Raw genomic sequence first — 57,671 nt, 5'->3', positions numbered from 1 at the left:
GATGCCCAGCCGGGTCTCCTGCCGCAGCCGGCGCTGCTCGGCCCACAGCCACTCCGCGCGCTCCACCGGGTCGACGGGCCGGGTGCCGTAGACCCGGGTGAGCTGGCCGATGCCGTTCGCGGTCACATCCTCGTAGCGGCCGGGGTTGCCCATCTCACCCGCCATCGGGGCGACCAGCTCGTCGCCCTTGTCGACCCAGTACCCCACCAGCTGCGCCAGCTTCTCGTCGAGGGTCATCTCCGCGAGCAGGGCGCGGACGCGTTCCGATACGGGAGGGAGCGCGGTTTCGGTCATGGATTCACTCACAGTCTCTTGCGGTTTCTCTGCGGGGCGGTCGGGCGGTGCCGGGCCGTCAGCCCTTGACGGCGCCGGTCAGGCCGCCGACGATGCGGCGCTCGAACAGGCTGAAGAAGATCAGAGCCGGGATCATCGACAGGGAGGTGAAGGCGAGCACCTTCGCCGTGTCGACGGAGTATTGCGACGAGAACGCCTGCACCCCGAGCGGCAGCGTGAAGGTGGCCTCGTTGTTCAGGATGAACAGCGGGAGCAGGTAGCTGTTCCAGCTGCCGATGAAGGCGAGGATGCCCGTGGTGATGACGCCCGGCAGCGACAGCCGGAGCACCATCCGGAAGAAGAAGCCCAGGCGGCTGCAGCCGTCGATGAACGCGGCCTCCTGGATCTCGTCCGGGATCGCGCGCAGGAACGGCACCAGGATGATGATGGTCGTCGGCAGGGCGAACGCGATCTGCGGGATGATCACGCCGGCCAGCGAGTTCATCAGCCCGAGGTTGCGCACCACGATGTAGAGCGGGGTGATCGCGACCGTGATCGGGAACATCAGCCCGGCGGCGAAGAGCGCGTACAGCGCTCCGCGACCGCGGAAGCTGTACCGGGCGAGCACGTAGCTCGCCATCAGGCCGAGACCGACAGCGCCGATCGTGGTCGTGAGCGCGGCGATCGTGGAGTTGAGCACCTGACGCCAGAAGACGCCCCCGGTGAGGACGTTCAGGTAGTTGCCCGGGTTCCACGGGTTCGGCAGTCCGGCCGGGTCGACCGTGATCTGGGCGTTGGTGCGGAACCCGCCGATGATGATGTACGCGATCGGCGCCAGCATCAGCGTGATCACGATCAGGGCGACGAAGTACACCGTGGGCGAGCCCCAGGGCAGGCGGCCGCGCGTGGCCTTGCGGGCGGTGCCCGTCTTCCGGGCGAGGGTGACGGCGGTCATCGGACCGTCCTTCCGGTTCGGGGAGCCTTGGCCTCCGTTAGAGCCCCGGCGGTGTCGCGACGCAGGACGAAGCGCTGGTAGATGAGCGCGACGACGAGCGAGATCAGGAAGATGACGACGGCCACCGCGTTGCCGTAGCCGTAGTTGCCCGCGTTGCGGCCGTTGGCCACCATGTAGGTGGCCATCGTCGAGGTGCCGGCAGTGGAGGCCACGTACTGGCCCCAGATGATGTAGACCAGGTCGAACAGCTGCAGGGCCCCGATCACCGAGAGGAACGCCCAGATGCGCAGCGTCGGCGCCAGCAGCGGCAGCGTGATCCGGCGCTGGATCTGCCAGTACGATGCCCCGTCCAGAGCGGCGGCCTCGTAGAGCTCCTCGGGCACGCCTTGCAGCCCGGCGAGGAAGAGGATGACGGCGAACCCGATGTACTTCCACGTCAGGATGCCCATCAGCGTCCAGATCGCGATGTTCGGGTCGGAGAGCCAGTCGTGCGCCACCCAGCCGAGGCCGAGGTTGTCCAGCAGCCCGTTCAGGGCGCCGTTGGTCTGGAGCATGAGGCTCCAGCCGGTGCCGACGACGACCTCCGAGATCACGTACGGCACGAAGATGAGGACGCGGATGATCGACTGCCCGCGCATCCGTCGGTTGAGGAGCAGGGCCAGCAGGATGGCGACCGGCCCCTGCAGCACCAGCGACATCACGACGATGAAGGCGTTGTGCCCCAGCGCGTCGAGGAAGGCGGGGTCGGTCAGGATGACGATGTAGTTCTGCAGGCCGACGAAGTCGGTGGGCGGTCCGTAGCCCGCCCAGCGGAAGAAGCCGTAGTACGCCGCCATCGCCACCGGGAAGATCACGAAGGCGAGGAAGACGAGGACGGCCGGGCCGACCAGCAGGAGGATCTCCGCCCGGCCGGCCCAGCCGAGACCGCGGCGGCGGCGCGGCGACGGCGGGGGCGCCGCGACGGCGCCCCCGCTGTGCTGCGCGAGATCCGGCAGGAGAGCCGAGGTCGTCTCGCGGGTGTTGCTCACGGGCGTGTCCTCAGCCCTTCTTGGCGGCGTCGTTCGCGGCCTGGACGAGGCCCTTGGCGTCGCTCTTGCCCGCCAGCATGTCGACGACCGCGACGTTGAGCGCGTTGCCGACGTTCTGGCCGAGCACGGTGTCCAGCCACTGCGAGACGAACGGCGCCTTGTTGTAGGCGGAGAGCACGTCCTGCAGGTAGGGCTCGGTGACCGCCTTCTGGGCCTCGGTGTTCACCGGCGGCGCGTTGAACGCCTTGTAGTAGTCGGTCTGCACCGGGGTCGTGGCGAGGTAGTTGAGGAAGTCCGCGCACTCCTTCGGCGCCTTCACCGAGCACGAGTAGCCGTCGACGCCGCCCATGATCGACCCGGGCTCTCCCTTGCCGCCGGAGAGCTCCGGGAACGGGTAGAAGCCGAGGTCGGGCAGGGGCTTCTCGTCGGGGGTGAGGGAGGCGATCACTCCCGGGTCCCAGGCGCCCATGAGCTCCATCGCCGCCTTGTGGTTGGCGAGCAGCCCGGCCGAGCTGGATGCGCCCTGCTGGGCGGAGGTGGTCAGGAAGCCGTCGTTGAACGGCTTGGTGTCGGAGAAGTCCTGCAGGTCCTGCGCGGCCTTGAGCCAGCACGGGTCCGAGAAGCTCTTCGAGTCGGCCGTCTTCTCCATCGTCGCCGGGGCGCACTCGCGCAGCGCGAACCAGTAGTACCAGTGCGCGGCGGGCCAGGCGTCCTTCGCGCCGAGCGCGATCGGGGCCACGCCCGTCGCCTTCAGCTTCGTGACGTCGGCGTTGAGGTCGTCGATGGTGGCGGGAGCCTCGGTGATCCCGGCCGCGGTGAAGAGGTCCTTGCTGTACCAGAGGCCGCCGGGGAGCACGGAGATGGGCATGGCCCACACCTTGTCCTGGTAGGTCTCCGACTTGAACGATCCGTCGGAGATGACCTTCTTCGTGTCGGCGCTGATCTTGTCCGTCATGTCCATGAGCTGGCCGGCCTGGACCATCGCCGCCATCTTGCCGCCGCCGCGCTGCAGGAAGATGTCCGGGGCGTCGCCCGAGTTCAGTGCGGTCTGGAGCTTGCCGTCCAGGTCCTCGTTCTGGATCGCCTGGATCTTGATCGTGACGTTCGGGTTCTCCTTCTCGAACCCGGCCGCCGCGTTCTTCCAGAAGTCCTGGCCGGGGCCCGTGGTCGAGTTCTGCCACAGCGTCATGGTGACCTTGCCGTCCCCGGAGCCGTCGGACGTGCCGCTGCAGCCGCTCAGCGCGAGCGCGCCGGCTGCGACGACCGAAGCTCCGATGAGGAGTTTCTTGGCTTTCATGTGATTCCAACCCGTTCTCTTCGTTGAGTGGCGCCGCAGGAGGGGCGCCGTGGTGGTGTCAGGGGTCCGGGAGGGCATCCCGGCGGTCCTCAGTGTGACAATCGGCCGAAGGGGTGTCAAACGTTTTCAATATCGTTTTCAAGAGCGTTTTCCGGTGCTAGGCTCGCGCTCCATGAGCCGCCCCACGATCAACGACGTCGCCGCCGCCGCCGGCGTCTCGGTGGCGACGGTCTCCAAGGCCGTGAACGGCCGCTACGGCGTCGCCGTCGCCACCGTGGAGCGCGTGCTGCAGGTCGTGGAGGAGCTCGGCTACGAGTCCAGCCTGGTGGCGAGCAGCATGCGGTCGCGGCGGACCGGGGTGATCGGCGTGCTCGTGGCCGACTTCGAGCCGTTCAGCGCCGAGATCCTGAAAGGCGTCGGCGCGGCCCTGCACGACTCGCGCTACGACCTCCTGGCCTACAGCGGCTCGCGTCAGCTCTCGCCCGAGGGGTGGGAGCGCCGCTCGCTCAGCCGGCTGAGCGGGACGCTGATCGACGGGGTGATCATGGTCACCCCGACGGTGGTGAACGTCTCCGCCGACGTCCCCATCGTCGCGATCGACCCGCACACCGGGCGCGCGGACCTGCCCACCGTCGAGTCCGACAGCTTCGGCGGGGCCCGCCACGCCACCCAGTTCCTGATCGGCCTCGGGCACCGCCGCATCGGCTTCGTCGCCGGGCGGCCGGATCTGCGCTCCTCCGGACTGCGCGATGCGGGCTACCGGCGCGCCCTGGGGGAGGCCGGCATCGCGTTCGACCCCGACCTGGTCGCGGTCGGCCGGTACGAGCAGGACACCGGGCGCGGGGCGGCCAAGCGGCTGCTCGCCGGGCCGGACCGGCCCACCGCGGTGTTCGCCGCCAACGACCTCTCCGCCATCGCGGTGCTCGACGTCGCGGCCGAGCTCGGCCTCCAGGTGCCGCGCGACCTGTCCGTCGTCGGCTTCGACGACATCCCCGAGGCGGTGCAGTCCGTTCCGCCGCTGACGACCGTCCGCCAACCCATCCAGCAGCTCGGCGCGGCGGCCGTGGGCCTGCTGACCGCGCTCCTGGCGGGGGAGACCCCGGAGAAGACGCAGCTCGTGCTGCCCACCCGCCTCGTCGAGCGCGGCACCACCGCACCCCCGCGCTGACGCGCCGCGGGCGCGCCCGCGTGACCGCCGCCGTCCGGGCGCGGTGCGCCCGCGTTACCGCGGTGTCTCGGGACGTTTGCGGTGCGGCGCCGTACCGCGTTCGTCCCGAACCGCAGCGGTCGCTATCGCGTTCGTCCCGAGCCGCAGCGGTCGCTACCGCGTTCGCCCCGAACCGCAGCGGTCGCGGCCGCGCGCGCCGGCCGGCTACGGTGCGCGTGCGACCGCGGTGTGGGTGCGACCGCGGTGTCTCGGGACGTTTGCCGTGCGGCGCCGCACCGCGTTCGTCCCGAACCGCAGCGGTCGCTACCGCGTTCGTCCCGAACTGCAGCGGGCGCGGCGCGGCGCGGGCGCGGCGCGGGGCAGGCGCAGGTCAGGCGGCGAAGCGCTCGGCCAGCCAGGCCGCCTGCTTCTGCCAGTGCACGGTGCCTCCGCCCTCGTGGTTGTTGAACGCGTAGGCCTCCACGGTGCGGTCCGCGGACGCGAGGTGGTTGTAGGCGGCGAATGTGGTCGACGGCGGCACGACCGTGTCCATCAGGGCGATCGAGAACAGTGCGGGCGCGTGGATGCGGCGGGCGAAGTTGACGCCGTCGAAGTACGACAGGGTGCGGAAGACCTCGTCCACCCGGCCGCGGTGGACCGAGAGGTACTGGGCCAGCTCGACGAACGGGCCCTCCGCCGCCACGTCCGCGCCGCGCCGGTACGCGCAGAGGAAGGCGATGTCGGGAAGCACGGCGCCCACGCCGTCGGCCAGCGCCCCGGCCGCGATGGCGATCCCGCCGCCCTGGCTGCCGCCGGTGACGGCGATGCGCGCCCCGTCGACGAAGGGGAGGTCGCGTGCGGCGTCGACCGCCCGCACCGCGTCCGTGAAGACGCGGCGGTAGTAGTAGTCGCGCGGGTCCTCGATGCCCCGCGTCATGAAACCGGGGATCGACGGTCCGGAGCCGTGCGGATCGGGGGTGTCGCCGCCGGATCCCCAGCGACTGCCCTGTCCACGGGTGTCCACCATGACGTGGACGTATCCCGCGAGCGCCCACAGCGGGTTGTCGCCGGGGAGGCCGCGGCCGCCGCCGTAGCCCTGATACTGCACGACGGCGGGCAGCGGACCGTCGGCGTCGCGCGGCCGGGTGATCCAGGCGCGCACCGGCTCCCCTCCGAAGCCGGGGAAGGTGAAGTCCTCGACGATCAGCTGCGTGATCGGGGTCTCGGCCGGGACGCGGTCGGTGCGTCCGCCCGCGGCCCGGGCCTCGGCCAGCGTCCCGGTCCAGAACGCGTCGAAGTCGGCCGGTTCGTCGACCTCCGGGCGGTAGGCGAGCAGCTCGGCATGCGTGAGGTCGGAGAGAGGCATGGCCGACATTGTGGCACAGTGACTGCATGCCAGACCGCACGGCCCCCGCCCCCGCGCGTCCCACGCTCGAGGCCATCGCGCGGGAGGCGGCGGTGTCGCTCTCGACCGTCTCGAAGGTCCTCAACGGGCGCCCCGGGGTCTCCGCCGGCACGCGCCAGCGGGTGGAGGACCTGCTGCACCGCTCGGGCTACGCCCGGCGCGGTCTCGACCCGGAGCGGGGCGGGACGGTGGAGGTCGTCGTCGAGAGCATCGACAGCGAGTGGTCCATCGAGATCCTCCGCGGGGTCGAGCGCATCACCCGCGAGAACGGGCTGGTGCTCACGCTCAGCGTGCTGGGCGACCATCACCGGTTCGGCGACGAGTGGATCGCCGGGGTGCTGCTGCGCAAGCCGCTCGCGGTCGTGCTGCAGTTCTCGAATCTCACGGCCGTGCACCGCAAGCAGCTGCGCACCCGCAACATCCCCGTGGTCGTCGTCGACCCGGCGGGCGACCCGCCGCCGGACATGCCGGCCGTCGGCGCGACCAACTGGGCGGGCGGTGTGGCGGCGACGCGTCACCTGATCGAGCTCGGGCACACCCGCATCGGGGTGATCTCCGGGCCCACCGACCTGATGTGCTCGCGCGCCCGCGTCGCCGGATACCGGTCGGCGCTCGCCGATGTGGGGATCGCCTTCGATCCCGCGCTCGCCCGGGTGGGCACGTTCGGCCAGGCCTCCGGAGAGGCGGAGGGGCGGCGACTGCTCGGCTCCCCGGCGCGCCCGACCGCGATCGTCGCCGCGAACGACGTGCAGGCGCTCGGCGTCTACGACGCGGCCGCCGCCCTCGGGCTGCGCATCCCGGAGGACGTGTCGGTCGTCGGCTTCGACGATGTGCGCCCGGCGCTCTGGGCGCGTCCGCCCCTCACCACCGTGCGGCAGCCGTTGCAGGAGATGGCGGAGGCGGCCACCCGGCTGGCGCTGCGGATGCGGGCGGGGGAGGCCGAGGCGACCCGGCTGGAGCTGGCGACCTCTCTCGTGGTGCGCAGCTCCACCGCCCCGCCCGCCGTCTGACCGCCGCCCCGCCGGCCGTCTGACCGCTGCCCCGCCGGCCGTCTGACCGCTGCCCGATCCACGAAAGTTTTCCAATCCCGCCGCGGAAACTTGCGGGCCGCTTCGAGCCGCCGTTAGCGTCGCCCCAGCGCGGAGGCACGGCGCGCGGAGACGAGACGCGAGGGAGCGTGGGACGCATGACGGACGCGGCAGGCCGCCTGCGGGTGGCGATGGTCGGCTACGGATTCATGGGCGCGGCCCACTCGCAGGGCTGGCGGGTCGCTCCGCGGTTCTTCGACCTGCCCGCCGAACCGGTCATGCGCACCATCGTCGGCCGCGATGCCGGGCGGGTGGAGGCGGCGCGTCGGAGGTTCGGCTGGGAGCGGGCGGAGACCGACTGGCGCCGCGCGATCGACGACCCGGAGATCGATGTCGTCGACATCTGCTCGCCCGGCGCCTCCCACGCGCAGATCGCCATCGCCGCCCTCGACGCAGGAAAGCACGTCCTGTGCGAGAAGCCGCTGGCCAACACGGTCGAGGAGGCGGAGACCATGGTCGCCGCGGCCGAGCGCGCGGCCGCCCGCGGTGTGCGCTCGACGGTGGGCTTCAGCTACCGTCGCGTCCCGGCGATCGGCTTCGCCCGGCGCCTGATCGCCGAGGGCCGCCTCGGCGTCATCCGGCAGCTGCGCGCCCTCTATCTGCAGGACTGGCTCACCGACGAGGAGGGTCCGATGACGTGGCGGCTCGACAAGGAGCAGGCCGGATCGGGCTCGCTCGGCGACATCGGCGCGCACGCGATCGATCTGGTCGAGCACCTGACGGGGTCGCGGGTGGCGAGCGTCTCCGGCACCCTCGCGACGTTCGTGGAGGAGCGCCCTCTGCTCGGCGAGACCGTCGGGCTGTCGGGAACCGCGTCGGAGGAGCGCGGGCAGGTGACCGTCGACGACGCCGCCTGGTTCACGGCGCGCTTGGAGGGCGGGGTCGCCGCGGGTGCGATCGGCGCGTTCGAGGCGACCCGCTACGCCACCGGGCGCAAGAACGCGCTGCGGATCGAGCTCTCCGGTTCGCGCGGCGCGATCGCCTTCGACCTGGAGGCGATGAACGAGCTGCAGTTCTGCGACGCGACCGCACCGGCGGGGGAGCAGGGGTTCACCCGCATCCTCGTGACGGAGCCCGAGCACCCGTACATGGCGAACTGGTGGCCGACCGGTCACGCGATCGGCTACGAGCACGCCTTCAGCCATCAGGTCGTCGACTTCGTCACCGCCGTCGCCACGGGGGAGGACCCCGAGCCGTCGTTCGCGGACGGCCTCCGCATCCAGCGCGTCCTCGACGCCGTCACCCGCAGCGCCGCCTCCGGCAGCGCCTGGACCCCCACCGCGTGACCCGCGGCCCACGGAAGGAACCATGACCAAGCAGGCCCTCGTCGTCCGCGGTGGCTGGGACGGGCACATGCCCGTCGAGACCACGGACCTCTTCCTCCCTTTCCTCGCGGCGAACGGGTTCTCCGTGCGCGTCGAGGAGTCGCCCGTCGTGTACGCCGACACGGCGTTCATGGACACCGTCGATCTCGTCCTCCAGATCAACACCATGAGCACCATCGAGCCGGCCGAGCTGGCCGGGCTGCAGCGCGCCGTGCTGAACGGCACCGGCCTGGCGGGCTGGCACGGCGGAATCGCCGACAGCTACCGCGACAGCGCCGACTACCTGCACATGATCGGCGGCCAGTTCGCCCACCACGCGGGCACGGACCCGGCCGAGCGCACCGGCGCCCAGGACGACAACTACATCCCCTACACCGTGCACATCACCGAGCTCGGGCGCACGCATCCCATCACCGCGGGCATCGACGACTTCGACCTGGTCAGCGAGCAGTACTGGGTGCTCTCGGACGCGTACAACGACGTTCTCGCCACGACCACGCAAGAGGTGCGGCCGTGGGACGCGTGGAACCGTCCGGTGACCGCGCCCGCCATCTGGACCCGCCAGTGGGGCGAGGGGCGCGTGTTCGTCTCCGCGCCCGGCCACCGGTTGGAGATCGTCGCGAGCGAGCCGGTCCGCACCATCATCGAGAGGGGACTGCTGTGGGCCGCCCGCTGAGCATCGGCGTCATCGGCGTCGGGAACATCAGCGCCCAGTACTTCGCCGCGTTCCCGACCCTCCCCGGCCTGCGGCTGGAGGCGGTCGCCGACCTCGACGTCGCCCGTGCCGCCGCCGTGGGGGAGGCGCAGGGCGTCCGCGGGGTCTCCGTGGACGACCTGCTCGGGGATCCGCGCATCGACGCGGTGCTCAACCTGACCATCCCGCAGGCGCACGCCGAGGTCGCCCTCCGCGCCCTCGATGCCGGCAAGCACGTCTACGGCGAGAAGCCGCTCGCCCTCGCGACGGCCGAAGCCGCCCCCGTGCTCGCCCGCGCGGCCGAGCGCGGGCTGCGCGTCGGCAGCGCTCCGGACACCGTGCTCGGCACCGGGATCCAGACGGCGCGCGCCGTCATCGACGCGGGCCGCATCGGCGCGCCCGTCGGCGCCGCCGTCTCCTGGAGCGCCCCCGGCCACGAGCTCTGGCATCCCGCGCCCGCCTTCTACTATCAGCCGGGCGGTGGCCCGCTGTTCGACATGGGGCCGTACTACCTGACGAGCCTGGTCACCTTCTTCGGCCCGGTCGTGCGCGTCTCCGGGGTCACCGGCCGATCTGCGCGCGAACGCACGGTCGCGACCGGCCCGCTCGCCGGGACGCCGGTTCCGGTCGACGTCGACACCCACGTGACCGCCATCCTGGAGCACGCCTCCGGGGTCGTCTCGACCGTCACCGTCTCGTTCGAGGTGTGGGCGACCCGCCTGCCGCTGTTCGAGGTGCATGGCACCGCCGGCAGCATCGCCGTGCCCGACCCGAACCGGTTCTCCGACCCGGTGCTCGTCGCGACCGCCGACGACCGCGAGTTCCGTGAGGTCCCCGTCGCCGCGGGCTACGCCGACGCGGGCCGCGGCGTCGGCCTGGCCGACCTGGCACGCGCCATCGAGACCGACCGGCCGCACCGGGCCTCCGGCGACCTGGCCTTCCACGTGCTCGACATCATGGAATCCATCCTCACCGCCGGCCGCGAGCACGCGGTCGTCGAGGTGGCGTCGACCGTGGAGCGGCCGGAGGAGGTGCCGCTGGGGGCGCGCCCGGACAGCTGGTGAGCGGGATCTCGGTGGGTGCCTGCGCGACGGCACCGTCCAGCGGGGGTCGCGCCGAGCTGTAATACAGTACTCGGGACCATGAACGGCAAGACGACGGCGGGGACGAACCTCGACACGGTGCGGCGGCACAACCTCGCCGCGGTGCTCGGGCTGGTCCATCGTGACGGTCCGCAGGCCCGCTCCGCGCTGACCCAGGCGACCGGTCTGAACCGGTCGACCACGGGGGCGCTCGTCGCGGAACTGGTGGAGTACGGGCTCGTCCGTGAGCGGGAGCCCGAGACCAGCAACCGGGTCGGGCGGCCGTCGCCGGTCGTCGTCGCGGACGGCCGGGTCGTGGCGCTCGCCGTCAACCCCGAGATCGATGCGGTGACCGTCGGCGTCGTCGGGCTCGACGCGGTGGTGCACCGCCGGGTGCGGTTCCCCACCGGGCACGTGCCGACCGCGCAGGAGGCCGTGGCCGTCGCCGCCGCGGTGATCGACGGGCTGCGTCCCGACCTGGCCGTGGCCTCCCGCGTCGTCGGCATCGGTGTCGCGGTCCCCGGTCTCGTGCGGGAGGAGGACGGGGTCGTGCGGCTCGCTCCGCACCTCGAGTGGGCGGAGGAGCCGTTCGCCGCCGAGCTGTCCGCTGCCACCGGCTTTCCCGTGCGCGCCGCGAACGACGCCGGCCTGGGCGCCAACGCCGAGCGGGTCTTCGGCGCCGGGCGGGGAGCCTCCGACCTCGTCTATCTGAACGGCGGCGCCTCCGGGATCGGGGCCGGCGTCATCGTCGGCGGCGTGCCGCTCACCGGCATCAGCGGCTATGCGGGGGAGCTCGGCCACACCCTCGTGAACTCTGCGGGCACCCGGTGCCACTGCGGCGCGATCGGCTGCCTCGAGACCGAAGTCAGCCAGCGCGCCCTGCTCGGGGTGCTCGGGATGGCCGCCGCCGAGAGCGAGGAGCTCGCGCGCGCCCTCGCGGACGCGGTCGGCTCCGGCGACGCCGCCGTCACGGCGGAGGTCGACCGCCAGCTCGGCTTCCTCGCCACGGCCCTGCGCAATGCGACCAATGTCTTCGCCCCCGAGCGGATCGTGCTCGGCGGATTCCTCGGCGCGCTGCACGCCCTCGCGCCCGAGCGTCTTCCGGCCCTCGTGGCGGAGCAGGCGCTCGCGGCCTCGGCCGAGCGCCTGCAGATCGTCCGCGCCGGGCTCGGCGCCGACATCCTCCTGATCGGCGCCGCCGAGCTGGCCTTCGCGCCCCTCCTCGCCGCCCCGCACCCGGGCTGACCCATCGAGACGGCGAACAGTTCGCCGCTTCGCACCGAGACGGCGGATGGTTCGCCGTCTCGGTGGCGACGGTGGCCCCGGAACGCGGGGGATGTGCACGGTAACATTCGGGCGCCGTCTGCGATAGGATGAATGGTGTCCCGGAGTCGAATCGATTCGATTCTCGTCTTCGATCGGACGCGAGCACCGCGCGAACGCAGCGCGGTGCTTCTTCGTGCAGAGCACGCCGCACCCGCACCGCAGCCCTATCCGCTCCCGCACCCGCCCCACCGCTCCCGCAGCCCCACCGACCCAGCAAGGACCTTCTTCGTGACCACCGTCGTGCATCCCGGCGACTCGCTCTCCGGGCGCCAGCGCCTGAGCTACATCCTGATCCTCGGCGCGCTCACCGCGCTCGGCCCGTTCACGATCGACACCTATCTGCCCGCGCTGCCGACGCTGCAGTCCGACTTCGGCGTGTCGACCGCGGCGATCCAGCTGACGCTGACTGCCACGACCATCGGGTTCGGCCTCGGGCAGCTGCTGGTGGGCCCCTGGTCCGACAAGATCGGGCGCCGCACGCCGCTCATCGTGTCGACGGCCGTCCACATCCTCGCCTGTCTCGGCGCGGCGATCGCGCCGAACGTCGAGCTGCTCGGTGTCGCGCGCGCTCTCCAGGGCATCGGCGCCGCGGCCGGCGGTGTCGTCGCGATGGCGATGGTCCGCGACCTGTTCGGCGGACGCCCGCTCGTCCGGATGCTGAGCCGCCTCGCCCTCGTCAACGGCCTCGCCCCGGTGCTCGCCCCGGTCATCGGCTCCTGGCTGCTGCTCGTCATGCCGTGGCGCGGCATCTTCGTCGTGCTCGCCGTCTACGGCGCGTTCGTCATCGTCTGCGTCTCCCTCTGGATCGTGGAGACGCTCCCCAAGGCCCGGCGCCACGACGCGGGCCACTCGACGGTCGGCCAGCGCTACAAGGCCGTGCTCTCGGACCGCGTCTTCGTCGGCATCGCCATCGTCGGAGCAGCGAACTTCACCGGGCTGTTCGCCTACCTGTCGTCGAGCTCGTTCATCTTCCAGGAGATCTACAAGTTCAACGCCCAGGAGTACGGTCTGCTGTTCGCGGTGAACTCGATCGGCATCATCATCGGCGTGCAGTCCGCCTCCCGCCTCACCAAGTACTTCGGTCCGCAGTGGATCCTGGCCGTCTCGACCGTCGTCATGTTCGTCGCCTCGGTGGTGATCGTGGTCCTCGACCAGGCGCACGTCGGACTGTGGGGCACGGCGATCCCGCTGTGGTTCTTCATCGCCGCCTGCGGATTCGGCTTCCCCTGTGTGCAGGTGCTGGCGCTCGCCAACCACGGCCACGAGGCCGGGACGGCGGCCAGCCTCCTGGGCGCGCTCAACTTCGGCATCGCCGGCATCGTCTCGCCGATCGTGGGCATCCTCGGCGTCGGCAGCGCCGCCCCGATGGGATACGTGATGGCGGCCTGCGCCCTGGTCTCCATCTCCGCCCTCTGGCTCATCGTCCGCCCGCGCACGGTCCCCGCCCTCGCCCACTAGCCGGCCCGCGAGACGTGAGTCGTTGCGGGTGCGAACCCCCGCGCACCCGCAACGACTCACCTCTCGCGGAGGTCCGCCCGGGTACGGTGGGGCGATGGATGTGGACGACCGATCGGGAACCCTGCGGCAGGCGGCCCGGGTCAGCCGCCGCTGGCCGCTGATCTCGGCCTCGGTGGCCGTGCTGCTCGTGCTCGGCCTGGGGGCGATCATCGCGTTCCGTCCCACGGAGCCGTTCGCCCTCGACCTCGAGTGGATGCAGGAGATCGTCGAGCACCGCTCCCCGTTCTGGCTGGGGCCGGCCCTCTTCTTCAACTACGCGGGCGGGGGCATCGTCGGCTCGGTCGTCATCCCCGTCGTCATCGTCCTGCTGCTTCTCGCCTTCCGCAGGCCGTGGGGCGCGTTGTTCTTCGCGGTGGCGAGCATCCTGTCCGTGGTGCTTGTGCAGGTGCTGAAGCACACGGTCGGCCGGGCACGGCCCTCCGAGATCCTGGTGAACGCCGATCCCGGTTCATTCCCCTCGGGGCATACGGCGAATGCGGCGACGATGGTCGTCGTGCTCGCCATCCTCTTCCCGCGGGTGTGGGTGTGGTGTCTGGGCGCCGCGTGGGCGCTGCTCATGGCGGTCAGCCGGACCTACCTCGGCGCGCACTGGATGAGCGACACCATCGGCGGCCTGCTGCTGGGGGCTGCCGTCGCCGTGATCGTGTGGGCCCCGCTGGCCTACCGTCTCGCCCGCGAGCGCACCCTCCCGCACCCATTCGTCCTCTCCCGCGCGTCGCGCACGCCCACCCCGTAGCCGAGGTTCACGTCGTGGCGCCCATTCGCGCCGAATGACCGCAACGTCGTGAACTTCGCAGGCGCGTGAGGCCGACCCGGGCGGTACTGTGGCGGCCATGAGGATTCTGCTGGTCGGCGCCGGCGGCGTCGGCGACGCCATCGCCAAGATCGCCGCGCGCCGCTCGTTCTACGATTCGATCACGGTGAGCGACTACGACGTCTCCCGCGCCGAGCGCACGGTCGCGTGGATCCGCGACCGGCACGGCGACCACGTCGCGTCCCGTTTCCGCACGGCCGCGATCGACGCCTCCGATCCCGACTCGGTGGAGGCCGTGGCGCGCGAGCACCGCGCGACCCATGTGATGAACGCGGTCGAGCCGAAGTTCGTGCCGACCATCTTCGCCGGGGCCTTCGCTGCGGGCGCCGACTACCTGGACATGGCCATGAGCCTGTCGGAGCCCCATCCCACCGACCCGTACGAGAAGACCGGGGTCAAGCTCGGCGACGACCAGTTCGCCCTGCGCGGCGACTGGGAGGCCGCCGGCCGGTTGGCGCTGGTCGGGATGGGGGTGGAGCCGGGGCTCTCGGACGTGTTCGCGCGCTACGCCTCGGACGAACTGTTCTCGTCGATCGACGAGCTCGGCACCCGCGATGGCGCGAACCTCGTGGTGCGCGACGAGGCGGGGAACGAGATCTTCGCCCCCTCCTTCTCGATCTGGACCACCATCGAGGAGTGCCTCAACCCGCCCGTGGTCTTCGAGAAGGACTCCGGCTGGTTCACGACGGCGCCGTTCAGCGAACCGGAGGTCTTCGACTTCCCCGAGGGCATCGGTCCGGTCGAGTGCGTGAACGTGGAGCACGAGGAGGTGCTCCTGATGCCGCGCTGGCTCGATGCGAAGCGCGTGACGTTCAAGTACGGCCTGGGGGAGGAGTTCATCGCGGTCCTGAAGACCCTGCACCTCCTCGGCCTCGATTCCACGACGCCCGTCCGTGTGCGCAGTGCCGGTGGCCCGGTGGAGGTCGCGCCGCGCGATGTGGTGGCCGCCGCACTGCCTGACCCGGCGACGATCGGCCCGCTCATGACGGGCAAGACCTGTGCGGGGGTGAACGTGACCGGCATCGGCGTCGACGGCGCACCCCGTGAGGTGTACCTGTACCACGTCAGCGACAACGAGTGGACGATGCGCGAGTACGACGCTCAGTGCGTCGTCTGGCAGACCGCGCTCAACCCGGTGATCGCCCTGGAGCTGCTGGCGAACGGCACGTGGAGCGGCAGCGGCGTGCTCGGTCCAGAGGCCTTCCCCGCCCGCCCCTTCCTCGAGCTGATGGAGCGGCCGGAGCACGAGGGCGGCTACGGGCAGCGGTGGGGGATGCGCGAAGCACGCTAGGCGGCGACGCGCGCCGTCACTAGGCTGAGCCGCATGAGCGACGCTGACGCGCTGGCGGAGACCGCCGCGAAGCTGCAGGCCGAGGCGGAGGAGGCGCTGCGCAAGGCGCAGGAGGCGGCGGCCGCTGCCGCGGCAGCGGCAGAAGCCCAGCGGGCAGCGGAAGCGGAGCCGGCCGCAGAGGCGGAGGCGGCCGCGCAGGCCGCAGCAGCGCAGCCGGCCGCACCTGCGGCTCCCGTATCCGCGGCTCCCGTGCCCCCGACGCCCGCCGCCGGCCCGCTCTCCGTCGAAGCGGTGGCCGCCGTCCGCGACGGCTACGCCTTCGACGCGCCCGCTCTCGAGCTCGGCGCGCTCGTCAACGGCTCCCCGCTCGCGGACGTTCCCGTGCGGATCCCGCTCGCCATGACGAACCGGCACGGCCTGGTCGCGGGAGCGACCGGAACCGGCAAGACCAAGACGCTGCAAGTGCTCGCCGAGCAGCTCGCCGCGGCGGGCGTTCCGGTCTTCGCAGCCGACATCAAGGGCGATCTCTCCGGCATCTCGGTGCCGGGGGAGTCCAGCGACAAGCTGCTGGAGCGCACCCGCGGCATCGGCCAGGACTGGACGCCGCGGGCGGCCACCACGGAGTTCTTCTCCCTCGGCGGTGTCGGCCGCGGCGTGCCGATCCGTGCCACCGTCGCCGGGTTCGGGCCGTTGCTGCTCTCGAAGGTGCTCGGCCTGAACGACACCCAGGAGTCGAGCCTCGGCCTGGTGTTCCACTACGCCGATCAGGCGGGCCTCCCCCTGCTCGACCTCGCCGACCTCCGGGCCGTGCTGACCTATCTGACCAGCGACGACGGCAAGGCCGAGCTCTCCGGGCTGGGCGGGCTCTCCAGCGCCACGGTCGGGGTCATCCTGCGCGAGCTCATCGGGTTCGCCGATCAGGGGGCGGAGGCGTTCTTCGGCGAACCGGAGATCGACACCGCCGAGTTCCTGCGCGTCGCGGCCGATGGCACCGGCGTGGTCAGCCTGCTGGAGGTGCCGGGGGTCCAGGACAAGCCCGCCGTCTTCTCCACGTTCCTGATGTGGCTGCTGGCGGACCTCTTCAACGACCTCCCCGAGGTGGGTGACCTCGACAAGCCGAAGCTCGTGTTCTTCTTCGACGAGGCGCACCTGCTGTTCCGGGACGCGTCGAAGGACTTCCTCGCCTCGATCACGCAGACCGTGCGGCTCATCCGGTCGAAGGGTGTCGGGATCTTCTTCGTCACGCAGACCCCGAAGGACGTCCCGAGCGACGTGCTCGCGCAGCTGGGCTCGCGGGTGCAGCACCAGCTGCGGGCGTTCACACCCGACGACGCCAAGGCGCTGAAGGCGACGGTGTCGACGTACCCGAAGTCGGGCTACGACCTGGCGGAGGTGCTGCAGTCGCTCGGGACGGGCGAGGCGATCGTGACCGTCATGAACGAGAAAGGCGCCCCGAGCCCGGTCGCCTGGACCCGGCTCCGCGCTCCGCAGGGTTCGATGTCGCCCGCCCCGGACGCGCAGGTGGAGGCCGCCGTCGCCGCGTCCCCGTTGCAGGCGACGTACGGCACGCCGATCGACCGCGACTCGGCACGCGAGCAGCTGGCCCGCAAGCTGGACGCCGCAGCCTCCGCGGCCGCGGTCGCCGAGCAGGCGCAGGCGCAGGCCGAGGCCGCGCAGGTCGCCGCGAAGGAGGCAGAGAAGACGGCGGCCGCTCAGGCGAAGGCCGATGCGAAGGCGCAGGCGGCGGCGCAGAAGGAGTACGAACGCATCCTGAAGGGCACGGCGCCGCGCACCACCTCCCGTCGCACCGCCAGCACGCCCGCGCCGAACGTGCTGGAGCAGGTCCTCGGCTCGAAGGCTACCCGCGACATCCTGACGGGGGTCGTCGAGGGCATCTTCGGCACGCGCCGGCGTCGCTAGCCGCTGAGCGCGCGGGCGTCGTCTCAGACGACGATGATCTCGTACCCGCGTTCGATGAACGCGGTCCGTTGCTCGTCCGTGATGCCGGTATCGGTGATGAGGGTGGTCAGGGCCGCCGGTCCGGCCACGGTGGCGAACGTCGTGCGGCCGATCTTCGACGAGTCGGCGACGAACACGGCCCGGGTCGCACGCCGCGCCATGAGGGAGTTGACGCTCGCCTCGCCCTCGTCGTGCACCGTCGCCCCGATGACCGGGTCGATGCCGTTCACCGCGATGAAGGCGACGTCCATGGTGATCTTCTCGAGCACGGCATCGGTGTAGGGGCCGATCAGCTCGTACGAACGCGAGTGGACGACGCCTCCGGTCACGACGATCTTGATCTGCGGGCGGATGACGAGCTGCGCGGCGATGTTGATCGCGTTGGTGACCACGGTGAGGTTCGGGTAGGGGGACGGCTCCAGCAGGTCGGCGCGCGAGGCCAGCGCCGTCGCGATCGCCGTCGACGTGGTGCCCCCGGAGAGACCGACGACGGCGCCCCGGGGGACGAGGGTGCTCGCCGCCTGCGCGATGCGCAGCTTCTGCGGGGCGTGCTGGTCGTGCTTGTAGCGCAGCGGGAGGTCGTAGGCGACGGACTGGCCGATCGCACCACCGCGGGTGCGGGTGAGCATCTGCTGCGAGGCGAGGGCGTCCAGGTCGCGGCGGGCCGTCGCGGCCGAGACGTTGAGGGTCGTGACGATGTCCTCCACCTCGACCTGACCCGTCTCGGCCAGGAGGTCGAGCACGGCGCCGAGCCGTTGCGCTCTGCTCATCGGCGTGCGCTCTCGGCTCCCTTCGACCTGTCGGAGTGGACCCGCCGACCCGAGCGCGTCGTCCTCCGGGTGTGCTCCGATGCTGGGAGAGCGTGTCACGGGCCGCTCCTGTCCTGTGCCCCGGGGTGGGCGAACGTCTCCCATCATGATTCCGCATGATCGATCCTGATGTCTAGAGATCAGATTCGATCAGCGAGTTTCAAGCTCGATGCTTGACGCACCTCTCGTGAGGGGGCAGTATTCCGAACATCCATTGAGTGAAAGTGCTTGTTTCCCATGGGAACACGTCAATAAGCACCAACGGCTCCGCATTGACGCGCAGGCACCTCAGCTAGATCGGCACGTGTTTTCTTCGAGAAGTGGGGAAGTCAATGAAGAAGTCATTCCGGTGGGGAGCGGCCGTCGCGACCGCCGCCGTCGCCACCATGACGCTCGCCTCCTGCGGTTTCAGCGGCGGGTCCGGAGGCTCGTCCGGAGGAGCGCAGACACTCGACCTGATGGTGGCGAGCTATTCGGACAATACGAAGGCCGAATGGGAGCAGATCATCAAGGACTTCGAGGCCAAGAACAGCGACATCAAGGTCAACCTCGACGTCGAGTCCTGGACCGACATCAACAACGTCATCAAGACGCGCATCCAGGCGCAGAAGCAACCCGACATCCTGAACATCGACGCCTTCGCCGGATTCGCGGCGGACGACCTGCTCTACCCCGCCAAGGACATCGTCTCCGCCTCCACGCTCGACGACTTCCAGGACGCGTTCAAGAAGAATGCGAGCATCGACGGCACGCAGTACGGGCTCCCGTTCATCGCGTCCGCTCGCGCGTTGTTCTACAACAAGGACGACTTCGCCAAGGCCGGGATATCCGCTCCGCCGAAGACGTGGGCCGAGTTCGAGGAGGACGCCGGCAAGCTCAAGGCGGCCGGGGTCACGCCGTACGGCATGCCGCTCGGCAGCGAGGAGGCGCAGGCGGAGACCGCGCTCTGGTTCTACGGAGCGGGCGGGGGCTACGGCGACGCCAAGAAGCTGACGATCGACAGCCCGGAGAACGTCGAGGGCGCCACGGAGATGCAGAAGATCATCGACCAGGGGTACACCGAGCCCAACCCGGGCTCGACCAACCGCACGCCGCTGCTCAACGTGTTCATCCAGGGACAGCTGGGCATGCAGGTCGGCCTCCCGCCGACGGTCGGGCAGATCAAGGACAAGAACCCGTCGCTCAACTACGGGATCGCGCCGATCCCGACCAAGGACGGATCCTCCTTCACGCTGGGCGTCGCGGACCACCTGATGGCCTTCAAGAACAAGACCGACAAGAAGGCCGCGATCACGAAGTTCCTGGACTACTTCTACTCGCCGGCCGTCTACACCAAGTGGGTGGGCGCGGAGGGCTTCCTGCCGACGACCAAGTCTGGTGCGAAGGAGATGGGCTCGGACGAGACCATCAAGCCGTTCCTCGACCTGCTGCCGGACGCGAAGTTCTACCCGTCGACCAACCCGAACTGGTCGGCCGCGCAGGGCGCGATCCAGAGCCAGATCGGTCAGCTCGGTCAGGGCGCGGCGCCGGCCGACCTGCTGAAGTCCATCCAGGCCAAGGCCGACGGCCAGTAATCCCGGATGACCAGCACCGTTGAGTCGACTCGCGAGGGGGCGGCCTCCCGCCGCCCCCTCCGCGGGGCACCACCGAAGCGCTCCGGTGGCTCCGACCTGCTCCACGCCGTGCCGTGGACGCTGCCTGCGCTCCTGCTGATCTTCGGCGTCGTCCTGTTCCCCGCGGGGTACATGATCTACAACTCGACACGGAAGATCTCCCTCGCCGGTGTGGACCACGGCTCCGTGGGACTGCAGAACTACTTCACGGTGCTCTCGCGGCCGGAGCTCCCCGGCATCCTCCTGAACACCTTCGTCTGGGTCGTCGCCGTCGTCGCGATCACGGTGCTGATCGGGCTCGCGCTCGCCCAGTTCCTGGACAAGAACTTCCCGGGCCGGCGCTGGGTGCGGATGGCGATCATCGTCCCGTGGGCGGCGAGCGTCGTGATGACGACGACCGTGTTCGTGTATGGTCTCGACCCCTTCTACGGGATCATCAACAAGTTCCTCGTCGACATCCATCTGCTCGCCGAGCCGTTCGGCTTCACGAAGGAGCCGGTGCCGGCGTTCCTGTCGTCGATCGGCATCGCGGTCTTCGTATCGCTGCCGTTCACGACCTACACGATCCTCGCGGGGCTCGCCGGGATCCCGAGCGACATGCTGGAGGCGGCGAAGGTGGACGGCGCGAGCGCCTTCCGCTCCTACTTCGGCGTGACCCTGCCGAACCTGCGCAACGCGATCGCGCTGGCGACGCTCATCAACATCATCAACGTGTTCAACTCGCTCCCGATCCTCAAGCTGATGACGGGCTCCATCCCCGGGTACAAGGCCGACACGACCACGACGTACGTGTTCAAGCTGTTGCAGAACGAGCAGCGCATCGACCTGTCGAGCGCGCTCAGCGTGATCAACTTCCTGATCGTGCTGGTCGTCGTCGCGCTGTACCTGTGGATCGTGAAGCCGATGAAGGAGGTCGCATGACCGCGCCCGCCCCGACCCTCGTCGCGGGGACTCCGCCGGCGCGCCGCCGCCGGTCCCGCCTCTCGGGCTCCCCGGGACGGACCGTCGGCAAGACGCTCGCCGGGATCGTCATCGCCGTCGTCTTCATCGCGCCCTACCTGATCATGCTGGTCGGCTCGTTCAAGTCGCGGAACAACATCCTGCAGGTGCCGCCGACCTACCTGCCCGACCAGTGGCATCCCGAGAACTACCTCACGATGTGGTCGACGCCGGAGACGCCGCTCCCGCTGAACCTCATCTCCACGATCGTGATCTCGGTGTTCGCGACACTGCTCGTGCTGGTGGTCTGCGTGCCCGCCGCGTACTACACGGCGCGCTTCCGGTTCCCTGGCCGCGGGGTGTTCCTGTTCCTGGTGATCGTGACGCAGATGCTACAGCCCACGGTCCTGGCGACCGGTCTGTTCAAGGAGATGGTCGCGCTCGGCCTCAACGACACGTGGCTGGCGATGATCCTCATCAACGCGGCGTTCAACATCGCGTTCGCCATCTGGATCATGCATACCTTCTTCGCCGGGATACCCAAGGAGGTCGACGAGGCCGCCCAGCTCGACGGGGCGGGCAAGTGGACGGTGCTGCTCCGCGTCCAGCTGCCGCTGGTGTGGCCCGGCATCGTGACGGCGATCATCTACACTTTCGTCGCCTCCTGGAACGAGTTCGCCGCGAGCCTGGTGATCCTGTCGACGGATGCGAACCAGCCCCTCTCGGTGGCGCTGACCAAGTTCGTCGGCCAGTACGACGCCGCCTGGCAGTACGTGTTCGCGGTCTCCGTCGTGGCGGTGATCCCCGTCGTCGTGCTCTTCGCGCTGATCGAGAAGCGCCTGGTCGGAGGGCTCACCGCCGGCAGCGTCAAGTGAGGGTCAGCGCGCGAGAAGCGCCTGCACGCGACGCCCGACGCCGATCGCGACGGGCGCGTCCTCCCCGCTGCGCTCGCTCCACGCCGCCGAGAGGCCGGCCCAGGCGAGGGCCCAGCGCAGGAGGGTCCGCTCGTCGAGGCCCGACTCCGTCGCGATCACACCGGCCGTGCGCTCCAGCCGGCCGGGGCGGAGTGCGACGTCGGCGTCGGGGTTGCACAGGATGTTGAGCAGGTCGAACGCCGGGTCGCCGTGCACCGGCTTCGGATCGATCGCCAGCCAGCCGCGCGCGCCGAAGTCGAGGACGTTGCCGTGGTGCAGGTCGCCGTGGAGCACGACGTCCCCGGCCGGGTGCGCGAGCAGTGCGCGCGCCTCGGCGGCGGCCGCGGCGTAGAGCCCGTCGTGGTCGTGCGGGCGGTCGCCGGCGTGCAGGAACAGCTCGCGGAACCACTCGTCGAGCGGATGCAGCCCCGCCGGTCGGTCGCCGCTCCCCGCCGCGTGCAACCGACGGCCCGCGCGGCACAGGATGCGCGTGGCGTCGTCGTCCCCCGACGGGCCCGATCGTGCCAGCTCGGCGAGGGAGCGTGGGCCCTCCGCCCGTTCCAGCACCACGGCCTCCCCGTCGTCCCCGAACTCCAGTACGGCCGCCGCCGCGCCGGCCCACCAGCGGAGCACGTGCGCGCCGGCGGCCTCCTCGTCGACCAGGGCGCACTTGAGGAACGCGGCGCGGCCGTTCCGGCTTACCGCCTGCAGGGCGCTCGACGGGGTCAGGAACGGTTCGCCGTCCGGCGTCAGCTCCCAGCGCTCGCGCCAGCGGGCGAGCAGCACATTGCTCATCGCTCGCCCTCCCGTGCCGCGTAGGCTCCCGGTGTCGTGCCGATCACGGCCCGGAACTCGCGGCCGAAGTGCGCCTGGTCGGCGTAGCCGAGCTCGATCGCGAGGTCCGCGAGCGCGGGAGGCTCGGCCGATCGCAGAGCGGCCGCCGCCTCCTGCAGCCGGTAGCGCTGGATGAGCCACTTGGGGCCGAAGCCGATGTGCCCGGCGATCAGCCGCTGCAGATGCCGCACGCCGAGGCCGAAGCGGGCGGCGAGATCCTCCACCCGTCGCAGCTCGCGATCCCCCTCCACGGCCGCGACGATCGCATCGACGAGGCGCGCGTCGTCGCCGGGTGGCGGGAGGCGACCCAGCCAGTCCTCCACGGCGGTCACCGCCGCGCCGTCGTCGCCGGCCGCCATCGCGCGACGCACCCGGGGCAGCAGCCGGGCCAGCCCGTCGACGGCGAGCTCGGAGGCGGGGACGGCGGCCGGGAGCGTGCGGAGGGAGGCCGCGGTCCAGCCGCGCGCGACGCCCGGGCGCAGGAGCACCCCGAACGCCCATCCCGAGCCGCGCAGCGTGCGGCCGCTCAGACCGCGCTGAGCCCGGTGGAGCAGAGCGTCGGCGGGTTCGATCACCAGGTTCGCGGTGGGGTACTCGAGCACCTGGGGCCGAAGCACCTGGTCGTCCGCCACTTCCCAGCGCGGCAGCCAGTAGTGCCGGGCGAAGGCGCCGGCGGTGTCGCCGGGGAAGACGCGCTCGATCCGCACGGGGGCGTCCGCGGTGCGGGTCAGCAGCCCCTTGCTGCGTGGCACGGCGGCCGTCTGCGGAGTCACGCTGCCATACTTTCACGGTGAACTCGATCCGTCCCGTCCAGCCCGCCGACCGCGACGACGTGTATGCGATCTGCGTGCGGACGGGGGCGAGCGGGCAGGACGCGACCGGCCTCTATTCCACCGACGACCTGCTCCCCGATGTGTTCGCGGGCCCGTACCTCGCGTACCAGCCCGACCTCGCCTTCGTCGTCGACACCGGCGACCACGTGGCGGGCTACGTGATCGCGGTCGCGGACAGCCTCGCCTTCGCCGAATGGTACGAGGCGGAATGGCTGCCCGGATTCCGCGCGAAGTACCCGATCGAGCGGGCGCGGGATGCCGCGGAGCGCCAGGCCATCGGCTTCGGGCTGGACGTGCGCGAGGCGATCGTGCCCGAGGTCGACCGCTACCCGGCGCACCTGCACATCGATCTGCTCCCGGAGCTGCAGGGCCAGGGGTTCGGCCGTGCGCTGATCCGCACGCTGCTCGCCGCGTTGCGCGAGCGCGGCGTCCCCGGGGTGTACCTGACCATGTCGCCCTCGAATCACGGCGCGCGCGCGTTCTACGAGCGGCTCGGCTTCCGGGAACTGCCGTCGAGCACTCCCGGCGCCCCCGCCCTCGCGATCCCCACCACGGCCTCCCTCTGACCCCATTCCCTCCTCCCCGGCCAGAGGCGGCGAACGGTCGGGACGCGCCCTTTTCCGCGCCCTCTCACGCCGGGAGAGGGCGAGTCGCGCCCGCTCGACGCGGCACCGCGGGGAGGGCTGTGGAGAGCGGGAGGTCAGCGCCCGACGAGGGACGGAAGGCGCTCGAACCAGTAGAGCAGCTCGGGCGAACTGCGCCGCAGCTGGGCCAGCGTCATCGAGTCCTGCGGGCGGGTGACGGGGATGTCGAGCTCCTCCACGACGCGCTCCATGTCCTCGAGCGACCAGAACTGCCCGCGCATACGGATGAGCAGCTGACCGTCCTGCCCGGTGATGAAGAGCTGCGGGAGGGTGTCGAGCGTGCTGCTCTCATAGAGCTGGACGAGCACGACCGAGCCGACGTCGCCGGGCCGCACCTGCACGACGCGGCCGAAGAACCCGCGCTCGCGCACGCCGTCGGCGCCCAGGGTGATCGTGACGCTGAGGAACGAGTAGACGCAGAGGATGGTCGCCGCGACGACGAGCAGGTGCGCGATGAGGACCAGCGGCCAGCCGCCGGTGGGGATGGCCAGCCAGTAGAGCACGGCGAACACCGGGGTCGTGAGCGCCAGGATGGCGACGACACCCCGTGTGAACAGGTGCCGATGCGGGCGCAGCACCGTCTCGCGCGTCACACCCGTCTCCTGTCCGAGTTCCCGTTGATCTGTCATCGGACTGAGCATGACTTATGGCTCATCGTCTCCGGTAGCGGCATTTTGGGGGACACGGCCCGCTTTCCTGGCGCGTTCGCGGGCGCGGATGCTCCGCACCCGGAACGCGCTGAGGATGGTCGCGAGCACCCCGACGGCGAAGACGATCACCGTGCCGGCATCGTGCATCGAGCGCCCGACGAGCAGGGTGATCGCCCCGATCACCACGGTCGCGCACAGCTGGGAGAACATCGTCGAGGTCATCGTGCTCCATCCAACCGCAGCTCGGCGTTCCGCTGGGAACGACATGGTGTGAATAGGATGTCTGCAGATCGAAGAGGGGTGAGAGGTGGCGACGCTTCGGGATGTCGCGGCCTTGGCAGGGGTTTCCGTCAAGACCGTTTCTAACGTTGTGAACGACTTCGAGTTCGTGCGCCCGTCGACCCGTGAGAAAGTGCAGGCCGCGATCGCGGAGCTCGGCTATCAGCCGAACCTCGCCGCCCGCCAGCTGCGAGCCGGTCGAACGGGCGTGATCGGGCTCGCCGTCCCCGAACTCCGGTTCAGCTACTTCGCCGAACTCGCCGACGCGGTGCTCGAGGCGGCGCGTGCCCGCGACTATGTCGTCCTCATCGAGCAGACCGGCGGGGCGCGGGAAGCGGAGGTTGCCCTGCTCACCGGGTCCCGCACGGCGATGATGGACGGGCTGTTGTTCTCCCCGCTCGGCCTCTCGTTCGACGATGGGGACGTGCTCGACGTCTCGTATCCGCTCGTCCTGCTCGGAGAGCGGATCTTCGACGGCCCGACCGACCATGTCGTCATCCAGAACGTCGAGGGCGCCGCCCTGGCCACCCGTCACCTGATCGACGGCGGACGGCGGCGCATCGCAGTGCTCGGCGTTCACGAGGGAGAGCGGGTCGGTTCGGCGGCACTGCGCCTGCGGGGCCATCGTCAGGCACTCGACCACGCCGGCATCCCCTTCGATCCGGCGCTCGTGGTGGCTCGGGAGGGGTGGCATCGCCGCGACGGCGCGGAGGCGATGCAGGAGCTGCTGAACCGTCGGGTCCCGTTCGATGCGGTCTTCGCGCTGAACGACGAGCTGGCACTCGGCGCTCTGCGCACGCTGGCGCAGCATCACGTGGTCGTCCCCGAGGACGTCGCGGTGATCGGGTACGACAACGTGACCGAGTCGCAGTTCGCGATGCCGAGCCTGTCGACGGTCGACCCCAACCGCGGCCGCGTCGCCGAGATCGCGGTGGAGGCCCTGGTCGAGCGGATCGCCGGTCGTGTGCCCGCCGGGACGGGACCTCGGCTCTTCGACGTCCCCGCGACACTGGTGGCGCGCGAGTCGGCGCCGGGAGCCGCGCGCGCCGACGCGGAGGCCCCGGTCACGTCCGCCGTCTGAGCGTCGCGAAACCGACGTTGACGTCAGGCGCGCGCGCTTTGTACAATCGCTTCTACAACGTTGGAATTGCAGCGTTGTAAACCCGACCCGATCCACGGCGCGATCGGGCACACGAGAGGCATTCAATGAAGAAACTGCTTGCGACGCTCGCCGCCGCGGCCGGCGTCTCCCTGGCGCTCGCGGGCTGCTCCGGCTCGTCGGGCGCGGACACCTCCGGCCCCGTCACGCTCACCTTCTGGCACGGCTACACCGAGGCCGACGGCAAGGTGCTCGACCAGATCGTCGACGACTTCAACAAGTCGCAGGACAAGATCACCATCAAGACCACCACCAAGACCTGGGCCGTCATCGGCGACACCCTCCTCCCGGCGCTGTCGGCCAAGAAGGGGCCGGACATCGTCGCGATGCCGGCCGAGAACCTCCCGGTGTACGCGTCGAAGGGCGCGTTCGCGAAGCTGGACGACTTCTACTCCAGCGACGCCACCAAGCAGGCCTCCCTGAACCCGAGCGCGGTCGAGATGGAGAAGGTCGACGGCTCCTACTACGGCGTGCCGACCGGCTTCGTCCCGCTCTCCGTCATCTACAACAAGACCCTCTTCGACAAGGCCGGGATCAGCAGCTTCCCGACCACCTGGGACGAGTGGGTCGCCGACGCCAAGAAGCTCACGGTCGATGAGGACGGCGACGGCACCCCCGAGCAGTACGGCCTCGCGCTGCCCGACCACGCGACCGTCGGCAACGGCGTCTGGGCGAGCCTCTTCTACGGCAACGGCGGCGCGATCGTCGACGGCTCGAAGTCCGTTCTCGATTCCGCGGCCAACACGGAGACCCTGACCTACTGGGCCGATGCCGTGCGCAACGGCAAGATCTCGCCCACCGGCCTGGACGGCGTCGCCTCCGACAAGCTCTTCTCCTCTGGCAAGGCCGCGATGGAGATCGGCGGCCCGTGGATGGCCTCCGTCGCCACCGAGAACAAGATCGACTACGGCATCGCCGGCATCCCCGCCGGGCCGAAGGGCTCCGCCGCCTCGGCGATCGGCATCTCCGCCGCGGTGACGGCCCAGGCCGACGCCACCAAGAAGGCCGCCGCCGAGAAGTTCTTCGACTACTTCTTCACCAAGGAGGTCGCCACGAAGTGGTCCCTCGGCTCCGGCTGGCCGCCGCTGCGCACCGACATCCCGTCCTCCGCGGTCGCATCGAACCCCGTCGTCGCGGCACTCACCGAGCTCGTGCCCGATGCGCGTCCACTCCTGCCCGGCGTCGCCAACAGCACCGACGTCCTGTCCGCGGTCGACGAGGCCACGCAGAAGGCACTCACCGGCGGCGACCCCGCCGCGCTGCTGAAGTCGGCATCCTCCCAGGTGCAGCAGGCCCTCGGGAACTGACCCATCCCTCGATCCACCCGGGCGGCCGCCGCACGGCGGCGGCCGCCCACCCACGAAGGCGACCATGACCTCACCCACCCGCTCCCGCGAGCGCACGCGCGCGTATCGGCCGCCGGCCCCGCTCGGCGGACGGCCGCGCTCGGGGCGCCAGGCTCCGATCGCGCTCCTGTTCCTGCTGCCCGCCCTCGTCATCCTGATCGCCTTCGTCGGCTGGCCGATGCTCTCGGCGCTCCGGCTCTCGTTCACCAACGCCAGCGGCTTCGGGATCGAGGAGTGGGTCGGCCTCGACAACTACGTGCGCGTGTTCACAGACCCGCGCATCCTGTCGACGCTCGGAAACACCGCTGTCTATACGGTGCTCTTCACGCCGACGGCCCTGATCGCGGCTCTGCTGCTCGCCCTGCTGCTCGGCAATCGGAGGCTCATCGCCCGCGGCTTCTTCCGCACGGCGCTCTTCTTGCCGTTCATCGTCTCGCTCGCGGTCGCGGCTTTCGCCTGGACGTACCTCCTCGACCCGCAGGTCGGCCTGCTCAACTACTGGCTGCGGTCGGTCGGCATCCAGCTCGGCAACGTGCTTCAGGATCCGGCGCTCGCGATGCCGACCGTCGTCCTGGTGGCGATCTGGAAGAACTTCGGCTTCTACATGGTCATCTTCATCGCCGGTCTGCAGGAGATCCCCGAGTCGCTGTACGAGGCCGCGAAGATCGACGGCGCCGGAGCATGGCGCCGGTTCATCAGCGTCACGCTGCCCCAGTTGAGCAACACCCTCGCCTTCGTGATCGTGTTCGCGATGATCGCGGCCCTGCAGGCGTTCGATCAGATCTACGTCATGACCGGCGGCGGACCGTACCGCTCGACCCAGACCGTCGTGATGGAGATCTACCAGGAGGGCTTCAAGAAGCTGGACCTCGGGGTCGCCACGGCGCTCTCGTACGTGCTGCTGGCCGCCACCCTCATCCTCAGCCTGGTGCAGTTCCGGTTCTTCGGACGACGCGAGAAGGACAACGCCTGATGACCGCCGCAACCGCCTCCGCCTCCACCCGCGCTCGCTCCACCGCCTCCCGCGGGCGCCGCCGCATCGGCCGCACCGCCGAGCGCTGGCTGCTGTTCGCCGCCGTGCTGGCGCTCACCGCGATCGTGCTGCTGCCCGTCGCGATCATCGTCTTCACTGCCTTCAAACCCGCGGCCGAGGTCAACGCCTTCCCTCCGACACTCGTTCCGGGCACCTGGACGCTGGACAACTTCACGAAGATCTTCAGCGACCTCCCGTTCGCGCGGCTGTTCCTGAACAGCCTGATCTTCGCCGGAGGCGTGACCGTCTTCGCGCTGTTCTTCGACTCGCTCGCCGCATACGCGCTGGCGCGGCTCGACTTCCGCGGCAACCGGGTGCTCCTGGTCGTGATCGTCGCCAGCCTGATGATCCCGTTCCAGGCGACGCTGATCCCCGTCTATCAGCTGGTGGCACAGCTCGGCTGGGTGAACAGCTTCGCCGGACTGATCATCCCGCGCGCCGCCGACGCGTTCGGCATCTTCTTCCTGCGGCAGTTCTTCCTCTCGCTCCCGCGCGACCTCGACAACGCGGCGCGGATCGACGGGGCAGGGGAGTTCCGGACCTTCCGCAGCATCGTGCTGCCGAACGCGGTGCCGGCGATGCTGACGCTCGCGATCTTCACCTTCGTCAACAACTGGAACGACCTGCTCTGGCCGCTCGTCTTCACGACCTCGCCGGAGATGGGGACCATCACCTCCGGGCTCACGCTGCTGACCGGACCGAGCGGCATCATTCCCTACGGCACGATGATGGCCGGCTCCCTCATCGCGGTGCTCCCGCTCGCGGTGATGTTCCTGATCATGCAACGGCGCTTCATCGAGAGCGTCGCGACCACGGGGATCAAATGATGACGGCATCCAACGACTGGTATCGAGACGGCCGCCTGCACCTCGGGCTCGGCATCGAGGACACGTTCGTGCCCCAGGCCCTCCCGGGCGAGCGCGCGATCGACGAGTACGAGCTCACTGAGCACTACGAACGATTCGACGCCGACTTCGCTCTCGCCGCGGGCGTCGGCGCGGAGCTGCTGCGCTGGGGCGTCCCCTGGTACCGGGTCGCCCCGGCGCCGGGAGTCTGGGACTGGGAGTGGACCGACCGCGCGATCGACTCGATGCTGCGGCACGGGATCCGGCCGATCATCGATCTGCTGCACTACGGCACCCCGCTCTGGCTGGACGGCCAGTTCGCGCACCCCGACTACCCCGGCCACGTCGAGGAGTACGCCCGCCGCTTCGCCGAACGCTACGGCGATCGGGTGACCGACTACACCCCGGTGAACGAGCCGGTCATCCACGCGCTGTTCTCCGGTGAGTACGGCTATTGGCCTCCGTATCTGGAGGGTGCCGACGGGTTCGCCCGCATCGCCGCGAACCTCGCGCGGGGCTTCGTGCGCAGCCAGCGGGCGATCGCGTCGGTGATCGGCGACCGCGCGGTGTTCGTACACGTGGACGCCGCGATGAGCTTCGTCGGCGACGACACGGCGCCCGAGCACCGCGAGGAGGCAGAGCGGTTGCGGCACCAGGTCCACCTCGTCGAGGATCTCGTCACCGGTCGCGTCGACGCCGCCCACCCGCTGCGCGACCGTCTGGCCTCGGCGGTGCCGGACGACGAGCTGGAGTGGTTCCGTGCCAACGCGGTCCACCCCGACGTCATGGGCGTCAACTACTACCCGCGCCACTCGACCGAGCTCTTCGAGCCGGGCATGCGGCACGGCGGCGGCTTCGCCGATCCGCGACCGAGCGTCGACCGCGGCACCGAGGGTCTGCGCGAGGCGCTCACCTCCTTCGCGGAACGCTACGGGGCTCCCGTGATGCTCACGGAGACCTGCGTCACGGGCAGCGTGGACGAGCGGCGGGCGTGGCTCGACGATTCCCTCGCCCTCGTCGAAGGGCTGCGCGACGAGGGCGCCGACATCGTCGGCTACGTCTGGTGGCCGCTCTTCGACATGTACGAGTGGACCTGGCGGCACACCGCTGCCCCGCGCGCCGACCACCTCCTCACGATGGGGCTGCACGATCTGGTCGAGTCGCCGGACGGGCTGCTGCGTGTGGCGAACCCTGTCGCCGACCGCTACCGCGAGCACGCTCGCCGGCTGGCCTCCACCCCCTCGACCCCGACCTCCTGACCGCCCGACCACCGACGGAAGAACGAATGAACACTGCACACCTCTCCCTCCGCCCCTCCGACGTCATCGGCGCGATCAGCCCCCGGATCTACGGCTCGTTCCTCGAGCACCTCGGGCGGGCCGTGTACGACGGGATCTACGAGCCAGGCCATCCCACGGCGGACGCGGACGGCTTCCGCACCGATGTGATCGAGCTGGTGAAGGAGCTCGGCGTCTCGACTGTGCGCTACCCGGGCGGCAACTTCGTCTCCGGCTTCAAATGGGAGGACTCGGTCGGCCCGCGCGACGAGCGCCCGACCCGACTCGATCTGGCCTGGCACTCGACCGAGAGCAACCAGATCGGCCTGCACGAGTTCCAGGACTGGCTGGACAAGGTGGGCAGCGAGCTCATGCTCGCGGTCAACCTGGGCACGCGCGGCGTCGCCGAGGCGCTCGATCTGCTCGAGTACGCCAATCACCGCGGCGGCACCGCCCTGTCGGAGCAGCGCATCGCCAACGGCCGCACCGACCCGTTCGGCGTGAAGATGTGGTGCCTCGGGAACGAGATGGACGGCCCGTGGCAGGTCGGCCACAGCACCGCCGAGTACTACGGCACCCTGGCGGCCAAGACCGCCCAGGCCATGAAGATGGTCGACCCCGACCTCGAGCTCGTGGTGTGCGGCTCCTCCAGTTCGTCGATGCCGACGTTCGGCGAGTGGGAGCGGGTCACGCTCACGCACGCCTACGATGACGTCGAGTACATCTCGTGCCACGCCTACTACGAGAACACGGGCGACCTCGGTGCGTTCCTCGCCTCCGGCGTCGACATGGACTACTTCATCAACAGCGTCGTCGCGACCGCCGACCACGTGAAGGCCGTGCGGGGGAGCCAGAAGACCATCGACATCTCGTTCGACGAGTGGAACATCTGGTACAACACCCGCTTCGAGACCGTCGACCGCATCGCCGGCGTCGACAACTGGCCGACCGCGCCCCGTCTCCTCGAGGACACCTACACGGTCTCGGACGCGGTCGTCTTCGGCAGCCTCCTGATCACGCTGCTCAAGCACGCGGACCGCGTGACCAGCGCCTCCCTCGCCCAGCTCGTCAACGTGATCGCCCCGATCATGACCGAGCCCGGCGGCCCGGCGTGGCGGCAGACGACGTTCTTCCCGTTCGCCGCCACCTCGGCGAACGGGCGCGGCGTGGCCCTCGACGTGCACGTGACCAGCGGCACGTACGCGACCGAGCGCTTCGGGGAGGTCCCGCTCGTGGATGCCGTCGCGACGCATGACGCCGAGGCCGGCCGGTACGCGGTCTACGCGGTCAGCCGGGCGGTCGACGCTCCCACCGAGCTGGTGATCGACCTCGCCGACCTCGGCATCGACCCGGCGGACCTCACTGTGACCGCCCGCACCCTGAGCGACCCGGACCTCGACGCGGCCAACACGATCGAGGACCCGGACCGGGTCTCCCTCGCCGAGGCCCCGTTCACGCGGGACGGCTCGACCCTCCGGATCGAGCTTCCCGCCGTGTCGTGGACGGAGATCCTGCTCGGCTGAGGAACCCATCGTGACGGCGCGCCCGACGCCGTGACAGCCCGGCCGCACCCGCGGCCGGGCTCGGCAAGTGAAAGGAAACGACGATGCTTCCATCTCGCACCACATCGGGTCCGGCTCCCCGCCGGCACCGCTTCCGACGCGCCGCCGTGATCGCATCGGCGGCAGCGGCCCTCGTCGCCGGCACGCTCGTGGTGGCGCCGGCCCAGGCGGTGACGACGGGCAACGGCTCGCTGGTCTACGCGCCGGCGGCCGGCACGTCCTTCAACCCCGAAGGCGGGCGCGCCGCGGGGACGACGTACGCGAAGAACATCGTGCTGAAGGCCAGCGGTTCGGCGAACGGAACCCAGCTGGTGACCTACGACCAGCTCGTCCTCGTCAACGGCAAGCAGGTCTACCCGATCTATCGCAGCACCAACGACGGCACCACCTGGACCCACGTCACCGACGTCGTCCCCAGCACCACCTTCCCGACGCTGACCCGTACGGCGCAGCCCTTCCTCTTCGAGGTGCCGCAGACGACCGGAACGCTCGCCGCCGGCACCATACTGCTCGCCGGCATGATCATGCCGGAGGACCGCTCCAGCAGCCGCCTGGTGGTCTACAAGAGCACCGACCAGGGATCCAACTGGTCGTACCTCAGCACCATCGACTCGGGAGGACCTGCGGTCTACGACCCCACTCCGACCTCCACCACGACCACGGTCTGGGAGCCGTCGCTCGCGATCGACGGGCAGGGCGGCCTGGCCGCGTACTTCTCGGACGAGCGGCAGAAGGCCAACGGTGTGCTCCAGGCGGTCTCCTACCGCCGCTCGACCGACGGAGGGCAGACCTGGGGGTCGCTCGTGAACGTGTCCGCGCCGACGAACCAGTCCGACCGGCCGGGGATGATCACGGTCACCAAGCTCCCGGACGGGCGCTATCTCGCGACCTTCGAGGTCGTCAACCGCCCTTCGCAGACGAAGAACACCGCCCCCGTCTACGTCAAGACCTCGCCGGACGGCCTCAACTGGTCGCCGACGAACAGCATCGGCACCCCGATCACGCTGGCGAACGGCCGGGGCGTCGGCTCGTCGCCGTACGTGAAGTGGGTGCCGAGCGGCGGCCCCAAGGGGATGGTGGTCGTCGCGGCCAAATGGTCGCTGGACGCGACAGGGACGATCGACGGCGGTCAGAACTTCTACGTGAACTACAACCTGGGGGAGGGTCCGTGGGAGCGGCTGCCGATGGCGGTCACCTTCGACGGTCCGGACGCCGAGGGCGGAACCTTCAGCGGATTCGCGCAGAGCATCGACTACTCGGTCGACGGCCGCACCCTGTATCAGGCGGCGAACGTGGAGAACCTCACGACCACGTACAACGACATCCGCGTGGGTTCCATCCCGCTCGACGCGCAGCAGTACGAGGCCGAGAAGGCCGTGCGCACGTCGGACACGTCGCTGGTGAGCGATCCAGACGCCTCGAACGGGAGCAAGGTCGGCAACATCAACAACGCCACCAGCGGCGTCACCTTCACCGTTCGAGTCCCCGCCGCAGGCTCGTATGTCGTCAACGTGCGCTACGACAACGGGACCGGCGCCGCCTCCACGCACAACGTGAGCGTGAACGGCGGCACCGCCTCGACCATCAGCTACCCCGCCACGGTCAACTGGGGCCGCTACGGCTGGGCGCAGAAGACAGTGAGTCTGAACGCCGGCACGAACACCATCGCCTTCACCAAGGGCACCTCGTACGCGGAGCTCGACGCCATCCAGCTCTACCAGCCGGGGACCGCGCTCGACCCGCAGTTCCGCGTCATCAACCGCAACAGCGGCAAGTACCTGGAGATCGCCTCGGCGCTTACCACGGACGGCGCGGGCGCCGGGCAGTGGGGCGACACGGCCAACGCCTGCCAGGTCTGGAACGTCCACTCGGTCTCCACGGGCCTCCAGCTGTTCAACGTCAACAGCGGCAAGCTGCTCGAGATCCCCGGAGCGCAGACCGCAGACGGCGTGCGCGCCGCGCAGTGGGGCCCGACGGGGAACGCCACCCAGGTGTGGTCTCCGACGGTCTCGGGAGGCTACTGGACGCTGACCAACGCCAACTCCGGCAAGCCGCTGGAGATCGCGGGGGCATCCACGGCCGACGGTGCCTACGCGCAGCAGCGCACGGCGGACGGCACGTCGACTCAGCAGTGGCGACTGGTCCGCGAGGGCATCCAGTAGCAGGCCGACGACGGGGCGACGGCGATCGGGCCGCTGCCGCCCCGTCGTCACGACCGGTTCTTCAGCGGACGGCGTCGTACTCTGTGCGGTCGGTGGATGCAGGAGGTTTCTGGAGGAAGATCGGCGCCAGGCCGGCGGTCGCCCCGATCGCCAGGGCGATCGTCACGCCCGGGAGGCCGTCCAGTCCGGTGGCGTATCCGATCAGGCCGATCACGAGCACCCCCACCACCACGAACGGTGCGATCTGCTGGGTGCGGATGCGCATATCGCGTGGGCCGCGCGCGTACCGCCGGATGCTCTCCGCTCCGTATCGGCGGGTGAGTGCGCCGAGGGCCGAGAGCGAGACGACCATCAGGAGCGGCGTCCAGGCCCATCGCCCGTCGGGCGGATCGTCGGGACCTGTGGAGACGAGCAGGAGGAAGGCGGCGAACAGGACGACCGCCGCCGCGACGTTCACATATCCCCACGGTCCGTAGAGGATCGCCGCCGTGGTGCCGCCGCGTCCCGTCTCGGCAGCGCCCTGCCCGGCCCCCATGGTCGCCCCGCCGACCTCGCGATTCTGCAACATCCCCCGACCCTACCCCGGCCCCCGGGCGCCCGCATTCGTGCCGAATGCAGGGTCAGGCGGCCGCGGAGGCGACATTCGGTACGAATGCGCGCCGAGCGCGAGAGGGGGGACTACTGGCGGAGAATGGGGGATTCGAACCCCCGAGGGCGTTAACCCAACACGCTTTCCAAGCGTGCGCCATAGGCCACTAGGCGAATTCTCCTGGGATGCCATCGCCTTGTGGGCGACGGCTCACAGTATCTTACCGGACGCCGGAGGGCGCTCCGTGCACATCGCTCCCGGCGGGAGCCGCTAGACTTGTTCCCGGCTCCCCACGTGGCGCCATCCAGGCCAACTCCCCCAGGGCGGAAACGCAGCAAGGGTAACCGGGCTCTGGCGGGTGCGTGGGGGGTCTTTTCTGTTCTCGGGCTCTTCGCACGCCCGCCGCGTAGAGTTGCGGCAGCATCGCATCATTTCTACAGGCTGTAGAATGAACATCTTCCCGACGAGCAGGGGTGGTGGAGTGACCGAGCACACGGCCGTAACGGCCTCCGAGGCGTTCGTCGTCGGGTTCCCCCTGGTCTTCGATCTGGAGCAGGTCGAGCGTTTCGTCCACGCCGGGATCGGCGCCGTCCCGCCGACGCCGTACAACGTGTTCGGCCACGCCAGGAGCCTGGCCGGACCGCAGGAGCGGTTCGTGTCGATCAACAACGACACCGTGTACTCCATCGCCCAGGTCGACCTGAGCGTCGGCCCGGTGCTGCTGAGCGTCCCCGACGCCGGGGACCGCTACTACGTGCTGCAGTTCGTGGACGCCTGGACGAACAACTTCGCCTACGTGGGCACCCGGGCCACCGGGAACCGGGCGGGCGACTTCCTGCTCGTTCCGCCCGGCGGCGACGCGGCGTCGGCCGACGTGGACCCGTCCGACGCCGGCGGGGGACCGGTCCGCATCCCGTTCCCGACACGCGTGGCGACGATCGTCGGGCGCTGGGCCGTCGACGGCGAGCACGACCTCCCCGCGGTGGCCGCCCTGCAGGACGGCCTGACCCTCACTCCGGTGCTCCGCTCCCTGGTCCCGCCGCAGGGCGTTCCCCCCGTCGCGGCGTCCGGCGGGGAGGCGCTGACCTTCTTCGAGCGCATGCGGGTGTGGTCGCAGGCGTTCCCTCCCGCCGAGCGCGACCTGCCCGCCCTGGCCTCGTATGCGGCGCTCGGACTCACCGGCGACGTCCCGGTCTCCGAGCTCCCCGAGACGCTGCGTGCGGCGCTGGAGGAGGGCTACGCCGTCGGCAAGCAGGCGCTCGAGGCGTCGCTGCGCACCGGGTCGCCGCTCGTCGAGCACTGGCAGGTCAACCTCCACGCCTTCGACTACAACCTCGACTTCTTCGGCCCGGGCACGATCGACGCCCCGGGCTGGAAGCTCGTGGAACCCGCCACCCGGTACGCGCTGCGCGCCGGCGCCGCCCTCGGCGGCCTGTGGGGCAACCACGGTTACGAGGCCGCCTACTCCGCCACCTACGAAGACGCCGACGGCGCACCGCTCAGCGGTGAGCACGTGTACCGGCTGCGTCTCGCTCCGACCCCGTCGGTCGGCGCCTTCTGGTCCCTCACCATGTACGACCTCCCGGGGTACTTCCTCGTCGCGAACGCGGCGGACCGCTACTCCGTGGGCGATCGGACGGAGGGGATCGTGTACGACGACGACGGAGGACTGACGATCACGATGAGCACCACCCGACCGACCGATCCGACGGCCGCGGCCAACTGGCTGCCCACGCCGGCGGGGGAGTTCCGCCCGCTGATGCGCATGTACATGCCGGCCGATGCCGTGCTCTCGGGCGAGTACCGCCTGCCGGCCATCGAGCGGATCGGCTGAGACGTGGTCCGCTCCATCTACATCACCTCCGCCGAGGGGCACACCGGCAAGTCGACCATCGCCCTGGGCGTCCTCGAATCGCTGCGGCACTCCGTGGGCCGGGTCGGGGTGTTCCGCCCGATCGCACGCTCGACCGTCGAGCGCGACTACGTCCTGGAGCTGCTGCTCGAGCGCGTGACGACCGAGCTCTCGTACGAGGACGCCATCGGCGTCACCTACGAGGACGTCCACGTCGACGCCGAGGCCGCGCTCGCCGAGATCGTGCACCGGTTCCGCGCGGTGGAGGCACGCTTCGACGCCGTCGTGATCCTGGGGTCCGACTACACCGACGTCGGCAGCCCCACCGAGCTGGGCTACAACGCCCGCATCGCGGCCAACCTCGGCGCACCCGTGCTGCTGGTGCTGGGCGGCCGCGTCGGCCAGGGGTTCGGGGAACGGCTCGGCCAGGCCGACCCGCGGTCCCCGGAGGACGTGCAGCACCTCGCCGAACTGGCCTTCACCGAGTTGCGCGCCGAGCACGTGAGCGTGCTCGCCGTCATCACCAACCGCGCCGACGCCGACCGCCTGGACGACATCGTGGAGGCGGTCGCGGAGGTGGCCCCGGTGGAGCGCGGGGGCGACCGCCCGCCGGTCTGGGCGATCCCCGAGGACGAGTTCCTCGTCGCGCCGAGCATCCGATCGATCGTCGAGGCGACCGGCGCATCGCTCATCGCGGGCGACGAGACCCTCCTCGGCCGGGAGGCGCTCGACGTCGTCGTCGCCGGGATGTCGATGGACAACGTGCTCCCGCGGCTGGTGGAGGGCGCGGTCGTCGTCGTGCCCGGCGACCGCACCGAGGTGCTGCTCGCCGTGCTGATGGCGAACGCCTCCGGGACCTTCCCCTCGATCGCCGGCATCGTGCTCAACGGCGGCTTCGACCTGCCGGAGCCGATCGAGCGGCTCCTCGCCGGTCTGCGCTCGCCGCTGCCGATCGTCCGCACCGGGCTCGACACCTACGACACCGTCGTCCGGATCACGCACGCGCGCGGACGGCTCGCCGCCGACTCCCCGCGCAAGTACGACACCGCGCTCGCCCTCTTCGAGCGGCACGTCGACGCGAGCGCCCTGCTGGGCCGTCTGGATGTGACGCGTCACGATGTCGTCACTCCGCTCATGTTCGAGTACGACCTGATCGCCCGGGCCCGGTCGGCGGACAAGCACATCGTGCTCCCGGAGGGCGACGACGACCGTATCCTGCGCGCCGCGGCGACCCTGCTCTCGCGGGGGGTGGCCCGTCTCACCATCCTGGGGGAGCCGTTCGAAGTCCGCTCGCGGGCGATCGAGCTGGGCCTCGACCTCTCCGCGGCCGAGGTGGTCAGCCCGTTCGACGACGTGCTCCGGTTCCGCTTCGCGACCGAGTACGCCCAGCTGCGCGCGCACAAGGGCATCACGGTCGACCAGGCCTCCGACACCGTCACCGACCCGTCGTACTTCGGCACCATGATGGTCCACCTCGGCCTCGCCGACGGGATGGTCTCCGGAGCCGCGCACACCACGGCGCACACCATCCGTCCGGCGTTCGAGATCATCAAGACCACCCCGGGCGTCTCGGTCGTCTCCAGCGTCTTCCTGATGGCGCTCGCCGACCGGGTGCTGGTCTACGGCGACTGCGCGGTCATCCCGGACCCGACCGCCGAGCAGCTGGCCGACATCGCGGTGTCGTCGGCGCGGACGGCGGACCAGTTCGGCATCGAGCCGCGTGTGGCGATGCTGTCGTACTCGACCGGGGATTCCGGGGCGGGGGCCGATGTGGACAAGGTCCGCGCGGCGACCGCGCTGGTGCGGGAGCGGGCGCCGCAGCTGGCGGTGGCCGGGCCGATCCAGTACGACGCCGCGGCGGACGCCGCCGTGGGCGCCGCGAAGATGCCCGGCTCGGATGTGGCCGGCCGCGCGACGGTCTTCGTCTTCCCCGACCTGAACACGGGCAACAACACCTACAAGGCGGTGCAGCGCAGTGCCGGCGCGGTCGCGATCGGGCCGGTGCTGCAGGGGCTGCGGAAGCCGATCAACGACCTGTCCCGCGGCGCCACCGTCGACGACATCGTCAACACCGTCGCCATCACCGCGATCCAGGCGGCCCTCGCATGAGCGCCGTGCTGGTCGTCAACAGTGGGTCCTCGTCGCTCAAGTACCAGCTGATCGACGCGGACACCGAGGAGGCGCTGGCGAGCGGGCTGGTCGAGCGGATCGGCGAGGAGCCCGGCCACATCCGCCACCGCGGACCGGCCGGCACCGTCGAGCGGTCGCTGGCCATCCCGGACCACACCGCGGGGTTCCGCGCGATGCTGGAGCTCTTCGCGAGCGAGGGGCCGAGCCTCGACGAGAACCCGCTCGTCGCCGTCGGCCACCGCGTGGTGCACGGCGGCAAGCGCTTCTTCGAGCCGACGATCGTCACCCCGCTCGTCGAGATCAACATCGAGGACCTCGCCGACCTCGCTCCGCTGCACAACCCCGCCAATCTGCAGGGCATCCGTGCCGCCGAGACGGCATTCCCGGACGTTCCGCACGTGGCGGTGTTCGACACCGCGTTCCACCAGACGCTGCGACCCGCCGCCTACACGTACGCGATCGACGCCGAGCTGGCCGAGAAGCACCGCGTGCGCCGCTACGGCTTCCACGGGACGTCGCACAAGTACGTCTCGGAGACCGTCGCCGCGTTCGTGGGCAGGCCGTCGGCCGAGTTGAAGCAGATCGTGCTGCACCTCGGGAACGGAGCCTCGGCCTGCGCCGTCGACGGGGGGCGGTCGGTGGAGACGTCGATGGGCATGACTCCTCTGGAGGGGCTCGTGATGGGCACCCGGTCCGGCGACCTGGACCCGGCGGTCCTGCTCCACCTGGCCCGACGTGCCCAGCTCGACACCGACGGGCTCGACGAGCTGCTCAACCGGCGCAGCGGCCTGCTGGGTCTCACCGGTCGCGGCGACATGCGCGACGTCCGTCACGCGGCGGACGGCGGCGATCCGGCGGCACGACTGGCGATCGACACGGTGGTGCACCGGCTGAAGCACTACATCGGCGCCTACACGGCGCTTCTCGGCGGTCTCGATGTGCTCACCTTCACGGCGGGCGTCGGCGAGAACGACGTCCCGTTGCGCGCGGAGGCACTGGCCGGGCTGGAGGTGCTCGGCATCCGGCTCGACCCGGTACGGAACGCCGCGGCGTCGAGCGAGGCGCGCGTCATCTCCACGGACGACTCGGCGGTGACCGTGCTCGTGGTGCCGACGAACGAGGAGCTGGAGATCGCCCGCCAGTCCCTGCAGGCGGTGTCGGCCGCGGGCTGAGCAGACAAGGAACCGGGATGCGGCGACGGGGCGGCGACGGAGAGGACGGCGGGCGGCGGAGGCCGACCGCCGGTCCGTCCCCGCGCCACCCGGCACCGCTCCGGCCGCTGCGGCGCCGGCCGTGGGCGCGGCGTGGGCCGGTACGGCGCCGCAGCGCCGCGATCGCCTCCGCTGCGGCCGCCGCGGCGATCGTGCTCGTCCTGAGCGGATGCTCCACCGCGGCGAGCGGCGCGGCGGGGCCCCGATTCGTCACGCCCCCGCTCATCCACTACACGTCGGTGCTCTGGCCCGTGCCGTTGGAGCTCGTGGGGGCGCAGCCGGGGAGCCGGCTCCGGATCGCCGCCTCGCTCACCACCGAGCGCGGCACGTGGCGATCGTCCGCGACCTACACGGTCCCGGCGGGAGGCGTCCTCGACCTCGCCTCCGCGCGCCCGCAGCTGGCCCCGTTCGCCGAACCGGACTCGGTGGGGCTGTTCTGGTCCCTCGCCGGTCCGGAGCTCTCCGGCGCGTCCCTGGCCACGCAATGGATGCACGACACCCTCCCGGTGCGGTTCTCGGCCGTCGACGGCGACCGCGTGGTCGCCGCGCGCACCTTCTCCCTCCAAGGGCTCGCCGACGGCCTGCGACCGCACACCCTCTACACCCGCGACCTGCTGGGCGCGTCCGCCCTCCCGCGCGAGACCCACGAGGACCAGCCGGTCGCCCAGTTCTGGAGCGCGGCCTCCCAGGAGCGACCCGTCACGCCGGCCGTCCTGATGTTCGACGACCCGTCGCCGGGCGCGTCCTCCGCATTCGTGGCGCCGCTGCTCGCCCGTTTCGGGGCGTCCGTGCTCGTCCTCCCGGTCTCGTCCGCACCCGACGGCGTCCGCGCGGCCAGCGTCGTCGACAGCACCACGGTCGCGGACGCACTCGCCTGGCTGGGCGACCAGCAGGGGATCGACGCCCGCCAGGTGTTCGTGTACGGCACGGGCGTCTCGGAACCGCTGGCGCTCTGGGCGGCGACGCGGTTCCCGACCCGGCTGCACGGACTCTTCGCCGCCGGAGGTGCGCCGCAGCTGCTGTGCCTGCCGTCCGGATCGACCGCTCCGGCGTTCGAGGACGGCGCCGGTCTGCCGTGCCGGGTCGAGCCCGGGCCGGTGTCGGCGAGCGCGGTGCTCCCCCTCCGGGATGTGAACGGACCCGTGGTGCTCGCCTGCGGCGACCGGGACGCCGTGCTGCCGTCCGCGTGCGCCGGACAGCAGGCGCTCGTCTCCGCCCGCGGGGTGCGGGCGGGCGACAGCCTCCTCCGCTCCCACCTCGCGGGCCACGCCGTGACCGTCCCGCCCGGGCTGCCCGTGGCGTTGGCGGACTCCCGGGCGGCCCGCGGGGGCGGCGGCAGCGGCGCGGACGCCCAGGCGACGGAGCAGGCGCGCATCGCGTTCTGGAACGCCGTCGCCCAGATCGTGCTGCGGGCGGCGCGCACATGAGCGCACGCCGGGCCGGTCTCTGCTTCGCTGTGATCGCCGGCATCGTGCTGGCCTCGCTGGCGGGATGCTCGTCGCCGTCGAGCGGAGGCCCGCGCTTCGTCGTCGCGGCGAACCCGACCGGCGTCTGGGAGCCGGAGCGGATCTCGCTCGAGGGGTTTCCCGCCGGACAGCGCGTGACCATCGCAGCGTCCACCCGTGTCGGAGGCGGCTGGTCGTCGCAGGCCGTCTACGCCGTCCCACCCGACGGCGATGTGGATCTCGCTCATCAGGCACCGGTCGAGGCGCCGTTCGCCGGGGCGGACCCGATGGGTCTGTTCTGGACCATGCGGAGCGCCCACGGTGCCGCCGCGACCTCGGACGAGACCTGGGGAGGCGCGACCCTCACGGTCGACCTCACGGCGACCGTCGGAGGACTGCGGGTCGCCGCGGCCAGCGTGCAGCGGGTGGGGCTCACCGCCGCCGCGCCGTCGAGGGTGGTCTCGGAGGACGGGCTCAGCGGCGACTTCTTCGCCCCGGTGCGGCAGACGGACGGCCTGCGTCCGGCCGTGCTCGTGCTGGACGGCACCGATCCGGGGACACCCACCGGCGTCCTCGAGGCCGCCACCCTGTCCGCGATGGGCTATCCGGCGCTCGCCCTCTCCACCTACGGCTCGGCGGGACAGCTCGAGCCGCGCCGGACCGTGCCCGCGGAGCGGCTGCTGACCGCCGTCGACTGGCTGATGGCACAGCCGGGCGTCGACGACCAGCGCATCTTCGTGATGGGCACCTCCCGGGGTGCGCAGCTCGCACTCTGGCTCGCCGTCGCCCATCCCGGACTGGTCTACGGCGCGATCGCCCCGGGCGGCACGACCGGGCTGGTGTGCCCGTCCCCGGTGCCGAGCCCCGCGATCACCGTGGGCGGTGCGTGGGTGCCCTGCGTGACCGGCACGGACCATGTCGAGGCGGCGTCCGTGCTCGACCTGGGACGCATCCGCGGGCCGCTCGTTCTCGGGTGCGCGGATCGTGACGAGCAACTCGCGAACGGCTGTGCGTGGATGGACGAGGCGGCGCGCCTGCGGCCCGCCCGGCCGGGCGACTCGTACGTCCGGGCGGTCGGGGCGTCCCACCTTTTCTACACCCCGCCCTTCACACCGCTGTACCTGCCGGCGGACGCGACGGCGCAGTCCACCGAGCGGGGGAGGGACACCGTCTGGCGGGCGATCGTCACCGCCCTGACGGCGCCGTCCACCGTACCCGGCCGCTGACCTCGCGCCCGGACGAATGTCAGCGGCGGCCAGTAGCATGTGTGGGTGGTAACCGCTCTGTATCGCCGCTATCGGCCCGACACCTTCGCCGACATGATCGGCCAGTCCCAGGTGACGGAGCCTCTGATGACGGCGCTGCGCACCAACCGGGTGAACCACGCGTACCTGTTCTCCGGTCCGCGCGGCTGCGGCAAGACGACATCCGCGCGCATCCTGGCCCGCTGCCTCAACTGCGCAGAGGGCCCCACCGACACCCCCTGCGGGGTCTGCCCGAGCTGCGTCGAGCTCAGCCGTGACGGCGGCGGCTCCCTCGACGTGGTCGAGATCGACGCCGCCAGCCACAACGGCGTGGACGACGCCCGCGACATCCGCGAGCGGGCGATCTTCGCCCCCGCGCGCGACCGCTACAAGATCTTCATCCTCGACGAGGCGCACATGGTGACGCCGCAGGGCTTCAACGCGCTGCTCAAGATCGTCGAGGAGCCGCCGGAGCACGTGAAGTTCATCTTCGCGACGACCGAGCCCGAGAAGGTCATCGGCACCATCCGCTCCCGCACCCACCACTACCCGTTCCGGCTGGTGCCGCCCGCGCAGATGCTCGCGTACGTGCAGACCCTGTGCGACAGCGAGGGCATGACGGTCGCCCCGGGCGTGCTGCCCCTGGTGGTGCGCGCCGGAGGCGGTTCGCCGCGGGACACCCTCTCGCTGCTCGACCAGCTGATGGCGGGATCCGAGGGAGCCTCGATCGAGTACGAGCGGGCCGTGGCCCTCCTCGGGTACACGCACGCTGCCCTGCTCGACGAGGTCATCGACGCGATCGCCGCACGTGATGCCGCCGGCGCGTTCTCGGCGGTCGACCGGGTGATCCAGACCGGTCAGGACCCGCGGCGCTTCGTCGAGGACCTGCTGGAGCGGCTGCGCGATCTCATCGTCGTCGCCGCGACGAGTGTCGACGGCGCCGCCGCCGTGCTCCGCGGGGTGCCGCAGGACGAGCTCGACCGGATGGGCGTCCAGGCTATGAAGTTCGGCGCCGCCGAGCTCAGTCGTGCCGCCGACATCGTCAACGCCGCGCTCACCGAGATGACCGGTGCGACCTCGCCGCGGCTGCACCTGGAGCTGCTGCTCGCGCGGGTGCTCGTGCCGTCCAGCGACGCCTCGGAGCGCGGCGCCCTCGCCCGCGTGGAGCGGCTGGAGCGCCGCGTCGGGGTCAGCGACGGCGACCGCGGTGCGAGCGCGGCGCCGCGGGACGTCACGACGCGCGAGGGAGGCTCCGAGGCTCCGACTCGCACCCCCTCAGCCGCCGGCTCCGCCCCCGCGACCTCCACATCTCCACAGGCGGCCTCTCCGGCGTCGCCGGCTGCGCCGGTGGACTCGGCGCAGCATCCTGCGGCTCCGATCGCTCCGGCCACTCCGATCGCTCCGGCCGACGAGGCCGCGCCCGCCGAGACGGGTGCGGCCGCCGTGGCAGCGTCGCCCTCCCCGGCCGCCTCCTCAGTGCCGGCGGCTCCCGCGGCGATCGGTCCGGTCACCACGCAGCAGGTCAAGGACTCCTGGACGCAGATCCTCGATGCCGTGCAGCGCGCGAAGCGCAGCGCCTGGATGGTCGTCTTCACCGCTCAGGTCCGCGTGCTCAACGGCGACGTGCTGACGCTGTCCTTCCCGAGCGACAACGACGTTCAGAGCTTCCGTCAAGCCTCGGCCCCCGGAACCCCGGGCGTCAGCGAATACCTCCGGCAGGCGATCGTGGACGTCCTGGGCATCCGGGTGAAGTTCATCGCGCGCGCGGACGGCGGTCCCGGCGGCGGTCCACGGCCTCCCGTCGCACCTCCGGCTCCGGTCTCCGACGGCCGGCCGGCCGGCCCGCGTGCCGACGAGGCGACCCGCGCAGGGGGACCGGCGGCCGCGTCGGGTGCTTCGGTGTCGGCCGCTCCGGTGTCGTCAGCTGTTTCGGCGGCTCCGGCTGCCGTCGCCCCGGCGGACCCCGCTCCCGCCTCCGCCGCCTCCATCTCCTCGGGCACGCCGGCGCCGGCGTCCGGTCCCGTCACTGACTGGGCCATTGCCAGCATCCCGGGTGCGGGTGCCACGGCTCCCGCACCGGTCGCGACGATGGATCGGCCATCGCCCCCGCAGGACGGCCCCCGCGGGCAGGCGCAGGCGGTGACGCCGCCCGCGACTCCTGCTCCGGCCTCCGACGAGCCCCCCTACGACGATGTCCCGCCGGACGAGACCGAACCCCCGTTCGAGCCTCCGACGCCCGACGAGCCGACGGGCGACTGGGCCGCCGCGCCCACGCCGTCCGACCGCAGCACCCCCGCACCCGGCGCCGCACCGGCCGTCGGGCCCGACCGTGCCGAGAACCCCTCGCCCGCCGACTCCCGGGCGCCGCGAACGGGCGGTCCCGCGGCTCCCGGATCATCACCGACCCGGCGTGAAGCCGCACCCGCGGCCGCCCAGCGGTCGGCGTCGGCCTCCGGCGCGCGCACCCCCACCTTCCAGGAGCCGCAGCGCTACGGCGAGGCCGTCGTGCGCGAACTGCTCGGTGCGACCTTCATCGAAGAGATCGACGCCCCGCCCACGATGGGGATGAGGTAACCGGTGTACGAAGGCATCGTCCAAGAGCTGATCGACGAGCTCGGCCGGCTGCCCGGCATCGGCCCGAAATCGGCGCAGCGCATCGCGTTCCACATTCTGCAGACCGAGACCTTCGACGTCACCCGGCTCGCCGAAGTGCTGCTCGAGGTGCGCGACAAGGTGCGATTCTGCGCGATCTGCGGCAACGTGTCGGAGCAGGAGACGTGCTCGATCTGCCGCGACCCGCGCCGGTCGCCCGAGCTCATCTGCGTCGTCGAAGAGGCGAAGGACGTCGTCGCGATCGAGCGCACGCGCGAGTTCCGCGGCCTCTACCACGTGCTGGGCGGCGCGATCAGCCCGATCGACGGCATCGGGCCGGACGACCTGCGCATCCGCCAGCTGATGCAGCGCCTCGCCGACGGCACGGTGCAGGAGGTCATCATCGCCACCGACCCCAACCTCGAGGGCGAGGCGACCGCCACCTACCTCAGCCGACTGCTGACGACGCTGGAGATCCGGGTCACCCGGCTCGCCTCCGGACTCCCCGTCGGCGGCGACCTGGAGTACGCCGACGAGGTCACCCTGGGCCGCGCGTTCGAGGGGCGTCGCCAGGTCTCCTGACCCTCCAGAGCCGCTCGACCCGGGCTCCGGACGGCCGGCGTCCGACCCTCCTGGCCGCGTCGTCATATGGGGATCCGGGTATGCACCTGGACGGTAAGATGGAAAACCCGTGAGTCCAGGAGTGTCCGTGGCCCTGATCGTCCAGAAATTCGGCGGTTCGTCCGTCTCGAATGCCGAGAGCATCAAGCGTGTCGCCAAGCGCATCGTCGAGACGCGCAAGGCCGGCAACGAGGTCGTCGTCGCCGTCTCCGCGATGGGCGACACGACGGACGAGCTGGTCGACCTGGCCCACGAGGTCACCCCGATCCCGGCACCGCGCGAGCTCGACATGCTCCTCACCGCGGGGGAGCGCATCTCGATGGCGCTCCTCGCGATGGCGATCAAGAGCATGGGCTACGACGCGCGCTCGTTCACCGGCAGCCAGGCCGGCATGATCACCGACGCGCAGCACGGCTCGGCCCGCATCGTCGACGTGACCCCCGGCCGCATCCAGGACGCCCTGTCCGAAGGCGCCATCGCGATCGTCGCCGGCTTCCAGGGCTTCAACCGCGACACCCGCGACATCACCACCCTCGGCCGCGGCGGCTCGGATACGACCGCGGTCGCCCTCGCCGCCGCGCTCGGTGCCGAGGTGTGCGAGATCTACACCGACGTGGACGGCGTCTTCACCTCCGACCCCCGTCAGGTGCCGCTGGCGCGCAAGATCGACCGCATCACCAGCGAGGAGATGCTGGAGCTCGCCGCCGCCGGCGCGAAGGTCCTGCACATCCGCGCGGTCGAATACGCCCGCCGTCACAACGTGACCCTGCACGTGCGCTCCTCGTTCTCGAACAAGGAGGGCACGTACGTCCTCAACGAAGAAGCAGCGGCCCTCGCCGCGCAGAAGGATGGAACCGTGGAAGAGCCGATCATCTCCGGAGTCGCCACCGATCTGAGCGAGGCGAAGATCACCGTCGTCGGCGTGCCCGATGTGCCGGGCAAGGCCGCGCAGATCTTCAAGATCGTCGCCAAGGCCAACGCCAACGTCGACATGATCGTCCAGAACGTGTCGGCGGCGGCCACCAGCCTCACCGACATCTCCTTCACTCTGCCGAAGTCGGAGGGCCAGCGCGTGCTGACCGCCCTCACCGCGGAACGGGACGAGGTCGGCTACCAGTCGCTGCAGTACGACGACCAGATCGGCAAGCTGGCCCTCGTCGGCGCGGGGATGCGGACCAACACCGGAGTGTCGGCGCGCCTCTTCGAGGCACTGTTCGACGCCGGCATCAACATCGAGATGATCTCCACCAGCGAGATCCGCATCTCGGTCGTGACCCGCGCCGACACGGTCGCCGAGGCCGCCCGCGTCATCCACACGGCGTTCGGCCTCGATGGCGACGAGAAGGCCATCGTCTACGCCGGCACCGGCCGCTAGGGCGGCCTCCCTCGGCCGCCCGCCCGGGAATGGGCCCGTCGGCCCGCATGTTCCGTTTGTGCAAGACCATCGACCCGAAGGGGCCACCACCATGAGCGAGACCACTGGACTCAACATCGCCGTCGTCGGAGCGACCGGCCAGGTCGGCAGCGTGATGCGCCGCCTGCTGGAGGAGCGGGCGTTCCCGGCCGCGTCCGTCCGCTTCTTCGCCTCGTCGCGCTCGGCCGGCACCACGCTGCCGTTCCGCGGGGAGCAGATCACGGTCGAGGACGTCGCCACGGCGGACGTCTCCGGCGTCGACATCGCCCTGTTCTCGGCCGGCGCAACCGGCTCGAAGGCCCACGCCCCGCGTTTCGCGGAGGCCGGTGCCATCGTCATCGACAACTCGAGCGGCTGGCGCATGGACCCGGACGTGCCGCTCGTGGTCTCCGAGGTCAACCCGGAGGCGATCGCCGACGCGCGCAAGGGCATCATCGCCAACCCCAACTGCACCACGATGGCCGCGATGCCGGTGCTGAAGGTCCTGCACGAGGAGGCCGGCCTCCAGCGCCTCATCGTGAGCACCTACCAGGCCGTCTCCGGTTCCGGGCTCGCGGGCGCCGAGGAGCTCGCCACGCAGGTCCGCACGGCGGTCGCCGACGAGAACCTGCTCCAGCTCGTGCACGACGGCTCGTCCGTCGCGCTCCCGGAGCCGGTCAAGTACGTCCGCCCGATCGCGTTCGACGTGATCCCGCTCGCCGGCTCGATCGTCGACGACGGCCAGAACGAGACGGACGAGGAGAAGAAGCTCCGCAACGAGAGCCGCAAGATCCTCGGCCTCCCGGAGCTGCTGGTGAGCGGCACCTGCGTGCGCGTGCCGGTCTTCACCGGGCACTCGCTCTCGATCAACGCCGAGTTCGCCGAGCCGATCACTCCCGCCCGCGCGGAGGAGCTTCTCGCAGCGGCCCCCGGTGTGGTGCTCACCGACGTCCCGACCCCGCTCGAAGCCGCGGGCAAGGACCCGAGCTTCGTGGGCCGCATCCGTCAGGACGAGGGTGCACCCGCCGGCCGCGGCCTCGCGCTCTTCATCAGCAACGACAACCTCCGCAAGGGCGCCGCCCTCAACGCGGTGCAGATCGCCGAGCTGGTCGCCGAACGCCTCTCGACCCCCGTCGAGGCCTGACCCCACGCCGGACATTCGTGCCGAATGTCGTGAAAGCGCGACGCTTTCCGGACATTCGGCACGAATGAGGCCGCCCCTGCACCGGGCCGTCGCCGGGCGCTAGCCTGAACGCATGCGCGCCGAACACCTGCCCGCCGAGGTCGCCGAGTACCTCGAAGCGCTGCCCCAGAAACGCCGGGACGTGTACCAGCCGGTGTTCGACACGGTCGCCGAGGCGATGCCCGACGGCTACGAGCTCGGCGTGCAGTGGCGGATGCCGGGCTGGGTGGTCCCGTTGGCGACCTTCCCGGACACGTACAACCGGCAGCCGCTCGCCTACGTGAGCCTCGGCGCGCAGAAGCACTACACCTCGCTCTACCTCATGGCCCTGTACAGCGACTCCGCCGAGGAGGAGGGCTTCCGGCGGGAGTGGGCGCGCGGGGGACGGCGGCTCGACATGGGCAAGAGCTGCGTGCGCTTCCGCTCGCTCGACGACGTCGACCTCCCGCTGGTCGCGAGGACGGTGGCCGCGTTCCCCGTCGCGCGGTTCGTCTCGATCTACGAGCGGGTGCGCTGACGGATCGCCCGCCGAGGCGAGTTGTCTCGACATCGAGACACTTTCCCGCGAGCGAGAAGGGATGCCTCCGGTCGCACCGTAAGATCGTACGGTGAGCAATTCTCCCATCGACGTGGTCCTCATCGGCGGCGGCATCATGAGCGCGACGCTCGGCGCACTCCTGCAGCGCGTGCAGCCCGACTGGAGCATCCGCATCTACGAGAACCTGGGCGAGGTCGCCCAGGAGAGCTCGAACCCCTGGAACAACGCGGGGACGGGCCACGCGGCCCTCTGCGAGCTGAACTACATGCCCGAGGCGGCCGACGGTTCCGTCGACCCCGCGAAGGCCATCAGCATCAACGAGCAGTTCCAGCTCAGTCGACAGTTCTGGGCGAGCCTCGTCGCCTCCGGCGACCTGCCCGCTCCCGAGACGTTCATCAACCCGACGCCGCATATGACCTTCGTGCGGGGGCGCGACAACGTGCGCTACCTGCGCCGCCGCTTCGAGTCGCTGAAGCAGCAGCCGCTGTTCTCCGACATGGAGTTCTCGGAGGACCCGGCCGTCATCGGCGAGTGGACCCCCCTGCTGACGAAGAAGCGCAACGCGAAGCAGCGCATCGCCGCGACGCGGTCCACCTCGGGCACCGACGTCGACTTCGGGGCCCTCACCCGCGCGCTGATCGACAACCTCGTGGCGAATGGCGCCGAGCTGGCGCTCAACCACCGGGTGCGCAGCATCAAGCGCACCACGGACGGTCTCTGGCGCATCAAGGTCCGCCACCAGGTCGGCCACACGCCGCACGAGGTCCGTGCCCGGTTCGTCTTCGTCGGGGCGGGCGGAGGCGCACTGCACCTGCTGCAGAAGTCGGGCATCCCCGAGATCAAGGGTTTCGGGGGGTTCCCGATCTCCGGGCAGTTCCTCCGCACACGCAACCCGAAGATCGTCGCCCAGCATCAGGCGAAGGTCTACGGCAAGGCCGCGGTCGGCGCGCCTCCGATGTCGGTCCCGCACCTCGACACCCGGGTCGTCGACGGCGAGGCGTCCCTGCTCTTCGGCCCGTACGCCGGATTCAGCCCCAAGTTCCTGAAGACCGGTTCGTGGTTCGACCTGCCGGGTTCCGTCCGTGCCGGAAACCTCGGCCCGATGCTCGCCGTCGCCCGCGACAACTTCGATCTGATGAAGTACCTGGGTGGCGAGCTGCTCGCCAGCCGGGCGAAGAAGCTCACGGCCCTGCAGGAGTTCATGCCCACCGCCAGAAGCGAGGACTGGGAGCTCATCACCGCCGGCCAGCGCGTCCAGGTGATGAAGAAGGACGCGAAGAAGGGCGGCGTCCTGCAGTTCGGCACCGAGGTCGTCGCCGCGGAGGACGGCTCGATCGCCGGGCTGCTCGGCGCGTCGCCGGGTGCATCCACAGCCGTGCCGATCATGGTCGACCTGCTGAAGCGTTGCTTCCCGGACCGGTACGACGGGTGGCTGCCGACGATCCAGAAGCTGATCCCGACGGTCGGGACGACGCTCAACGACCGGCCGGAGGAGGCCGCGCGCGTGCTCTCCGAGACCGCCGCGACGCTCAATCTGACCCGCTAGTCCGCGTCGGACGGTATGCGTCCACCTCAGCCGGGGGTGGACAGCGGTACCGACGGCCTGTTATGGTCGTTAGCGCTATGAAGTGATCACCTCCTCTCGTCCCGCGCCCGAGGCGCCGTCGACAGAGTGGGGTGACCCTCGAATCAGGTCATCGCGTTCACTGCGCTCACGCGCCGCTCTCGACGGAGCACGCCCGGCGGGAATCGGCTCACCGGAGCGCTCGGAAGGCGGTCTCCATGCCTGTATCCACCACACTCACTCCGCTTCGTGCGGACGGCGTCTCGCTCAGCTACGGCGAGCGTCGCATCCTCACCGACGTCTCGCTCACCGTCGCCCCCGGCTCGCGCCTCGGGCTGATCGGTGAGAACGGCGCGGGGAAATCCACACTGCTGCGCCTGCTCGCGGGCGTCGAAGCCCCGGACGCCGGCACCGTCCTTCGTCCGGCATCCATCGGCTTCCTCTGGCAGGAGGTCCGGTTCCGCAGCTCCGACACGCTCGGCTCGCTGATCGAGGACGCGCTCCGCGAGGTGCGTGCCGCCGAGCGCGAGCTGGAGGAGGCGGCCGGGGCGCTGGCCGACGGCGGTGACGCCGCGATGACGCGGTACCAGCGTGCCGTCGAGGCGGCCGAGCGCTCCGAGATCTGGACGGTCGACGCGCGCCGCGACGAACTGCTCGCCGGTCTCGGCGTCGGCGGGATCCCGCTCGACCGGCGTCTCGACGAGGTCTCCGGCGGACAGCGGAGTCGATTCGCCCTGGCCGCACTGCTGCTCGGGCGGCCGGAGGCGCTGCTGCTGGACGAACCCACCAACCATCTCGACGACGCGGCGGCCGCGTTCCTGGAACAGCGGCTCCTCGAGTGGAACGGACCGGTGCTCTTCGCCAGCCACGATCGCGCGTTCCTCGACGCGGTCGCGACCGGTCTGCTCGACATCGACCCCGCCCGGGGCGGACCGGTGGCCTTCGGCGGCGGCTACAGCGACTACCTCGCGGCGAAGGCCGCAGAGCGCGCGCGCTGGGAGAAGCAGTACGCCGACGAGCAGGACGAGCTGGCGGCGCTCCGCTTCGCCGCGGACGTCACCGCGCGGTCGATCGCCTGGTCGGGAAAGGTGCGCGACAACGACAAGTTCGCGAAGTCGTTCAAGGGAGGAACGCTCGACAAGCAGATCAGCCGGCGGATCAAGAACGCCACCGGCCGGCGCGAGGAGCTGGAGCGCACCCAGGTGCGCAAGCCGCCTCCCGTCCTGCGATTCGGCGGCATCCCGTCGGGGTTCCAGCCGCTCGCGGACGACGGCGGTCTGCTCGTGCACGCGCGCGGGCTGCGCATCCCGGGCCGCCTGGACGTCCCGACATTCGACGTGGCGCCGCAGTCCCGGGTGCTGGTCACGGGGGCGAACGGCGCGGGCAAGTCGACGCTCCTCGCCGCCGTGGCGGGCCGGTTGGAACCGACCGCGGGCTCCGTCGGCCGCCGACGCGGTCTGCGGGTGGGCCTCCTGGAGCAGGACGTCCGTTTCCCCGACCTGTCCGCCTCGCCGCGCACGGTCTACGCGGCCGCGATGGGGGAGCGGCGTGCCGAGAGCATCCCTCTCGTCGGGCTCGGCCTGATCGCGCCGCGCGATCTGGACCGTCCCGTCGGGGCGCTCTCGGTGGGGCAGCAGCGACGGCTGGCGCTGGCGCTGATCCTCGCCCGGCCGCCGCACCTCTTCCTGCTGGACGAGCCGACGAACCACCTCTCGCTCGCGCTCGCGACCGAGCTCGAGGAGGCGCTCGGAGGCTACCCGGGTGCGGTGGTGGTCGCGAGCCACGACCGCTGGCTGCGGGCCCGCTGGAACGGTGAGGAGCTGGCCCTGGTCGCCGCGTGACGGCCCACGGCGTGGCGATGCGCGCAGAGTCAGCGCGTCTTCGCCGCGCCGTGGATCATCGCTCCCTGCAGAGCGAGGCTCAGAGCCAGGATGAACAGCAGGAAGCTCGCCGCGATTCCGAACACACTCGGCTCCAACGCGCTCAGCACAGCGGTGATGCCGTTGCCGACGAAGCCGATCGCGGCGGCGAGGATCGTGAGCAGGAGGACGGGCCCGGTCGCCGATCGAGGCGATGCGCTGCGACCGACGCTGAAGCCGAACCCGCCCAGAAGGAAGGCGATCATCGCGAGCAGCACGGCGACGAGCCCCGTGCCCACGAGCGCGTGATCGTATCCGGCACCCACGAATGCGGCGACGCCCATCGCGAGGAGCACGACCCCGATGACGATGCACAAGGCTCCGTTCAACCCGGGCCGCCGCGATGACAACGGTTCCGACGAGCGGGAGGCCGTCACGACGACGCCATCGACGGCCAGGACTGGATGCCGGCCCCGGCCGAGCCGATGGTCGTCTTGGCCTGTCCGGCGGAGACGTACAGCACGAGGACGCCTGCGCCCGCGGCGGCGAGGAAGGCGGCGATGCCGAGCGCGACCAGGACCGGGGCGGCGGGGAGGCCGACGATCGTGCCGGTCGCGACTGCTGCCGAGGCCAGTGCCACGAGCAGCCCGATGATCGCCGCCACCACCGCGCCCCAGAAGACCGCGATGGCGACGGCGAGGCCGCTCAGCGCGTTGCCGATGTTCTCCGCGTAGTCGGACATGATCGAGGTGTTCGCGCGCCGTTGCGGTTCGATGGACTGCTTGTACTGTTCCGCGGCGCGCCCGGTCCAGCGGTCGTCGACGCTCAGGTTCGCGTCGAAGATCGTGTCGTTGATCCGGGCGACCTGGCTGCCGGCGCGCTTCCAGCCGTCCGCGGCCCCGTTGAGCGTGAACGGATTGCCGACGTAGCTGAGCTTGTCGGCGAACCATGCCCACATCTCGCCGATCTTGGCCAGCATGTCGTTCCAGTTGTCGCGGACGCGGTCTGCGATCCAGCTGAGCACGGCCGGCAGCGTCCGGAGCACGGCGTTGATGAGTCGCCCGATCTCCTCGATCTTCTCCCGGATCTTCTCCAGCAGTTCGAGCACGCGCTCTGCGATGTCCATGGTGTCCCCTCCCCGGTCAGACGACCGGCTGCCAGACCGCGTAGAGGTCGGCCTTCGTGATGTCCTCGAAGCGTTCGAAATCCTCGCGGACGGCCCGCAGCGCGTTCGCCCCGTCGCGCGTCGCCGTGGCGCCCTGTTGGAGCAGGGTCATGACCTGCTGGTGCAGCTGGGCGTAGACATCGGCCGTGTCCATCGCCGCGAAGGAGAACGCCCCGCGGTACACCTCGATGCCGGACAGTTCGCTCCGGCTCGACTCGAGACTGTCCGCCGCGGCGTCCCAGATCGTCGCGTCCTTGCTGAGCGCCTCGAAGCTGAGGGCGATCTCCGGATCCATGGCCTACTCCTTTCCGCGCAGGTATGCCACGAGCGCATCCTGGTCGTCGATGAAACGCTGGTACGCGGCCAACGGGGTGCCGTCGAGCGGGCCTGCCGCGCGCGCCCCGGAACTCCGTTCGCGTGCCTCGGCGATGGCTGCGTTGAGCTCGCGCGAGACCTGCGCAGCCGAGGTGCGCTGCAGCCAGCTCTCGGAGAAGGAGATCCCGACGAGATCTCCGCCCACGGTGAGTTCGACCACGAGGTTCTGGGAGGGCGGCGCACTGCGCTCCACGGTCCGGCCGCGCTGGAACGCCGCGTCGAAGGTCTGATCGATATTGGCCGAGACGTCGTCGAGGAGGGCCAGGATGTTCTCGAGGACGCCAGTCACGGCCGTCGCGCTGTCCTCGTCGCCGTCGAGTGCATCCTGGAGCCGGCCGGCGAGGGTGTCGTCGATGGAGGGCAGGGGCCGGGTGCGGCGCTCCTGATCGAACGACGCGTCGAGGTTCTGCGCCCAGCCGGCCGTGCGCTCCGCGACCAGGGTCTGGAACGTGCGGACGATCTCCGCCCCGAGCGCGCCCGGCTCGTAGTCGTCGCGCCAGCGCTCTGAGAGAGTGACGGTCGGGCCGCCGTCGGCGTCGAGGGCGACCGTGATCGCGCCATTCGGGTCTGCGGCGGTCGAGGGCATCGGCTGCTCGGCCGCGGCGGCGAAGCTCTGCGCTTCACGATCGAATCCGTCGCGCAACTCGAAGAACGTCTCGGCGTCGTCGGTCACGTGCGCTCCCCCCTGGTGCCCCCGCCCGGGCGCGTCGTCGTACGGCTACGACCGTATCACCACCTCGCACCGGCGCTCCGGGGGAGTGAGCCACTTGACCTTCATTCGAACATATGTTCGAATGAACTCATGAGATGGAGCGGGCAGGAACTCACGGCGGAGGCGCCGACCGCGCTGCCGGGGCTGGCGCGGCTCAACAATCTCGTGCGCTCGGTCCGCACGCCCGACTTCGCGGGCATCACCTTCCACGAGGTGCTCGCCAAGTCGGCCCTGAACAAGATCCCCGGCGGGGGCGGCCCGATGCCGTTCGGATGGACGATCAACCCGTACCGGGGCTGCTCGCACGCGTGCGTCTACTGCTTCGCGCGGCCGACGCACAGCTACCTCGAGCTCGACCAGGGCAAGGACTTCGACCAGGAGATCGTCGTCAAGGTGAATGTGGCGGAGGTGCTCCGCCGAGAACTCTCCCGACCGGGTTGGGGTCACCATCCCGTGGCGCTCGGCACCAACACCGACCCGTATCAGCGGGCAGAGGGGCGATATGCGCTGATGCCGGGGATCATCGACGCCCTCGCCGATACGGGTACCCCGTTCAGCATCCTCACCAAGGGCTCGCTGATGCGACGCGACCTCGATCGGCTGGCGGAGGCGGCCAAGCGGGTGCCCGTCGACCTCGCGATGTCGATCGCGGTCTACGACGACGAACTGCAGCAGTCCGTCGAGCCGGGAACCCCATCCACGAAGGCGCGGCTCGCCACCGTGACGGCGGTGCGCGAGCACGGGCTGGACTGTTCCGTCTTCCTGATGCCGATCCTCCCGTACCTGACCGACTCGAAGGAGCACCTCGACGAGGCGCTCCGGCAGGCGAAGGAGGCGGGAGCGACGTCCGTCCTGTACACCGCCCTGCACCTCAAGCCCGGGGTGAAGGAGTGGTACTACCTCTGGCTGGCGCGCGAGCATCCCGAACTCCTCCCGCGGTACCGGAGCATGTACGGCCGGGGGACGTACGCGCCCGCCGAGTACCGCACCTGGCTCGCGGCGCGCATCAAGCCGCTCATCCGGGCGCACGCTCTGCAGCGGGGCGAGGAGGATCCGCTGACCGGGGGAGTCCGCTCCTCCGCTCTCGGGATGCTGCGCGACGGCGACGGCGAGCGGAGGGTCGTCACGTCGCCGCCCGCCCTCGCGCCCGGGACCGTCCGCGAGGCGGCGCCGGATGCGGAGTCCCTCGTTGGCGCAGCGCTCATCGCGGAGGGGATGCAGCCGACGCTGTTCTGAGCGGACGCGGCATCGCGACACAGGGCGACCATCGCGGGGTGGGAGGGCAGACACCGGCCGATGGGGTACAAGATGCCGACAAATGCGGGGTACACGGCATGGCCGCCGGATGCCATAATTCCCGAGGGCGTCGGGATGATCCGACCCCTCCGGCTGCGGCCGGATCGCTCGCACGCTCGAAAGGGGTCGTGTGTCTCTCGGCCTGCCCACCCACCTCTCGAGGGCCGCGAACTCCCGGGCACTCGCGACGGCTGCCCGCTGGGCCGGGCTCGTCTGCCTCGTCGCGGCCCTCGTGAACGCGCTCTTCTCGGGGTTCGGGAACGGAGTCAGCGGGACGTCCTGGTCGACGTTGCTCATGCTCCTCCCGATGGTGGCGCTGCTCGCGGTGCTCGCCCTGCTCGCGCGCGGGCGCACGGTCGCTCTCACGATCACCTATCTCGCGGTGGGGACGGTGTGCACCTACTTCTACGTCGTCGCGATCTTCCTCGGCACCCCGGCCTACCGGGACACGAACCTGTTCGTGGTCGCACTCCCGGTGGTCGCGATGACGCTGGTGGGAGGCACCGGCACCGGAGCGTTGGCGGGCATCCTCTGGGCGTCGCTCGGCTTCGCCCTCGCGGAGGCCGCTGTGCTCCTGGCGGCCGTCACGACCGGACGGGAATTCACGACCGACGCGATCTCGCTCGGTGCCTACCTGCTCCTGGTCGGGGTTCTGGCCTTCGACGGGCTGACGCGCGGCTCGCGGGGACGCCCGCAAGCGGCGATCCACCGGGCCGTGCGCGACGTGCGGCTCGTCGACCTGCGGCGATCCCTGGTGGGGGACCTCGCGGCGGACACTCACGACACGGTGCTCAGCGAGCTTCTGGCCATCTCGCGTGCGGAGCCGGGGCCGCTCCCCGAGCGTCTTCGGGAGCGCATCGAGGCGGACCTGGGTGTGCTCGGGCGCGGGATGCCGTCCCTGACGGAATCCGTGCCGAGCGAGTCGATCGGCGACGACCCCTGGTATCGCAGCGACCTGCACCGCGCCATCGAGGACGCGCGTGACGAGGGCCTGGCGGTCGACATCTCCGGCGACCGGTCGTCGATCGTCCGTCTGGACGAACCGACCCTGCGCGCCGTCGGACTCGCCGTCCGACAGTGCCTCGTCAACGTCATCCGCCATTCCGGCAGCGCCACGGCCGAGGTCGCTCTGAGCATCTGCGACGACGCGCTGTCCGTGATGGTCGTGGACAGCGGCCGTGGTTTCGTGCCCGACTCGACCGGCGGCGACCGGCTCGGCCTGCGTCAGTCCGTCCACGACCGCATCTCGCGCGTCGGAGGGACCGTCACCGTCTATTCCAGCGCCGATGTCGGGACGACCGTGATCATGGTCGTCCCGTGCGCCCCGGAGGTCGTCTCATGACGCCGCCGCGCGGAGTGCCCACCGAGACGATGGTGCGGCTGCGTTCCGTCCCCGTCGAACGGACGCCGCAACGACTCGACCCGCTGGGGGTGCAGTCCGCGTGGCTCCTCGTCCCGCTGATCGGGGCCACCGCGATCGGGTATGCCATCACCTCCACGATCTGGCACCTCGATCAGCTCCGCTCCACCTCGCTCGCCGTCGCGGCCATCGCGGTGCTGGTGCTCGCCGTGGTCGTCGCGACCATCCGGACGCATCCCGGCCTCGCGCCGTTCGGCCGCTGGTCGCACGTGACCGTGATCGGGTTGGCGGTGGTCGCCGCGTGCCTGTTCGACGCCGCGGTCTGGGGGCACAACCTCCGCATCCAGGACGACTGGGGGCAGATCGCCGTCGCGCTGCTGCTGATCGCCATGCCGCTGTATCGACCGGTGCTCGAAGTGCTCGCCGCCGCCGTCGCGGGGG

At 70.8% G+C, this 57,671-nt stretch carries 50 protein-coding genes, 1 tRNA gene, 1 other RNA gene and 1 pseudogene (1 of these 53 running past the window's edge); 37 read left to right on the top strand and 16 right to left on the bottom strand.

Features of this window, described 5'->3' with window-relative positions; all coding sequences use genetic code 11:
* The 4 genes in view from U870_RS0118335 to U870_RS0118320 are tightly spaced (at most 58 nt apart) and all read right to left on the bottom strand, a layout consistent with a single transcriptional unit that may run on beyond the window.
* Positions 1–294, bottom strand: the beginning of a protein-coding gene (locus U870_RS0118335; protein ID WP_025158831.1) for a beta-glucosidase. Its footprint begins 2,049 nt before the window's first position; 294 of the gene's 2,343 nt are visible here — the first part of the coding sequence; its start codon is at positions 292–294; the stop codon falls past the left edge of the window.
* 58 nt (positions 295–352) lie between these two features.
* Positions 353–1,228 (bottom strand): carbohydrate ABC transporter permease, encoded by an 876-nt coding sequence (locus U870_RS0118330; RefSeq protein WP_025158830.1) that lies wholly within the window; start codon positions 1,226–1,228, stop codon positions 353–355.
* A complete protein-coding gene (locus U870_RS0118325) occupies positions 1,225–2,223 on the bottom strand; it encodes a carbohydrate ABC transporter permease (RefSeq protein WP_240183755.1) in 999 nt (332 codons plus the stop codon). The genes U870_RS0118330 and U870_RS0118325 overlap by 4 nt, the downstream gene beginning before the upstream one ends.
* 43 nt (positions 2,224–2,266) lie before the next feature.
* Positions 2,267–3,553: an ABC transporter substrate-binding protein gene (locus U870_RS0118320; protein WP_025158828.1), complete on the bottom strand. Its 1,287-nt coding sequence runs from the start codon at positions 3,551–3,553 to the stop codon at positions 2,267–2,269.
* 172 nt (positions 3,554–3,725) lie between these two features.
* On the opposite strand from U870_RS0118320, the gene U870_RS0118315 reads away from it, so the two are divergent.
* Entirely contained in the window at positions 3,726–4,721 is a 996-nt protein-coding gene (locus U870_RS0118315; RefSeq protein WP_025158827.1) for a LacI family DNA-binding transcriptional regulator, read from the top strand.
* A gap of 370 nt (positions 4,722–5,091) precedes the next feature.
* On the opposite strand, the gene U870_RS0118310 is transcribed toward U870_RS0118315, so the two are convergent.
* Positions 5,092–6,066 (bottom strand): acetylxylan esterase, encoded by a 975-nt coding sequence (locus U870_RS0118310; protein ID WP_025158826.1) that lies wholly within the window; start codon positions 6,064–6,066, stop codon positions 5,092–5,094.
* Between the two features lie 26 nt (positions 6,067–6,092).
* On the opposite strand from U870_RS0118310, the gene U870_RS0118305 reads away from it, so the two are divergent.
* The 9 genes from U870_RS0118305 (at position 6,093) to U870_RS0118265 (ending at position 17,163) form a co-directional block, all read left to right on the top strand.
* Positions 6,093–7,115, top strand: a complete 1,023-nt coding sequence (locus tag U870_RS0118305) for a LacI family DNA-binding transcriptional regulator (protein ID WP_029947823.1) — start codon at positions 6,093–6,095, stop codon at positions 7,113–7,115.
* A 176-nt stretch (positions 7,116–7,291) separates the two neighbouring features.
* Entirely contained in the window at positions 7,292–8,479 is a 1,188-nt protein-coding gene (locus U870_RS0118300; protein ID WP_029947822.1) for a Gfo/Idh/MocA family protein, read from the top strand.
* 22 nt (positions 8,480–8,501) lie between these two features.
* Complete coding sequence (locus U870_RS0118295) at positions 8,502–9,194, top strand: ThuA domain-containing protein (RefSeq protein WP_025158823.1); 693 nt, start codon at positions 8,502–8,504, stop codon at positions 9,192–9,194.
* Complete coding sequence (locus tag U870_RS0118290; RefSeq protein WP_025158822.1) at positions 9,179–10,276, top strand: Gfo/Idh/MocA family protein; 1,098 nt, start codon at positions 9,179–9,181, stop codon at positions 10,274–10,276. The genes U870_RS0118295 and U870_RS0118290 overlap by 16 nt, the downstream gene beginning before the upstream one ends.
* A 78-nt stretch (positions 10,277–10,354) precedes the next feature.
* The gene (locus U870_RS0118285; RefSeq protein WP_025158821.1) at positions 10,355–11,539 is read left to right on the top strand and encodes an ROK family protein; all 1,185 of its coding nucleotides are present in this window, start codon (positions 10,355–10,357) and stop codon (positions 11,537–11,539) included.
* 309 nt (positions 11,540–11,848) lie between these two features.
* A complete protein-coding gene (locus U870_RS0118280) occupies positions 11,849–13,078 on the top strand; it encodes a multidrug effflux MFS transporter (protein ID WP_025158820.1) in 1,230 nt (409 codons plus the stop codon).
* 94 nt (positions 13,079–13,172) lie between these two features.
* Positions 13,173–13,874 (top strand): phosphatase PAP2 family protein, encoded by a 702-nt coding sequence (locus U870_RS0118275; RefSeq protein ID WP_025158819.1) that lies wholly within the window; start codon positions 13,173–13,175, stop codon positions 13,872–13,874.
* Positions 13,875–13,971: 97 nt separating this feature from the next.
* A complete protein-coding gene (locus U870_RS0118270; protein ID WP_025158818.1) occupies positions 13,972–15,243 on the top strand; it encodes a saccharopine dehydrogenase family protein in 1,272 nt (423 codons plus the stop codon).
* A 33-nt stretch (positions 15,244–15,276) separates the two neighbouring features.
* Positions 15,277–17,163, top strand: a complete 1,887-nt coding sequence (locus U870_RS0118265) for a helicase HerA-like domain-containing protein (RefSeq protein ID WP_025158817.1) — start codon at positions 15,277–15,279, stop codon at positions 17,161–17,163.
* Positions 17,164–17,186: 23 nt separating this feature from the next.
* On the opposite strand, the gene U870_RS0118260 is transcribed toward U870_RS0118265, so the two are convergent.
* Positions 17,187–17,972, bottom strand: a complete 786-nt coding sequence (locus tag U870_RS0118260) for a DeoR/GlpR family DNA-binding transcription regulator (RefSeq protein WP_025158816.1) — start codon at positions 17,970–17,972, stop codon at positions 17,187–17,189.
* Positions 17,973–18,343: 371 nt separating this feature from the next.
* Here U870_RS0118260 and U870_RS0118255 point away from each other — a divergent pair, with 371 nt between their 5' ends.
* The 3 genes from U870_RS0118255 to U870_RS0118245 are packed head-to-tail and all read left to right on the top strand — an operon-like array spanning position 18,344 to position 21,438.
* The gene (locus tag U870_RS0118255; protein ID WP_025158815.1) at positions 18,344–19,585 is read left to right on the top strand and encodes an extracellular solute-binding protein; all 1,242 of its coding nucleotides are present in this window, start codon (positions 18,344–18,346) and stop codon (positions 19,583–19,585) included.
* Between the two features lie 6 nt (positions 19,586–19,591).
* On the top strand, positions 19,592–20,545 hold the full coding sequence (locus U870_RS0118250; protein WP_025158814.1) for a carbohydrate ABC transporter permease: 954 nt from the start codon (positions 19,592–19,594) through the stop codon (positions 20,543–20,545).
* A complete protein-coding gene (locus U870_RS0118245; protein ID WP_025158813.1) occupies positions 20,542–21,438 on the top strand; it encodes a carbohydrate ABC transporter permease in 897 nt (298 codons plus the stop codon). Before U870_RS0118250 ends, U870_RS0118245 begins: the two co-directional genes overlap by 4 nt.
* 3 nt (positions 21,439–21,441) lie before the next feature.
* Here the strand turns inward: U870_RS0118245 and U870_RS0118240 are convergent, their stop codons facing one another.
* Together U870_RS0118240 and U870_RS0118235 are read right to left on the bottom strand one after the other, a co-directional pair.
* Positions 21,442–22,272 carry an aminoglycoside phosphotransferase family protein gene (locus tag U870_RS0118240; RefSeq protein ID WP_025158812.1) on the bottom strand — a complete coding sequence of 277 codons (831 nt, stop codon included), beginning with the start codon at positions 22,270–22,272 and terminating at the stop codon, positions 21,442–21,444.
* Entirely contained in the window at positions 22,269–23,084 is an 816-nt protein-coding gene (locus U870_RS0118235; protein ID WP_025158811.1) for an AraC family transcriptional regulator, read from the bottom strand. Before U870_RS0118235 ends, U870_RS0118240 begins: the two co-directional genes overlap by 4 nt.
* 17 nt (positions 23,085–23,101) lie before the next feature.
* Between U870_RS0118235 and U870_RS0118230 the strand changes: the two genes are divergently transcribed.
* Positions 23,102–23,710, top strand: coding sequence for a GNAT family N-acetyltransferase (locus tag U870_RS0118230; RefSeq protein ID WP_025158810.1), 609 nt, complete (start codon positions 23,102–23,104; stop codon positions 23,708–23,710).
* Positions 23,711–23,844: 134 nt separating this feature from the next.
* On the opposite strand, the gene U870_RS0118225 is transcribed toward U870_RS0118230, so the two are convergent.
* Positions 23,845–24,417 (bottom strand): hypothetical protein, encoded by a 573-nt coding sequence (locus U870_RS0118225; RefSeq protein ID WP_052357821.1) that lies wholly within the window; start codon positions 24,415–24,417, stop codon positions 23,845–23,847.
* 15 nt (positions 24,418–24,432) lie between these two features.
* Positions 24,433–24,660 carry a hypothetical protein gene (locus U870_RS0118220; RefSeq protein WP_025158808.1) on the bottom strand — a complete coding sequence of 76 codons (228 nt, stop codon included), beginning with the start codon at positions 24,658–24,660 and terminating at the stop codon, positions 24,433–24,435.
* An 85-nt stretch (positions 24,661–24,745) separates the two neighbouring features.
* On the opposite strand from U870_RS0118220, the gene U870_RS0118215 reads away from it, so the two are divergent.
* From U870_RS0118215 to U870_RS0118185, 7 genes are all read left to right on the top strand, one after another.
* Entirely contained in the window at positions 24,746–25,798 is a 1,053-nt protein-coding gene (locus tag U870_RS0118215) for a LacI family DNA-binding transcriptional regulator (RefSeq protein WP_025158807.1), read from the top strand.
* A gap of 125 nt (positions 25,799–25,923) precedes the next feature.
* Positions 25,924–27,183, top strand: a complete 1,260-nt coding sequence (locus U870_RS0118210) for an ABC transporter substrate-binding protein (protein ID WP_025158806.1) — start codon at positions 25,924–25,926, stop codon at positions 27,181–27,183.
* Positions 27,184–27,247: 64 nt separating this feature from the next.
* On the top strand, positions 27,248–28,195 hold the full coding sequence (locus U870_RS0118205) for a carbohydrate ABC transporter permease (RefSeq protein ID WP_025158805.1): 948 nt from the start codon (positions 27,248–27,250) through the stop codon (positions 28,193–28,195).
* Complete coding sequence (locus U870_RS0118200) at positions 28,195–29,082, top strand: carbohydrate ABC transporter permease (protein ID WP_025158804.1); 888 nt, start codon at positions 28,195–28,197, stop codon at positions 29,080–29,082. The genes U870_RS0118205 and U870_RS0118200 overlap by 1 nt, the downstream gene beginning before the upstream one ends.
* The gene (locus tag U870_RS0118195) at positions 29,082–30,359 is read left to right on the top strand and encodes a family 1 glycosylhydrolase (protein ID WP_025158803.1); all 1,278 of its coding nucleotides are present in this window, start codon (positions 29,082–29,084) and stop codon (positions 30,357–30,359) included. The genes U870_RS0118200 and U870_RS0118195 overlap by 1 nt, the downstream gene beginning before the upstream one ends.
* 26 nt (positions 30,360–30,385) lie before the next feature.
* Positions 30,386–31,900, top strand: coding sequence for an alpha-N-arabinofuranosidase (locus U870_RS0118190; RefSeq protein ID WP_025158802.1), 1,515 nt, complete (start codon positions 30,386–30,388; stop codon positions 31,898–31,900).
* A gap of 83 nt (positions 31,901–31,983) precedes the next feature.
* Entirely contained in the window at positions 31,984–34,101 is a 2,118-nt protein-coding gene (locus U870_RS0118185) for an RICIN domain-containing protein (protein ID WP_240183753.1), read from the top strand.
* Between the two features lie 61 nt (positions 34,102–34,162).
* On the opposite strand, the gene U870_RS0118180 is transcribed toward U870_RS0118185, so the two are convergent.
* On the bottom strand, positions 34,163–34,669 hold the full coding sequence (locus U870_RS0118180; protein WP_025158800.1) for a hypothetical protein: 507 nt from the start codon (positions 34,667–34,669) through the stop codon (positions 34,163–34,165).
* Positions 34,670–34,783: 114 nt separating this feature from the next.
* Positions 34,784–34,871, bottom strand: a tRNA-Ser gene (locus U870_RS0118175).
* Positions 34,872–34,971: 100 nt separating this feature from the next.
* Here U870_RS0118175 and ffs point away from each other — a divergent pair.
* The 13 genes from ffs to U870_RS0118115 all read left to right on the top strand — a co-directional run bounded on the left by ffs (position 34,972) and on the right by U870_RS0118115 (position 52,304).
* Positions 34,972–35,068: signal recognition particle sRNA small type (ffs, locus tag U870_RS23745), an RNA gene on the top strand.
* Positions 35,069–35,171: 103 nt separating this feature from the next.
* Entirely contained in the window at positions 35,172–36,524 is a 1,353-nt protein-coding gene (locus tag U870_RS0118170) for a DUF1254 domain-containing protein (RefSeq protein ID WP_025158799.1), read from the top strand.
* Between the two features lie 3 nt (positions 36,525–36,527).
* The gene (gene pta, locus U870_RS0118165; protein ID WP_025158798.1) at positions 36,528–38,651 is read left to right on the top strand and encodes a phosphate acetyltransferase; all 2,124 of its coding nucleotides are present in this window, start codon (positions 36,528–36,530) and stop codon (positions 38,649–38,651) included.
* On the top strand, positions 38,648–39,844 hold the full coding sequence (locus tag U870_RS0118160) for an acetate/propionate family kinase (protein ID WP_025158797.1): 1,197 nt from the start codon (positions 38,648–38,650) through the stop codon (positions 39,842–39,844). The genes pta and U870_RS0118160 overlap by 4 nt, the downstream gene beginning before the upstream one ends.
* Before the next feature lie 17 nt (positions 39,845–39,861).
* Positions 39,862–41,310: an acyl-CoA thioesterase/BAAT N-terminal domain-containing protein gene (locus tag U870_RS0118155; protein ID WP_025158796.1), complete on the top strand. Its 1,449-nt coding sequence runs from the start codon at positions 39,862–39,864 to the stop codon at positions 41,308–41,310.
* Positions 41,307–42,554, top strand: coding sequence for an acyl-CoA thioesterase/bile acid-CoA:amino acid N-acyltransferase family protein (locus tag U870_RS0118150; RefSeq protein ID WP_240183752.1), 1,248 nt, complete (start codon positions 41,307–41,309; stop codon positions 42,552–42,554). Before U870_RS0118155 ends, U870_RS0118150 begins: the two co-directional genes overlap by 4 nt.
* Before the next feature lie 45 nt (positions 42,555–42,599).
* Positions 42,600–45,146, top strand: coding sequence for a DNA polymerase III subunit gamma and tau (locus tag U870_RS0118145; protein WP_025158794.1), 2,547 nt, complete (start codon positions 42,600–42,602; stop codon positions 45,144–45,146).
* Positions 45,147–45,149: 3 nt separating this feature from the next.
* Positions 45,150–45,746 (top strand): recombination mediator RecR, encoded by a 597-nt coding sequence (gene recR / locus U870_RS0118140; protein ID WP_025158793.1) that lies wholly within the window; start codon positions 45,150–45,152, stop codon positions 45,744–45,746.
* A gap of 127 nt (positions 45,747–45,873) precedes the next feature.
* Positions 45,874–47,160 carry an aspartate kinase gene (locus U870_RS0118135; RefSeq protein ID WP_025158792.1) on the top strand — a complete coding sequence of 429 codons (1,287 nt, stop codon included), beginning with the start codon at positions 45,874–45,876 and terminating at the stop codon, positions 47,158–47,160.
* A gap of 91 nt (positions 47,161–47,251) precedes the next feature.
* Positions 47,252–48,322 carry an aspartate-semialdehyde dehydrogenase gene (locus U870_RS0118130; protein WP_025158791.1) on the top strand — a complete coding sequence of 357 codons (1,071 nt, stop codon included), beginning with the start codon at positions 47,252–47,254 and terminating at the stop codon, positions 48,320–48,322.
* 112 nt (positions 48,323–48,434) lie between these two features.
* Complete coding sequence (locus tag U870_RS0118125) at positions 48,435–48,878, top strand: DUF1801 domain-containing protein (RefSeq protein WP_025158790.1); 444 nt, start codon at positions 48,435–48,437, stop codon at positions 48,876–48,878.
* A 91-nt stretch (positions 48,879–48,969) separates the two neighbouring features.
* Positions 48,970–50,445: a malate:quinone oxidoreductase gene (locus U870_RS0118120; protein ID WP_025158789.1), complete on the top strand. Its 1,476-nt coding sequence runs from the start codon at positions 48,970–48,972 to the stop codon at positions 50,443–50,445.
* A 236-nt stretch (positions 50,446–50,681) separates the two neighbouring features.
* The gene (locus U870_RS0118115; protein WP_025158788.1) at positions 50,682–52,304 is read left to right on the top strand and encodes an ABC-F family ATP-binding cassette domain-containing protein; all 1,623 of its coding nucleotides are present in this window, start codon (positions 50,682–50,684) and stop codon (positions 52,302–52,304) included.
* Positions 52,305–52,333: 29 nt separating this feature from the next.
* On the opposite strand, the gene U870_RS0118110 is transcribed toward U870_RS0118115, so the two are convergent.
* The 4 genes from U870_RS0118110 to U870_RS0118095 are packed head-to-tail and all read right to left on the bottom strand — an operon-like array spanning position 52,334 to position 54,535.
* On the bottom strand, positions 52,334–52,699 hold the full coding sequence (locus U870_RS0118110; RefSeq protein WP_025158787.1) for a hypothetical protein: 366 nt from the start codon (positions 52,697–52,699) through the stop codon (positions 52,334–52,336).
* A 56-nt stretch (positions 52,700–52,755) separates the two neighbouring features.
* Positions 52,756–53,448 carry a hypothetical protein gene (locus U870_RS0118105; RefSeq protein WP_025158786.1) on the bottom strand — a complete coding sequence of 231 codons (693 nt, stop codon included), beginning with the start codon at positions 53,446–53,448 and terminating at the stop codon, positions 52,756–52,758.
* A 16-nt stretch (positions 53,449–53,464) separates the two neighbouring features.
* Positions 53,465–53,782, bottom strand: coding sequence for a hypothetical protein (locus U870_RS0118100; protein ID WP_025158785.1), 318 nt, complete (start codon positions 53,780–53,782; stop codon positions 53,465–53,467).
* A gap of 3 nt (positions 53,783–53,785) precedes the next feature.
* Entirely contained in the window at positions 53,786–54,535 is a 750-nt protein-coding gene (locus tag U870_RS0118095; protein ID WP_025158784.1) for a hypothetical protein, read from the bottom strand.
* A 129-nt stretch (positions 54,536–54,664) separates the two neighbouring features.
* On the opposite strand from U870_RS0118095, the gene U870_RS0118090 reads away from it, so the two are divergent.
* The 3 genes and pseudogenes from U870_RS0118090 to U870_RS0118080 all read left to right on the top strand — a co-directional run.
* Positions 54,665–55,810, top strand: coding sequence for an Rv2578c family radical SAM protein (locus U870_RS0118090; RefSeq protein ID WP_025158783.1), 1,146 nt, complete (start codon positions 54,665–54,667; stop codon positions 55,808–55,810).
* A gap of 190 nt (positions 55,811–56,000) precedes the next feature.
* Positions 56,001–57,212, top strand: a complete 1,212-nt coding sequence (locus U870_RS0118085; RefSeq protein ID WP_025158782.1) for a sensor histidine kinase — start codon at positions 56,001–56,003, stop codon at positions 57,210–57,212.
* Positions 57,209–57,671: pseudogene (locus tag U870_RS0118080) on the top strand (hypothetical protein); the annotation flags it as partial. The gene U870_RS0118085 and the pseudogene U870_RS0118080, both read left to right, overlap by 4 nt.

Origin of the sequence: Leifsonia aquatica H1aii, from assembly GCF_000633535.1 — a bacterium.
In the GTDB taxonomy this organism is placed as follows: Bacteria; Actinomycetota; Actinomycetes; order Actinomycetales; family Microbacteriaceae; genus Leifsonia; species Leifsonia aquatica_A.
Note: the sequence above shows the minus strand (reverse complement) of the source record. Positions and strands in the feature narration are given on the sequence as shown.

Bases quoted from the DNA above. Each gene is read 5' to 3' on its own strand.
- U870_RS0118330 (WP_025158830.1), bottom strand. From the start codon at position 1,228: ATGACCGCCGTCACCCTCGCCCGGAAGACGGGCACCGCCCGCAAGGCC.
- U870_RS0118320 (WP_025158828.1), bottom strand. From the start codon at position 3,553: ATGAAAGCCAAGAAACTCCTCATCGGAGCTTCGGTCGTCGCAGCCGGC.
- U870_RS0118315 (WP_025158827.1), top strand. From the start codon at position 3,726: ATGAGCCGCCCCACGATCAACGACGTCGCCGCCGCCGCCGGCGTCTCG.
- U870_RS0118310 (WP_025158826.1), bottom strand. From the start codon at position 6,066: ATGCCTCTCTCCGACCTCACGCATGCCGAGCTGCTCGCCTACCGCCCG.
- U870_RS0118305 (WP_029947823.1), top strand. From the start codon at position 6,093: ATGCCAGACCGCACGGCCCCCGCCCCCGCGCGTCCCACGCTCGAGGCC.
- U870_RS0118300 (WP_029947822.1), top strand. From the start codon at position 7,292: ATGACGGACGCGGCAGGCCGCCTGCGGGTGGCGATGGTCGGCTACGGA.
- U870_RS0118295 (WP_025158823.1), top strand. From the start codon at position 8,502: ATGACCAAGCAGGCCCTCGTCGTCCGCGGTGGCTGGGACGGGCACATG.
- U870_RS0118285 (WP_025158821.1), top strand. From the start codon at position 10,355: ATGAACGGCAAGACGACGGCGGGGACGAACCTCGACACGGTGCGGCGG.
- U870_RS0118275 (WP_025158819.1), top strand. From the start codon at position 13,173: ATGGATGTGGACGACCGATCGGGAACCCTGCGGCAGGCGGCCCGGGTC.
- U870_RS0118270 (WP_025158818.1), top strand. From the start codon at position 13,972: ATGAGGATTCTGCTGGTCGGCGCCGGCGGCGTCGGCGACGCCATCGCC.
- U870_RS0118265 (WP_025158817.1), top strand. From the start codon at position 15,277: ATGAGCGACGCTGACGCGCTGGCGGAGACCGCCGCGAAGCTGCAGGCC.
- U870_RS0118260 (WP_025158816.1), bottom strand. From the start codon at position 17,972: ATGAGCAGAGCGCAACGGCTCGGCGCCGTGCTCGACCTCCTGGCCGAG.
- U870_RS0118255 (WP_025158815.1), top strand. From the start codon at position 18,344: ATGAAGAAGTCATTCCGGTGGGGAGCGGCCGTCGCGACCGCCGCCGTC.
- U870_RS0118250 (WP_025158814.1), top strand. From the start codon at position 19,592: ATGACCAGCACCGTTGAGTCGACTCGCGAGGGGGCGGCCTCCCGCCGC.
- U870_RS0118245 (WP_025158813.1), top strand. From the start codon at position 20,542: ATGACCGCGCCCGCCCCGACCCTCGTCGCGGGGACTCCGCCGGCGCGC.
- U870_RS0118240 (WP_025158812.1), bottom strand. From the start codon at position 22,272: ATGAGCAATGTGCTGCTCGCCCGCTGGCGCGAGCGCTGGGAGCTGACG.
- U870_RS0118225 (WP_052357821.1), bottom strand. From the start codon at position 24,417: ATGACAGATCAACGGGAACTCGGACAGGAGACGGGTGTGACGCGCGAG.
- U870_RS0118220 (WP_025158808.1), bottom strand. From the start codon at position 24,660: ATGACCTCGACGATGTTCTCCCAGCTGTGCGCGACCGTGGTGATCGGG.
- U870_RS0118210 (WP_025158806.1), top strand. From the start codon at position 25,924: ATGAAGAAACTGCTTGCGACGCTCGCCGCCGCGGCCGGCGTCTCCCTG.
- U870_RS0118205 (WP_025158805.1), top strand. From the start codon at position 27,248: ATGACCTCACCCACCCGCTCCCGCGAGCGCACGCGCGCGTATCGGCCG.
- U870_RS0118200 (WP_025158804.1), top strand. From the start codon at position 28,195: ATGACCGCCGCAACCGCCTCCGCCTCCACCCGCGCTCGCTCCACCGCC.
- U870_RS0118195 (WP_025158803.1), top strand. From the start codon at position 29,082: ATGACGGCATCCAACGACTGGTATCGAGACGGCCGCCTGCACCTCGGG.
- U870_RS0118190 (WP_025158802.1), top strand. From the start codon at position 30,386: ATGAACACTGCACACCTCTCCCTCCGCCCCTCCGACGTCATCGGCGCG.
- U870_RS0118185 (WP_240183753.1), top strand. From the start codon at position 31,984: ATGCTTCCATCTCGCACCACATCGGGTCCGGCTCCCCGCCGGCACCGC.
- U870_RS0118180 (WP_025158800.1), bottom strand. From the start codon at position 34,669: ATGTTGCAGAATCGCGAGGTCGGCGGGGCGACCATGGGGGCCGGGCAG.
- U870_RS0118160 (WP_025158797.1), top strand. From the start codon at position 38,648: ATGAGCGCCGTGCTGGTCGTCAACAGTGGGTCCTCGTCGCTCAAGTAC.
- U870_RS0118155 (WP_025158796.1), top strand. From the start codon at position 39,862: ATGCGGCGACGGGGCGGCGACGGAGAGGACGGCGGGCGGCGGAGGCCG.
- U870_RS0118150 (WP_240183752.1), top strand. From the start codon at position 41,307: ATGAGCGCACGCCGGGCCGGTCTCTGCTTCGCTGTGATCGCCGGCATC.
- U870_RS0118130 (WP_025158791.1), top strand. From the start codon at position 47,252: ATGAGCGAGACCACTGGACTCAACATCGCCGTCGTCGGAGCGACCGGC.
- U870_RS0118125 (WP_025158790.1), top strand. From the start codon at position 48,435: ATGCGCGCCGAACACCTGCCCGCCGAGGTCGCCGAGTACCTCGAAGCG.
- U870_RS0118115 (WP_025158788.1), top strand. From the start codon at position 50,682: ATGCCTGTATCCACCACACTCACTCCGCTTCGTGCGGACGGCGTCTCG.
- U870_RS0118105 (WP_025158786.1), bottom strand. From the start codon at position 53,448: ATGGACATCGCAGAGCGCGTGCTCGAACTGCTGGAGAAGATCCGGGAG.
- U870_RS0118100 (WP_025158785.1), bottom strand. From the start codon at position 53,782: ATGGATCCGGAGATCGCCCTCAGCTTCGAGGCGCTCAGCAAGGACGCG.
- U870_RS0118090 (WP_025158783.1), top strand. From the start codon at position 54,665: ATGAGATGGAGCGGGCAGGAACTCACGGCGGAGGCGCCGACCGCGCTG.